We start from the raw sequence: 57671 nt of genomic DNA, 5'->3' as shown, positions 1-57671 counted from the left end.
GATGATGCAGGAGCCGACCGGATGACTGGAGGCGATGAGCGGCAGGAAGGCCCAGGCCTGCATACGGTCCATGGCGATGCCTGGGTAGGCCGCCGCGAGGTGGCGGGCCGATTCGAAGAAGATGGGAATGCCCGAGGTCAGGGCCTCGACACCGGGCAGGTGCGCGTCGAGCGACACGCCTTCGAACCGATCGAGAAAGCCCTCCGGGTAGCCGGATTCCCACATCAGGTGCATGCGCCGGTCCCGGACCACGTAGAGGGCGAGCTCCTGGGCGCCGAACGCGGGCAGCAGCTGTTCGGCGACGGCCTCGCAGACCTCCCGTACGGTCACCGCCTCGGTGAGCACGCTGGCCATCTGGACCACGTGGTAGAGGGCGCCTGCGCGGGTGGGGGAGACCAGCCCGGTCCCGGTGGGGGCGGCATGCGGCCGGAACTGCCCGCCCGTGGCCGACTCGTCGTGCTCCTCCGGCACGCTTGTGGGGAAGACCCGGCCGGTCAGCCCGCGCACATCGGGGTAGAGGATGAAAGCGAGCCATACGCCGCCGGGGTGCCGTACCAGGAACGACGTGGATTCCTGCGACAGCATCGCCGCCCGGTAGCGGTCCTCGTAACTGGGGTCCGACAGCCAGGTCAGCACCTCCCACGGGTAACGGCCGAGCAGTTCCTCCCGTCCGTAGCCCAGCAGCTGCTCGCAGCGGTGGTTGGCGTAGGTGACCCGGCCGTCCTGGTCGAGGGAGAAGACCCCGTCGGGGAGGCGCTCGGCCGCCTCGGCCGCTGTGGCCCCGGGGCCCAGGTCCACGACGGCTCCCATCAATACCTGGGGCGCCGTATCCGAGGACGGGGGCCTCGCGACGACGCGGCCCAACAGCTCGACCGGCCGGTGGGTGACCTCGCCGTCGGGGAGTGTGTCGAGCACCCGGAATCTGCGGGCGCGGACCCAGCCGACGCTCTCCGCCTCCTGCCGAACCTCCCGCAGCTCGTGGACGTCCTCGGGGGAGATACGGCTCTCGAGGCCGGCGATCGTGCCGACGGAGTTCTCCGGGTCGGTGCCGAGGATCGCGCAGGCCTCGGCATCGGCGGAGTACTCGCCGGTGCCGAGGTTCCACTCGATGAGGCCCACCCGCGCCCCGATCCCCTCGGCCGCGGGCACCCGTACGCTGACGGGCTCGCCGTCGTACTCGATGGTGCGGCTGTTCAGATCGAGGCCCGTGACGGAGGCATCCATCGCCTCGGCGGCGGCGTCCACCCATGCCTGCTCGACCGGTTCCCCTCCCCTGCCGCCCGAGGTGGACCGCATCATCATGACAACGCCCACCACCTCCTCGTTCACCGTGAGGGGGAGGTAGGCGGAGGCGAACGGATAGGGCAGGCCGGCCGCCATCTGCGGGTACCGGCGCATGGTCTCGCCCTCGTCGGAGAGCCGGATACGGTGCTCCGTCCGGTACGCCTCGGGGGCCGGGAGAGCGCCGCTGACCGGGACCCGCCACCAGGACCTCACCACGGAGCGGGGCAGCCCGGCGACGAGGGACAGCACGAGCGTTCGACGGTCGCGCGAGCGCAGATAGATACCGCCGCCGTAGCCACCGCCGGCCCGTACGGCTTCCACCAGGACCGGGGCGAGGCGGGAGGGTATGGCGCACTCGTCCTCCGTACCCCACCCGCTCCCGGCTCGGTCACCGGACCGGGGCATTCCGTCCGGGCCCGGGGCTTCCTCACCCATCTGCGTCCTCCAGGTACGGACGCCGGCACACTCGTCGTATCACCAGCATGTGCCAAGGGAGGGTGAACGGCGCGGCGGGCCGTCAGGGAGCGGCCTGCGGGCCGTGGGCGCCGTCCGGATCCGTGGCCAGTGCAACGGATTTCAGCCGAAACCGGGTCCCCCTGTCGCGCCGGATCCCGGCACCCGGACGGTCGGTGACCGCCCCGGTTGCCGGGCCGGGCTCAGGGCATCAGACCGGCAGCAGCCCGAAGAGGTGTCCCATCTTCAGCCCGAGGTGGAGGACCAGCCGGTCGTCGCCCGCCGACAGGCTCAGCCCGGTGATCTGCTCCACCTTGTGGAGCCGGTAGTAGAGCGTCTGCCGGTGCACCGCCAGCTCCGCGGCGGACCGCTGTGCGTTGCCGGCCTCGTCCAGGTAGACCTCGACGGTGCGGATCAGCTCGGGGTCGCCGCAGTCGAACAGGCGGCGTACGGCCGGGTCGAGCGTCGAGTCGCGCAGCTCGTTCTGCGGGATGCGCGCGAGCAGCCGGTAGACGCCGAGCCGCCCCCACTCCACCACCGGCTCGAGGTTCGGCAGGAACTCGCCGATCCGGGTGGCGAGCCGGGCCTCCTGCCAGCTCGCGTGGGCCTGTCCCAGATCGGGCCGGGGATCGCCCAGACCCGCGAGCAGTACGGACCGGGGCCGCCCGCCGCGCGGGCCGGGCGCTTCGGCGTCCAGCTCCCACACGCGGCGCACGACGGCGCGGGCGGGAGAGAGGTCGTCCGGGTCGTCCAGCGGGACCAGCAGGACGGTGTGGTCGGGGCCGAGGTGGGCGAGCACATTGCTCGGCAGCCGCCACAGATTCGTCGCCAGGGCCTCCCGGCTGTGCGGCTCCTGCGGGCTGTCGCCGTCCGGCCGGCTGTTCCAGGGTTCCCGTTCGGCGGCCCGGTACCGCAGGACCGCGGCGGCTACCGGGACCCCTCGCGGGACGTACCCCAGGTCGCTGATCTCCATGGCGGCCTGCTCCCGGATGTCCGAGGAGACGGAGATCAGGTCGCGAAGCTTGTATCCGAGGTCCTCCCGCGAGCGCAGCTCCGTGGCCATCAGCGCGCCCGCCCGCGCGGCGAGCGACATCGCGCGCGGCAGCCGGTCCTCACCGATCTCCCGCCCGTCGTCGAGCAGCCACAGGTATCCGTAGGTCACTCCCTGCCAGCGGACGGGGAGGCACAGCCGTGCCATCACCCGGGACCGCGGGTCCGCCGGTATGCGGACGGGGCCGGTGGCGGTGCTGATGCCGAAACTCTCGAACCGTTCCCGGATCTCGGGAGTGGACTGCCGTTGCAGGATGGACCGCTCCCGCACGCTGTCGATCTCGCGGTCGTGCGCGCAGAAGGCGATCAGGGCCAGGCTGCGCTCCTCGAGGATCGCGGGTGCCCCGAGCAGCCGCGAGACCTCGTCGACGATGTCCTGGAACTCGGGCCTCATAGCGTTTCGATCCCTTACGGCCCGGCGTCGGGCGGAGCGGCCGAGCCCCGCGCCGGTCGCGGCCGAACGCAACGGGTCGCCGTCAGTCGCAGCCGGTCGCCATCAGTCGCGGCCGGTCATGCCCACCGGGAACTCATGAGGAACGATACCCACCGCCCCGCCCGGCCGACTTTGAGCATCTGTCGCAATACGCGGCCGGAACGTGTGGCACCTGTCGATGGGTCCGGCCCGTGCCGCGCTCCTACCTTCCTTCTGTGTACTACGCGTACGGGGCACGGCGTTCATGGTGGTCCCGGTCCTGCCGGGCCGGCTGCGGACGCCCCTGATGCCCCGTCCGGGGGCGCAATCGCCACCACCGTCGGGCAACAAGCCGTCCGGAGGGCAGTGGAAGGGCCTCGTGCACCAGTGACGAGCCCGGCGGGAGCACAACCTGCCCCGCCGGGCCGGTCCCAGGGCCGGCAAGGAAGATCTTCGTCCCCCTTCCGACACCGGTACCCCCACCACGGGGTGAGAACGGCCGCGGGACGCGGCCCCGGCACACCCGGGCCGCGGCGGTCGCGAGCGGGACGCTCGCACCACCATCCGATGGGAGTGACCCATGAGCACCACAGGCAGAGCCGGTCCCCGTACCGGCATCTTCCGCCGCCAGCCGATCTCGGGCGGGCCCGGCGGACCCGGCGGACCCGGCGGACCCGGCGGGGGTGAATCCTCGGGTCTGAAGCGCACGCTCGGTCTCTGGCAGCTCACCGCGATCGGGCTCGGTGCCATCATCGGCGCGGGGATCTTCTCCCTCGCCGGGACGGTCTCCAACGGGACAGCGGGTCCCGCCGTGAGCCTGTCGTTCATCATCGCCGGCATCGCCAGCGCCACCGCGGCGCTCGCGTACGCCGAATTCGCCGGGCTCATCCCGCGCTCCGGATCCGCGTACACCTACAGCTATGCCGTCCTCGGTGAGGTCGTCGCCTGGCTGATCGGCTGGGACCTGCTGCTGGAGTACACGGCGATCGTCGCCGTGGTGGCCATCGGCATCTCCGGCTACTTCTCCTTCCTCCTCCAGGGCCTGGGCCTCGATCTGCCGGTGTGGATGCTCGGCGCTCCGGGCACCGGGTCGGGGCACCGGATCGACCTGTTCGCCGCGCTGCTGTGCCTGCTGATCGCCTGGCTGCTCAACCGCGGGATGAAGACCAGCGCGCGGATCGAGACCATCCTGGTGTTCGTCAAGATCGCCATTGTCATCGCGGTCATCGTGGTGGGCGCGTTCTATGTGAAGTCCGGCAACCTCACCCCGTTCCTGCCGTACGGGTTCGGTGGTGTGGTCACCGGAGCGGCGACCGTGTTCTTCGCGGTCTTCGGCTATGACGCGATGAGCACGGCGGCGGAGGAGTCGAAGGACGCGCAGCGCAATCTGCCGAAGGCGATCCTGCTCTCGCTGGGCATCGCCATGGCGCTCTACCTGCTCGCCTGCACCGTGCTGACGGGTATGCAGCGCTACGACACGATCGACTCGGAGAGCGCCTTCTCCTCGGCCTTCGCAGCGGTCGGCCTGCCCGGCTTCGCGGACATCATCGCGGTCGGCGCGATTGTCGGGATCCTCACGGTGCTGTTCTCCTTCATGCTCGGCGCGTCCCGCATCTGGTTCGCGATCAGCAGGGACGGTCTGCTTCCCGGTTGGTTCGCGAAGGTGCATCCGCGTACCGAGGTGCCGCACCGGCCCACCTGGTTCATCGGCGTCGTGTCGGCGGCCCTGGCCGGTCTCATGCCGATCCAGGAGGTCGCCGAACTCACCAATATCGGCATCCTGTTGGCCTTCGTGGTGGTCTCGGTCGCGGTGATCATCCTCCGGTACCGCTCTCCGCACCTCCCGCGCAGCTTCCGCTGCCCCGGAATGCCGTTCGTCCCCATCGTGGGCATCGGGTTCTCGCTGTGGCTCGTCGCACAGCTTCAGCCGCTGACCTGGCTGCGGTTCCTGGCCTGGTTCCTGATCGGGCTCGCCGTCTACGGCCTCTACGGCTACCGGCACTCCAAGCTGGGACTGGCCGGGGCGGAACCGACCGAAGAGGTGCCGGTGGGAGAGAAGCCGGTCGGCGCGGTCCTCGGCGGCAGTGATCCCGGGCCCGCCGGGGGAACCGCCTCCACAGCGGGTGCGGCCTCAGCCCCCGACACCGGAGACCAGGGGGACGAGCGGTGAGCGCCCCCGACCGGGTGCCCGCGCGCCCCTCCCCCGCCGCAGCCGGTCACGGCTGTCACTGCGGGCATCCGCTGATCCGCTGCCGCGGGTGCCGGGACCTGCGGTGCCTGGCCTGCGATCCCTATCGGTCCGATGACTGCTGCTTCAGTCTCTGATCCGCCGCGCGGCGGCGCGCTTAGCGAGCCGGCTGCCGCGGGTGCCCCGCCCGTCCGGGGCGGGGCACCGGGGCGGTACTTCGTCGTGATCGGGAGCGACATGGCACGCCGGGTCTGCGGTTCGCTCCAGTCGGCCGGTCACGCCGTACGCCATCTGACGCAGCCCACGGACGAGGATCTGCGCCGGGCGCTGGACCGGGAGGTGGCCGGCGTCGCGATCCTGCTCGGCGACGTCGAGTCGCTGCGCTACGCGCTCGCGGTCGAGCACATCCGCCCGCACGTCCCGCTGGTGGTGACGATCTTCGACCGTACGGTCGCCGAGCAGCTCGTACGCGTGGTCCCGAACTGCCGGGTCACCTCTCCGGCCGATGTCGTCGCGCCGACCTTCCTCGCCGCGTGTGTCGAGCCGGAGCTGCTGGCGCTCACCCGTACGTCCTCCGGCCATGTCGCCGCGCGCTGGGAGGAAGGCGGCGTTCGCCTCGCTCCGTACCGGCCGCGGCGCTCCATGAGGTTCCGGGCGTGGATGGGGAGGATCCGGGGTCAACTGCGGCCGCACGACGGCAGTTCGCGGATCATGCTGACGGGCCTCGCCGGGCTGCTCGGGGTGCTGCTGTCGGACTGGGCCTGGCTGGTGACGCTCCATCACCGTCCTCCGGTCGAGGCGCTGTTCGAGGCGACGCGGACGGTGTCCACCGTCGGCCCCGCGTCCGTGCACGGCCCGGACACCGGATACCTCGTGTTCTCCGTCATCGCGATGCTGCTCACCCTCGTCTTCACCGCTGTCTTCACCGCCGGCATGGTCGACCGTCTGCTGGCCCCGCGCTCGGTCGGCATCGTGGGGTCCCGGACGCTTCCCCGTGCGGACCACGTGATCGTCGTCGGGCTCGGACAGGTGGGTCTGCGGCTCTGCACCCAGCTGCAGGCCCTGGGCATCGGAGTGGTCGCCGTGGAACGGGACCCGGCGGCCCCCAAGCTCCGGTTGGCCAGGGCACTCGGCGTGCCGGTGGTCGTCGCCGACGCGCAGGACAGGTTCGTACTGCGGAAGCTCGGCCTCCACAAGGCGAAGGCGATGGCCGCCGTCGCCTCGGACGACCTGGACAACATCGCGGTGTCCGTGGCCGCGCTGGCAGTCGCGCCCGAACTGCGCGTGGTCATGCGGGCAGGCGACCACGAGGCCATCGCGGAGACCCGGTCCCTGTTCAAGATCGGCCTGGTCCACGACCTCAACAGCCTGAGCGCCGCCTACACCAGCGCGAGTCTGTGCGGGCTGCGGCCGATCGGCGTGCTGGCACACGGCAAGCGGCTCCTGGTGGAACACGCGGACGGACGCTTCTCGCCCTGGCCGCACGCGGACCGGTGCGACCACGAAGCGGACCGGGGCGACCACGAACAGGAAGGGAACCCCGTCCTGGGACCGCAGCGGCCCACGGGCGGACGCTGACTCCGGAGCGGTGCGTCAGCGACTCCGCAGCAGTGCGTCACCGGCCGCGCAGCGCCCCCGCCGTGCTGCCCCCGTACGGTCGCGCGGCAGGATCCGCAGCGGGTACAACGCCGCCGACCGTCCGCCCGGTGTTCGCCGATGCCCCGCGCTGCGTGGGTACCGTCATCCACATGACCCGTACGACGGCGACCGCCGAGGCACGAGCGGTGGGTGCCACCGACGGCAAGGTGTTGGTGCACGCCCCCACGGCGTGCGCGGTCTTCGCACAGCCGGGCACGGACTGAGACCGGAGGATCACGGCATGTCCAGGACCACGGTCGTCAATCTCAAAGGCCACCGCGACGACCCGGCCTACGCGGATGTGGTCTACGTCGGACGCGCCATGCACCGGGGCGGCTGGCATCTCGACGGCTCCCCACTGGCCAGCCCGTACCGCCCCGGCCCGGACGGCACCCGCGAGGAGGTCGTCGAGAAGTACCGCGCATACCTGCTGGACCGCCCGGACCTCCTCGCGCTCCTCCCCGGGCTGCGCGGCAGCAGACTCGGCTGCTGGTGCGCCCCCGAGCCGTGCCACGCCCAGGTGATCGCGGAACTCGCGGACCATCCGCGCTCATGGAGTGGCTCATCCGGTGGGTGAGGAACCGGTGAAGTACCAGTCGATCTCACCGGCGGTGTCGGCTGTCGCCTGCACCATCAGCACCTACGGGAGACGGGGCGGGGTACGGACGCTGGGACACAGGGGTTGGTTCCGGCACTGACCATCCCGTGGCCCGGGCTCACGCTTTGCGGGCCCGTCTCGCACATCAGGCGCTCAAGCCGCCGCCCGAGCCGGTTCTGTGGGCCGTCTGCGGCAAAGCGGCCCACGCGCGCTGGCGCCTGCCGTCGGGCTCCCACACCGCGCTGAACAATCGCCCTGGTCAAGACATACGGATGCGTCTCAGCGGACTGAGGGGAACGACCGATGGACAGAGCCGGACATCCGAATCGCAGAGATCTGCTCGCCGGCGGACTTGCGGTCGGCACGGTCGCGGTTGCGGGGTGCTCATCGACGAGCGCCGCCCCGCCGGCGCCCAGCGCTTCGCCGAAAGCGCAGCCGGTCACTCCCGCCGCGGCATTCGCGAGACTGATGGACGGCAACAAGCGCTGGGTGAGCGGAGACCTTCGCCATCCCGACCGGGATCCGAACCGGCGCCAGTTCGTGGCCCAGAAGCAGAAACCCTTCGGGGCGATCCTCTCGTGCATCGACTCCCGGGTGCCGCCTGAACTCCTCTTCGACACCGGGCTGGGTGACCTTTACGTGATGCGCACGGGCGGGGAGGCGGTCGGCCCGGTGGTCACGGGTTCCGTGGAGTACGGGCCCATGACGAGTGGCACTCCGCTCATCGTGGTCCTCGGGCATCAGCGTTGCGGCGCCGTCGAGGCCGCGTACAAGTCCATCCGTGACGGCAAACCGCTGCCCGGCAACCTGGAGGCGATCGCCAAGGCTCTGCGGCCCGCGTACCAGCGGGCAGTCCGGGAAGGCGGTGCCCACCCGGTCGAGACCATGGCCCGCGCCCAGGTCAAGCTGGTCTCGGACGGCCTGCGCTCCAACCGGGACCTGGCCCCACTCGTGAGAAAGGGCGCCCTCGCCGTGGTCGGCGCCTACTACTCGCTCGACACCGGCAAGGTGGAAGTCCTGGCCGGCGCGCCGTCCTGACCAGTCGGACGAGAGGGCCTGCGTCGGCAGGGCGGTGAGGATGAACGCGACTACCTGCAGCTCCTCCTCACGCATGCCCCGCCGACGAGGCCGTGAGACGCTGACCTGGGAAGGAACGATGAGTTTTCCGCGCCAGCGAGTCCGACCAGGTGCATGCCCTTCCGCCACCTCCTCGAGAGGAGAAGAAGATGAGCAAGCTGGTCGTATCGACGTTCGTGTCCCTGGACGGCGTCATGCAGGCCCCCGGTGGACCGGACGAGGACACCGAGGATGGCTTCGAGCACGGCGGCTGGTCGGTCCCCTACTTCGGCGAGGACATGGGCCCCATCATGGTCGAGCAGTTCGCCGGAATGGAGTCCCTGCTGCTGGGGCGCAAGACCTATGAAATCTTCGCCGCCCACTGGCCGCACATCACCGACGAGAACGACCCGGTGGCCACGAAGCTCAACGCCATGCCCAAGTACGTGGCCTCGCGAACCCTGGACAAGGTGGAGTGGAACAACTCGCATCTGCTCCAAGGTGACGCCGCCGAAGCCGTCGCCGAGCTCAAGAAGCGCTCCGTCGGCGAGATCAACGTCCAGGGCAGCGGCAACCTCATCAGGACCCTGCAGCAGCACGATCTGGTCGACGAGTACCGGCTGCTGATCGAGCCGGTGGCACTCGGCACCGGCAAGCGGCTCTTCGCCGAGGGGACCGCGCCCGCCGCGTTCAAGCTCACCGGCGCACGGCCGACCAGCACCGGGGTCGTGTACTGCACGTACGAACGGGCGGGCAGGCCCAGCTATGGATCGTTCGCGCTGGACAACTACCCGGAGAAGGCGCGAGAGGTCAAGATCGTCGACGAGACCAGATCGACATAACGCACCGCTCGGGCGAGGCCTCTGGGCAGCCCAACGGCATGAACTGCCCAGCCGCCCCGATCGTCGGCCGTGGCGGGGCGGGTATCGGGCTGCAGCGCGAGGCAGCCGAGGCTCAGCTGGGCGATACGGCCGCCGGTGCGGCCTGAGGATCACCCCCGCCGCGCCGGACTCATCCAGAACGCTGCGGACTCTGTGCGGACCGCACAGGCCGCCCGCCCCGCTCCACCGCAGGTCAGACGGCCTTTCGTCGGACAGATCAGACGTTGAGGGGACATCGAACACAGAACTCCCACCTGCGAAGATGCGGTTCTTGCGAAGGCCGTCCCAGCACGCTCCCAGCACGGGAGTGTTATCCCAGCACCATGCAGCTCACACGTCCCCTTGGCCGCCCCATGCAGGACAGCGGCGATGCGGCGCTCGCGGGTTCAATCCTCGATGACCTGCCGCACCTGCGACAGAAATGGATCAGAACCAACCGGCCACGGCCGCGCCGGCGGGGTCGTCCGAGCACCCGTACCGCCTGAACGCTGCGGCGGCGACGGTCGCAGCTCTACTGCTCGACCGCGAGGGAACGGGTGAGGTGCTGACCCAACCTGTCCGTCGCCGTCTGACGGGGCTTCCTCAGCATTAACTCCTTGACCAGGGAGCCCAGTCGTCAGCTAGCGTAAGCCTGCACCGCGTGTCCTCCCCGGAGGAATTACGCGACATAGCCTGCGGACACGTAGGCCCTTTCGGTTCGGTGACGCAGCCCCATGGTGCGCTCCCGGCGGGAGCCATCCGGCATCCGTCACCGGTCACAACCGAAGGGGACGCATTTCTATGGCTGCCGTCGAGTACACGCCCCAGCACCGCGTTTGGGTCCGTGATGTCCTGGTGGGCATCACGGCGAGCCTCGGCTCGAACCTGATGTGGGCGCTGGCGCAGGCCGTGGTGCACCGCCTCGGCTGAGCCGGGCGGCGGGGCGGGTCTCCGGGGCCCGCCCTCATCCCGCCACAGCCCGGGTTAATCTACGGATCGTCATTGCGGCCCGACGGGCTTCCGCTCTGCTTCGGTGGAGCCACGAAGGACATGCCCCCACCCGCACGAGTCATTTCGTGCCTGGGGAACCTTCGTGCTCCTGCAACTGTCCGCAGCCGAGCTCGGTCAACTCATCGTTGCCCGGGCCGGATCGGCTCGTCTTCCGCTCACCGAGCAGCTGATCAAAGAGCATTCCGACAGCAAGGGACGCTCGGCCGATCAGGGCGATGTCGCCTCCTGGAACAACAGCATCCCCATAGTGGTCAAGGCTCTACTGGACTGCGGTCTCGACGAAGTGGAGGTGCAGGTCGAGGTCGACCTGCCACACACTAATTCCGCAGTCGACCTAGTGCTGTGTGGCCAGCATCCTGGCACGAGAACCGACTCGTACCTCGCAGTGGAGCTGAAGCAGGTACGGCATGCCACGGTCGATCCCCGGTGTCCGATTGCCGTCAACCTCGGGTTCGGCGACGGGAAGAACAAGTTGCATCCGGTGCGGCAGGTCCAGCGCTACTGCGAGTACATGGTGCGCTACCTCCCCCATCTTCGGGAGATCGACGATCGGTTGATGGGGGTGGCGCTGCTCCACAACGCGCGGGACGCGGATGTGGAGGCGCTGTTCGATCTGCCCGAGACCGACCACGGTTTTCTCTACACGCTTGACGACCTGGATCGGTTCCGGCGAGTCCTCACCTCAAGGTTCGCCCCCGCGTCCGGGAAACGAGCCGCACACGCACTGAAGCAGGCTCGCCGCGACCCGTTGCTCAAGGTCACCGACGTGGCGCGGCAGCGGTCCGTCACCGGCGGCGGCCTCACGCTCCTCGACGAGCAGTACGTCGCGGTCGACCGGATCACCCGACACTTGGAAAAGACCGCGCCCCTCACCAGCTTCAACGTCGGACTGTTCTACGACGCCGACACCGCCCACAGCCCTGCCCTCGATCCAGCCCGCAAACGCGTTTACATCCTGCGGGGCGGCCCTGGCAGCGGGAAGAGCGCCGTGGCCCTGGAGTTGCAGCGTGCGCTCGGGCTCAAGGGCCGCGAGGCCGTACTGGCCAGCGGATCCCACGCGTACACGGAGACTCTGCGCGAGATCATGCTCAGTACGGCACGCCACGGCCAGATGTCGAACAAGCGCAACGCGGCTCGCAGGCTGTACCAGTACTTCAACAGCTTCACCGACACACCGCCGGACAGCATCGATGTCCTGATCTGCGACGAGGCGCACCGCATGCGGCGCAGCTCGACATACCGCTGGACGCCGAAAGAACTCCGGGACGACGACCGGCCGCAGGCGACTGAGTTGATCAGGGCCGCCAAAGTGCCGATCTTCCTGCTCGACGACCACCAGTCGATCCGCCCGGACGAGGTGGGCACTGCCGGCTATCTCAAGGAGCTCGCCGAGGGCAGCGGTTGTCTGGTCGAAGTGACAGATCTGGAGGGAACGTTCCGGGCGGGCGGCAGCAAGCGGTACCAGCACTGGGTCCAGCAGCTGCTGGGGCTGGATGCCTCTGATCCAGTGACCTGGCGACCGGACGGGCGGATGACGCTCACGGTCGCCGACTCCCCCGAGCAGATGGAGCAGTTCATCCAAGAACGTGGCCTCGAGGGAGCCACGGCACGCGTCACCGCGGGCTTCTGCTGGCCGTGGAGCAACCCGGACGGGGAACAACTCGTCGACGACGTGCACATCGGGGAGTGGCGCCGACCGTGGAATGTGAAGCCGCAGCACAGTGTGCCGAACGCTCCGAAGTCGGATCTGTGGTCGACCGATCGCCGCGGAATCGGGCAGATCGGCTGCGTCTACACGGCGCAGACCTTCGAGTACGACTGGAACGGCGTCATCATTGGCCCCGACCTGCTGTTCCGTAACGGGAAGTTCACGGTGGACCGGACCGCTTCCCGCGATCCTGCCTTCCGTGGCCCGGTCGACGACGCGATCGTCGACCGGTGTATCCGTAACGCCTACCACGTGCTCCTCACCCGCGGTGTCGTCGGCACCGTGGTCTACGCGGTTGACCCGGCAACCCACAACGAACTCCGCAGGCTCATCACAGGCGCCATCGGCATGCAGCACTACGACGGCGCCCAGCCGAGGCTCACCGCTGAAGGATCACAGCTGCCCCCCGCCTACAGCAGACGTCACAGGTAGCCTTGATCCCGTAGTAGCTGCGGCCCGCCGGGCTTCCGCTCCGCCTGGCGGAGTCACCAAGGACATGCCCCCACCCGCACGAGTTCCTTCGTGCTGCCTGGGGGCATCCCTTGCTGTTCCGCGACTCCGCCGCCGCGGTCGCCGCCGAGTGTCTCTCCGGTGCTCTCTTTCTCCGCCTGACGGAGCAGTTCGTGCACGTGCACGGTCACAAGCCTGGTTCGTCCGAGGTCCGCTCGTGGGAGCGGAGCATCCCCGTACTCGCGAGCGTGCTCAACGAGGCAGGGCTCGGGCAGGTTGAGATACTCCTGGAGTACGGGCTGCCGCTGAACAGCAAGCGGGCCGATGCCGTGCTGGCCGGGGTGCACCCCGAGACCGGCCTGCCGTCGTACGTCGTCGTGGAGCTGAAGCAGTGGAGCAGCGCCGAACCGGACGACGACGATCCATCGCTGTGCCGCATCGACGCATACGCCCGGGCAGTGCTCAACCCCGTCGACCAGGTGCGCGGCTACTGCCAGTACCTCATCTCCTTCAACGGAGCACTGGCCGGGCACCCGGAGCGCATCAGCGGCGCCGCGTATCTGCACAATGCCACCGAGTTCGGCGTCAGCGGGCTATTCGAAGCCGAGCAAGACCGGTACGGTCAACTCTTCATCGGTGCGCGGCGCGGGGAGTTCATCGACTTTCTGCGTGCGAAGCTGGGGGCCGAGTCCGGTGCTTCGGCCGCGGACGAGCTCGTCAACGGGAAGATCGGACCATCCAAGCAGCTCATGGCAGTGGCCGCCCAAGAGGTCCGTGAACGCGAGCAGTTCGTATTGCTGGACGAGCAGCAGATCGCGTACCGCACGGTCCTCAATGCCGTCCGCCGTGCCAAGCAGTCCGACAACAAGGAGGTCGTGGTCGTCACCGGCGGGCCCGGCACCGGCAAGAGCGTCATCGCGCTGTCGCTCCTCGGTGAGCTGTACCGGCAGGGCACCACCGCGCTACACGCGACGGGCTCCAGCTCGTTCACGACGACGATGAGAAAGGTCGCGGGCGCTCGGAAGCGTGAGGTCCAGGATCTCTTCAAATACTTCAACAGCTTCATGACCGCCGAGCGCAACAGTCTCGATGTCCTGATCTGTGACGAAGCTCACCGCATACGGGAGACATCGGCGAACCGCTACACGCCGGCATCGAACCGCACCGGCAAAGCCCAGATCGAGGAACTCATCGACGCGGCGCGCGTCCCGGTATTCCTGCTGGACGAGCATCAGGTCGTTCGGCCCGGCGAGATGGGTACGGTCGCCGCGATCAAGGCGGCCGCTGCGAAGAAGGGGCTCCGCTGCCAGGTGGTGACGCTGGACAGCCAGTTTCGGTGCGGTGGCAGCGATGCGTATCTGCGGTGGGTGGTACGGCTGTTGGGGCTTGAGCCGGGTGGCCCTGTGGTATGGGAGCCCGACGACAAGATGCAGCTCATGGTCTCGGACGGTCCGCAGGAGATGGAGGGGTTCCTCGACGACCGCCGCTCACAGAAATACAGCGCGCGCATGTCCGCGGGCTACTGCTGGAAGTGGACGAAGAAGGTCCCACCCGGGCAGGCGCTGCCCGCAGATGTCATCGTCGGGGAGTGGGAACGCCCATGGAACGTCTTCGGTGACCGGGCCATCGGGGGCGCGCCTCCGGCCGCCCTGTGGGCAACCGATCCGGCCGGTTTCGGTCAAGTGGGCTGCGTGTACACGGCGCAGGGCTTCGAGTACGACTGGAGTGGCGTCATCATCGGCCCCGACCTGGTGTGGCGCGGCGATCGCTGGGTCACCGACCGTACGGCGTCCAGGGACCCGGTCTTCAAGAAGTCGGCTCCGGACGCGGATGTGGACCGGCTGATTCGCAACACGTACAAGGTGCTGTTGACGCGGGGAATGATCGGCACGGTGGTGTACTCGACCGATGCCGAGACACGCGAAAAGCTGCGTGAGCTGACCGGCGCGACTTCGAGCCTCGCTGCCGTGTGATCCACTTCACCATCGTCTGGCACGGAACGCCGAGCCCGCTAGGGGCAGACCCGAGGGTGGCGCAGACCTCCCGACACCGCCCCGGTACGAGACCAGCAAGCGCAACAGGTGCGAGCCCTCGCGCAGCGCCGCGTAGTCCTCGGCCGAGATGAGCACGGCGTTGCCGTGCTTGGAGACGATCTCGATTGCCTCGTGATCGTCGTTGACCCCGGATGCGGCGGACCCTACAGCGAGGGGCCGACTCCCGGAAGAGTCGACCCCATCTGACCTGCATGTTTGCCAGGCCGCCAACGTGGTGTTATTTCACCCGTTCACACGTTGAAGCGGAACTCCACCACGTCGCCGTCCTGCATCACGTAGTCCTTGCCCTCCATACGGGCCTTGCCCTTCGCGCGGGCCTCCGGGATCGAGCCGCACTCGACCAGTTCCCCGAACGAGACGATCTCGGCCTTGATGAACCCCTTCTGGAAGTCGGTGTGGATCACACCGGCCGCCTCCGGGGCCGTCGCGCCCTTCTTGATCGTCCAGGCGCGAGCCTCCTTGGGACCGGCCGTCAGGTAGGTCTGGAGGCCGAGGGTCTCGAAGCCCACGCGCGCGAGGGTGGTGAGGCCCGGCTCCTCCTGGCCCATGGCCTGGAGGAGTTCCAGCGCCTCGTCGTCGGCCAGCTCGATCAGCTCGGACTCGATCTTCGCGTTGAGGAAGATCGCCTCGGCCGGGGCGACCAGGCCCCGCTGCTCGTCCTTGAATGCCTCGTCCACCAGCTCGTCCTCGTCGACGTTGAAGACATAGAGGAACGGCTTGGTGGTGAGCAGGTGCAGCTCGTGAAGGAGGGTGCCCTGCTCGGTGCCCTTGCTGATGCCCGCGGAGAAGAGGGTGCGGCCCTCTTCGAGGATCTTCTGCGCCGCTTCGACCGCGGCGAGGACCGCGACCTTGTCCTTCTGGAGGCGGGACTCCTTGGTCAGGCGCGGGATGGCCTTCTCTACGGACTGGAGGTCGGCGAGGATCAGCTCGGTGTTGATCGTCTCGATGTCGCCCTTGGGGGAGACCTTGCCGTCGACGTGGACGACGTTCTCGTCCTGGAACGCGCGGATGACCTGGCAGATCGCGTCGGACTCGCGGATGTTCGCGAGGAACTTGTTGCCCAGGCCCTCGCCCTCGGACGCGCCCCGCACGATGCCCGCGATGTCGACGAAGTCGACGGTGGCCGGAAGCCTGCGCTCGGAGCCGAAGATCTCGGCCAGCTTGTCCAGGCGCGGGTCGGGGAGGCCGACGACGCCGACGTGGGGCTCGATGGTGGCGAACGGGTAGTTGGCCGCCAGCACGTCGTTCTTGGTCAGGGCGTTGAACAGGGTCGACTTGCCGACATTCGGCAGGCCGACGATTCCGATCGTGAGCGACACGTGGCGACTTCCCGTAAGCGATGAAGATCAGTGGGACCGGCCCGGGCAGGGCCGGTGAACCAGTCTACGGGGCGGCTCCCCGGACCCACGCCCGTGGACGTACGAGGGGCGCGACACCCGTCGCTACCCGGCCATCGGCCGAACAATGCGACAAGCCGGTCGCAACCGCGTGTCCCACACCTGGTTCGCCGCCCCGGGCGATCTACGTTGGTCAGGTGGAGCAACCCAGCATGCACACCCCCCGGAACGGACCCCACCGGCCCCGCCGGGAATCGACCACCGTCTATCGCGCCACGCCCCCGCGATCGGCCCCTCGGGTCCTGGCCGCGCTGAAACGGCTCCAGCAGATCCAGCGAGTGTCCGGCCCACGGCTCACCGGGCTCGGCTGCGGGCTGTTCGCCGTCCTGACCATGCTCGCCGTGGGCACCCTCGACCGGCTGCTCCTCGACGCTTCCGCCGTCTTCTACGGCCTGCTGTTCCTGCTGGTCTGCGCGCTGTGCGGCCTGTGGGTACGGTCGATGGACCTGCTCAGCGCGCCGATCAGCGGTCCGATCGCGTTCGCCGCCGGGCTGCTGCCGCTCACCGCCGGCTCGGGGGGTTTCGGCAGCCAGGTGATGGCGATGTTCACCCAGCTCGCGCTCCAGGCGGGCTGGCTGTACGGGGGGACGCTGACGGCGGGCCTGGTGGTCGGCGCCCGCAAGGTGGTGCAGCTGGGGTCCGGGGCCGCCCGGCGCGCACAGCAGGACCCGCCCGGGGGCCAGCAGCCTCCCGCCGAGCGCCCCCAGCCCGAACGCGCCTAGCCGGCCGCCCCGAACGTGCCTGGTCGCCCCGGCTGTACCTAGCCGGACCGCGCGGACCGCCCCGACCGCTCTGCGGCTCCGACAGCTCGATGCTCGGCCGGCCCTGCGGCTCCCGGCGGCTCGGATCAGTGGGACTGCTCGGAGCGCTCCGACTGCCCGGAGCGCGACTGCCCGGAGCGGTCCGACTGCCCGGAGCGGTCCGTCAAACCGCCCACCTGGCCCGACTCCCTCCCCTGCTGCCCGAACGCCGCCATCGCCGCGCCCACGATGCCCGCGTTGTTCTGGAGCGCCGCCGGCGCAATCTCGGCCCTGATGCCCTCGATCAGCGGCAGGAACTTGTCCGCCTTGCGGCTCACCCCGCCGCCGATGATGAACAGCTCCGGCGAGAACAGCATCTCCAGATGGGCCAGGTACTTCTCCACCCGCCGCGCCCAGTGGTGCCAGCTCAGCTGTTCGTCGTCCTTGGCCTTGGTGGAGGCGCGCTTCTCGGCTTCGTGGCCGTGCAGTTCGAGATGTCCGAGCTCGGTGTTGGGGACGAGTCGCCCGTCCGTGAAGATCGCGCTGCCGATGCCCGTACCCAGGGTCAGCAGGATGACCGTGCCGCCACGGCCCCGGCCCGCCCCGAACGACATTTCCGCGATCCCGGCGGCGTCCGCATCGTTGAGCACGGTCACGGGCAGGTCCAGCCGCTCGCTCAGCATCCGGCGGGCGTCCCGGTCCACCCAGCCGGCGTCCACGTTGGCGGCCGTACGGGTCGTACCGTCGGTGACCACACCGGGGTACGTCACACCCACCGGGCCCGACCAGCCGAAGTGGCCCACGACCTCCTTGACGGCGTCGGCCACCGCGTCCGGCGTCGCCGGATGCGGGGTGAGCACCTTGTGCCGCTCCTCGGCCGGCTCGCCCCGGTGGAGGTCGACCGGGGCCCCCTTGATGCCCGAGCCGCCGATGTCCACACCAAAAATGTGTCGCTGCATGAGAACAACGCTACGGGCAGTGTCCTGGCGTCACTTCTCGGCAGTCGCGGCGGCCTCGGCGCGCAGGTCGCGACGGAGCTCCTTGGGCAGCGAGAAGGTGATGCTCTCCTCGGCGGCCGTGACGACCTCGACATCGGCGTAGCCGCGCTCCGCGAGCCAGTCCAGAACGCCCTGCACGAGGATCTCCGGGACCGAGGCGCCCGAGGTCACACCGACCGTGGTGACACCCTCCAGCCAGGCCTCGTCGGCCTCCTCGGCGAAGTCGATCAGATGCGCGTCCTTCGCGCCCGCACCCAGGGCCACCTCGACCAGGCGGACGGAGTTGGAGGAGTTCTTGGAGCCGACGACGATCACCAGCTCGGCCTCGGCGCCCATCTGCTTCACCGCGATCTGCCGGTTCTGGGTCGCGTAGCAGATGTCGTCGCTCGGCGGGCTGATCAGCTGCGGGAAGCGCTCCTTGAGCGCGTCCACGGTCTCCATCGTCTCGTCGACCGACAAGGTCGTCTGGGACAGCCAGACGACCTTGGACTCATCGCGAACCTCGACGTTCTTCACGTCGTCCGGACCGTCGACCAGTGTGATGTGGTCGGGGGCCTCACCGCTCGTGCCGATGACCTCCTCATGGCCGTCGTGGCCGATCAGGAGGATGTCGTAGTCGTCCTGCGCGAAGCGGACGGCTTCTTTGTGGACTTTGGTGACCAGCGGGCAGGTGGCGTCGATGGTCGCGAGCTTGCGCTCGGCGGCCTCCTCGTGGACGACCGGGGCGACACCGTGCGCCGAGAAGATCACGATGGAGCCCTCGGGCACCTCCTCCGTCTCCTCGACGAAGATCGCGCCCTTCTTCTCCAGGGTCCGCACGACGTACTTGTTGTGGACGATTTCCTTGCGCACATAGACCGGTGCGCCGTACTGCTCCAAAGCCTTCTCGACGGCGATCACGGCTCGGTCCACGCCTGCGCAGTAGCCACGGGGGGCGGCGAGCAGGACACGCTTGTCACTGCGACGCGCAGCGTCTCCACCCGGGGTGGTGGCGGGCGACGGGCGGGAGGTCGTAGCAGTCATGCCCACCATCGTAAGGCCGTGGCGGGGGCGTGTTGATCGCACCCGTTACCGGGGCTGTCCCCGGGAACGGGACAACGTGTTCCGCCGGAACCGGAACGGTGTCCGCTGGGGCGGCTAGCCTGCCCATATGGCTCTCAACACCTCCGCGGACGCACCGATCCCCGTCGGGCAGGTCTCCCGCCTGATCGGCGGGTGGATCGACCGGCTCGGTGCCGTGTGGGTCGAGGGGCAGATCACGCAGCTGTCCCGGCGGACCGGCGCCGGGGTGGTGTTCCTGACCCTGCGCGACCCGTCGCACGACATCTCGCTGAGCGTCACCTGCCGGCGCGCCGTTTTCGACCGGGTCGCGGACATCGTCTCCGAGGGCGCGCGGGTGGTGGTGCACGCCAAGCCCGAGTGGTACGCCCCGCGCGGCCAGCTCTCGCTGCGGGCCGCGGAGATCAAGCCGGTCGGCGTCGGTGAGCTGCTGGCCCGGCTGGAGCAGCTGAAGAAGTCGCTGGCGGCGGAAGGGCTGTTCGCGCTCGACCGGAAGCGGCAGCTTCCCTTCCTGCCGCAGCTCATCGGGCTGGTCAGCGGCCGGGCCTCCGCGGCCGAACGGGATGTGCTGGAGAACGCCCGGCTGCGCTGGCCCGCCGTCCGCTTCGAGGTGCGGAACGTGCCCGTCCAGGGCGTGCACGCCGTGCCGCAGGTGGTCCAGGCGGTCAAGGAGCTGGACACGCTGCCGGACGTGGACGTGATCATCGTGGCGCGCGGCGGCGGCAGCGTCGAGGACCTGCTGCCGTTCTCCGACGAGCAGCTCGTACGGGCCGTGGCCGCCTGCCGTACGCCCGTCGTGTCGGCGATCGGCCACGAGCCGGACAGTCCGCTGCTCGACCTGGTCGCCGATCTGCGCGCCTCGACGCCCACGGACGCGGCGAAGAAGGTCGTACCGGACGTGGGCGAGGAGCTGACCCGTATCCGGCATCTGCGGGAGCGGGCGCTGCGCTGTGTCACCGGGCTGCTGGACCGGGAGGAGCGGGGCCTCGCGGCGGCCCGCCACCGGCCGTGCATGGAGCGGCCGCAGCGGATGGTGGAGGAGCGGGAGGAGCAGGTCGCGGCGCTGCTCGAGCGTGGCCGCCGGACGCTGGGGCATCTGCTGGACCGGGCCGACTCGGAGCTGACGCACACCCTGGCGCGGGTCGTGGCGCTCTCCCCCGCGGCCACGCTGGAGCGCGGGTACGCGGTGCTGCAGCGGGCGGACGGCGCGGTGGTCCGGTCGGCGGACGAGGTCACGGCCGAGGAGAAACTGCGGGCCCGGGTCGCCGAGGGCGAGTTCACGGTCCGCGTCACCCCCTGAACCCGCCGCGGGTCGCCGGGCCGGCGCCGCACGGCGACATCCTCGTCATACGTCACCTCTAGGCTGGAGAGCATGACCACAACGGACGGGAAGTCCACCGGCTCCACCGGCTCCACCGGCTCCACCGAATCGCCCGCCCCGCCGGACTCGACACTCGGCTACGAGCAGGCGCGGGACGAGCTGATCGAGGTCGTACGCCTGCTGGAGGCGGGCGGCACGACCCTCGAGGAATCCCTCACGCTCTGGCAGCGCGGCGAGGAGCTGGCGAAGGTGTGCCGGCGCTGGCTGGACGGCGCGCGGGCACGGCTGGACGCCGCCCTCGCGGAGTCGGCGGACGGCGCCGCAGCCCCGGCCGACGGCGACAAGGACTGAGAACGGGCCGCTGGGCGGGAAGGCCCGCGCTGTGGGCGCTGGGACGTGTTTCAAAAGTGGCGCCGTTCGCCCGGAGAGCGAGGCCCATGGCGTCCGGTACGTGCGATCGCAAGGCGGTGGGGGTGCCCCGGACGGAGTTCGGGGAAGGGCGTACTCGTACCGGGCGTACTCGGACGAGCCCGACGACACAGCGAGCGGGCGACGCCCTAGGAGCTCTTGAGCGCCGCGGCCATCTCCGCGAGCCGGCCGAACGGCGCGGTGCCGGTGACCACCGTGGTCACCCCGCGCTCCTGCCGCACGAGGGCGTCGTACTTCGGTCCCTTGTAGCGGTCCCACTTCACGGCGCCGACCTGCTGCGTCCCGTCCTTCGTCGCGGCGCCGTGGCTGACGCTCTCGATGAACTTCGACGGCTTGCCGTTGCTCTGCTCGACCGCCACGTACTCCCGCTTCGGGTCGAGGAAGCCCAGGTGCCAGGCGGCCCCGTCGGGGTTGCCCCCGTCGTACGTCACCGAGGTCGCCCGCCATGTCCTCGGCAGTCCCTCGGGCGCGGCCACCGGGTAGGGCGCGGCGCGGCGGGCCGTGTCCAGCTCCACGGTGTACCGGACCCGCTTCACCGGGTCCTTCGAGTCGTCGTGGGGAACGAAGACATAGATGCTTGCGACGACGACTCCGATGACCGCCATCGACAGCACCATGTCCCGCACCGTCTGGTTACCGCGCATACCTGCCACGCCCCCATCGTCCCCCATGGCCGAGGAACCGATTCCAGCGCCCCTGGCCTGCGTCTTCACGGCGCTCATACGTGGGGTCCTCTGCTCAGATTCGTGATGAACCGATAAAGTCACAGACACCCTCTGCTTTATTCCGGCCGTCGTCGTACAGAAAGGTGCGCTCCGATGACCGAGCATCATCTTCCGTCTCAGCTCGAGGTGAGCCCCGAGGCTCCCGACCGCAACCTCGCCCTGGAGCTCGTCCGGGTCACCGAAGCCGCCGCCATGGCCGCAGGACGGTGGGTCGGCCGCGGCGACAAGAACGGCGCGGACGGCGCGGCCGTCAAGGCCATGCGCACCCTCGTCCACACGGTCGCGATGAACGGCGTCGTGGTCATCGGGGAAGGCGAGAAGGACGAAGCCCCGATGCTGTTCAACGGCGAGCACGTGGGCGACGGCAAGGGCGCGGAGTGCGACGTCGCCGTGGACCCCGTCGACGGCACCACGCTCACCGCCAAGGGCATGAGCAACGCCGTGTCCGTGCTCGCGGTCGCCGACCGCGGCACCATGTTCGACCCCTCGGCTGTCTTCTACATGGACAAGCTCGTCACCGGCCCCGAAGCCGCCGACTTCGTCGACATCACCGCCCCGCCCTCGGTCAACATCCGCCGGGTCGCCAAGGCCAAGAGCAGTTCGCCGGAGGACGTCACCGTCGTCATCCTCGACCGCCCCCGCCACGAGGGCATCGTCAAGGAGATCCGGGAGACCGGCGCCCGGATCAAGTTCATCGCGGACGGCGATGTGGCGGGCGCGATCATGGCCGTACGGGAAGGGACCGGTGTCGACCTGCTGATGGGCGTCGGCGGTACGCCCGAGGGCATCATCGCCGCCTGCGCGATCAAGTGTCTCGGCGGCACCATCCAGGGCAGGCTGTGGCCCAAGGACGACGAGGAGAAGCAGCGGGCGCTGGACGCCGGCCACGACCTCGACCGCGTCCTGCACACCGGCGACCTGGTCAGCGGCGAGAACGTGTTCTTCGTCGCCACCGGCATCACGGACGGGGAACTGCTGCGCGGCGTGCGGTACCGGGCAGAGACCGCCACCACCCAGTCCCTGGTGATGCGCTCCAAGTCCGGCACGATCCGGCAGATCGACTCCACGCACCGGCTGTCGAAACTGCGCGCCTACAGCGCGGTGGACTTCGACCGGGCACGCTGAGAGAGCCCACCGAGCCGGCCGCTGAGCGGGCGTAGGCCCGGAGCACAACGGCCGGACGCGTCAGGGGCGCCCCCTCAGCGGGGGCGCCCCTGACGTGCGTTTCATCCGGCCGCGGCGATGTGCGGAACAGCCGAGCGGGCGGCCTTCTGCAGCTCCACCTCACGGCGCCGGCGGCGGGCCAGCACCACACGGCGCTCGGCCGCGGTGAGCCCGCCCCACACGCCGTACGGCTCGGGCTGCAGCAGTGCGTGCTCCCGGCATTCGACCATCACCGGGCAGCGGGCGCAGACCCGCTTCGCGGCCTCCTCACGCGACAGCCTCGCGGCTGTCGGCTCCTTGGAGGGTGCGAAGAACAACCCGGCCTCGTCGCGGCGGCATACAGCCTCCGAGTGCCAGGGGCCCGCCTGATCCCGAGCGTGGATGCGCTGCGTCGGGACGGCGGAGGCCTGCAGGGGCTGATGCGGCGGTTGCAGCACGGTCTACTCCTGACGACGGCTTCGCGAAAGAGTCACCCTTGCCCGTCTCCCCTGATCACGACCGTTGGCACCCCCATGCCGCACGAGAGACGATGAAGCAGTCCCTACCCGCTGTACTGACGCCTATGCACACGGTGGCAGTTTGCTAGTGCCCGAATTCCTTGCGCATGCGATCGTGGAGGTCCTTCAGCCGCTTCCCGCGCTCGGGCCTGGCCTCGACGCTGCCCAGGACGGCGGCCCCCGTGACGATCACGACCGGGGCGTCCGGGTCCGGGGATGCGAGGGAGTCCGCCTCGAAGTGCCCGAGGACTCCGGTACCGGTGCCGCGCAGCGTGATGTTCTCCGGCACCCTGATCTCCACCGAGCCGAGGATCGCGGTGGCGTTGATGACGATCTCCCGCTGATCGAAGACCGCCTCGGTCAGATCGATCACGACGGCGCCGAAGACGGCGACGGCGTTGGTGCGCCGGCCGACCAGCCGGCGGCCCTTGCGCTGCGCCTCGCTGAAGACCGCCACCACATTCCGCCCGGCGGCGGGCGCGGCCGAGTGCGGCGCCGAGCGGTACGAGGGGCCGGGCGCGGAACCCGTGCGGCCGCCCGCGGCGCCCACGGGCAGATCCCGGACCAGCGGCTCCAGCTCGCCGACGGTCTTGGCGCGGTAGACGCCGTCGATCCGGTCGGAGTGCTCCTCGGCGGTCAGCCGCCCCTCCGCGAGCGCCTCGCGCAGGATGTCCGCGACCCGGTCGCGGTCCGCGTCGGACGCCCTCATCCCGGCCTCGGCAACGGGCTCGTTCAACAACACCGGCCGCTGCTCACGCTTTTCGAGCGATGATTCGTCCACGGAGGCAGCGTACCGAAACGCGATAGATCGCGACTAGGGTTCCGTCCGGCGGTGTCTGTCCGGCGGTTACTGAGCCCTACCTCACAACCGCGCGCGCCCGGCCACGTTCTACGCTGGTCCAGCTCCCCCGGCCGAGGCCGGGTGGATGCTCCGTCTCCGACGCCAGCCGATGCCGTCTGCCGAGTGAGGAATGGCCCCCATGCCCCCTGCCCCCCGCCCGAACCACCCGGAGTTCGCCTTCACGGAACTGCTGCCCCTGGGCGAGGACACCACGCCGTACCGCCTGGTGACCTCCGAGGGCGTGAGCACCTTCGAGGCCGACGGCCGGACGTTCCTCAGGGTGGAGCCGGAGGCGCTGCGCAAGCTGGCCGCCGAGGCGATGCACGACATCTCGCACTATCTGCGCCCGGCCCACCTCGCTCAGCTGCGCCGGATCCTGGACGACCCCGAGGCCTCCGCCAACGACCGCTTCGTCGCGCTGGACCTGCTGAAGAACGCCAACATCGCGGCGGCCGGCGTCCTTCCGATGTGCCAGGACACCGGCACCGCGATCGTCATGGGCAAGCGCGGCCAGAACGTCCTCACCTCGGGGCGGGACGAGGAGGCGCTGTCCCGCGGCATCTACGACGCGTACACCGAGCTCAACCTGCGCTACTCGCAGATGGCCCCGCTGACCATGTGGGACGAGAAGAACACCGGCTCGAACCTGCCGGCCCAGATCGAGCTGTACGCGACCGACGGCGGCGCGTACAAGTTCCTCTTCATGGCCAAGGGCGGCGGCTCGGCCAACAAGTCCTTCCTCCACCAGGAGACGAAGGCGGTGCTGAACGAGGCATCGATGATGAAGTTCCTGGAGGACAAGATCCGCTCGCTGGGCACCTCCGCCTGCCCGCCGTACCACCTGGCGATCGTGGTCGGCGGCACCTCGGCCGAGTACGCCCTGAAGACCGCGAAGTACGCCTCGGCGCACTACCTCGACGAGCTGCCGGCCGAGGGTTCCCCGACGGGCCACGGCTTCCGCGACAAGGAGCTGGAGGAGAAGGTCTTCGAGCTGACGCAGAAGATCGGCATCGGCGCGCAGTTCGGCGGCAAGTACTTCTGCCACGACGTGCGGGTCGTACGGCTGCCGCGGCACGGCGCGTCCTGCCCCGTCGCGATCGCGGTGTCCTGCTCGGCGGACCGGCAGGCGGTCGCGAAGATCACCGCGGAGGGCGTCTTCCTGGAGCAGCTGGAGGCCGACCCGGCGCGTTTCCTGCCGGAGACCACCGACGAGCACTTGGACGATGACGTCGTCAAGATCGACCTGAACCGGCCGATGGAGGAGATCCGCGCGGAGTTGACCAAGTACCCGGTCAAGACCCGGCTCTCGCTCACCGGCCCGCTGGTCGTCGCCCGTGACATCGCACACGCGAAGATCAAGGAACGGCTGGACGCCGGCGAGGAGATGCCGCAGTACCTGCGCGACCACGCCGTCTACTACGCGGGCCCCGCCAAGACCCCGGAGGGCTATGCCTCCGGCTCCTTCGGGCCGACCACGGCCGGCCGGATGGACGCGTACGTCGAGCAGTTCCAGGCGGCGGGCGGCTCCCAGGTGATGCTCGCCAAGGGCAACCGCTCGAAGCAGGTCACCGACGCGTGCAACGCGCACGGCGGCTTCTACCTCGGCTCGATCGGCGGCCCGGCCGCACGCCTCGCCCAGGACTGCATCAAGAAGGTCGAGGTCCTGGAGTACGAGGAGCTGGGCATGGAGGCGGTCTGGAAGATCGAGGTCGAGGACTTCCCGGCCTTCGTCGTGGTCGACGACAAGGGCAACGACTTCTTCCAAGACCCGTCCCCGTCCCAGCCGTTCGTGACCAGCATCCCCGTGCGCCAGGCCTGAGTCCGAGCCACTGGGCTCCCCACGCGCCCCCTCCGGTCCCTTGCCGGCGGGGGCGCGCCCGTGTGCGGCGGTCGCTCCCCTGTCGCCCGTTGACAGGACGCCAGATGTCGCCGGGCGTCCGCCACACACGCCAAGCAGGATTCCTGGTCCGACACGGGAGCACGGCCGAGTCGACACAGACGCCGCGCGAACCGCTCTCCGGCCGTCTTGGATGGACGGCCCAAGCAGGGGCGACTGCAAGGTGGTTGGCAGCGGCGAACGGAGCTGGAACTCGAACTCGCGTATCCCGGGGGAGGGCTCCCGGGAGGCGCGAGGCCATAAGCGGTTGGCCGGTGACGCATGGCAAGCCACGTTCCGCGACGACGGGCATCCGCAGCATCGTTCGTCACATTCCGGCGAATCGTGGTAGTTGAATCCGCACCGTTCACGGAGTACGTGAACAGGTTGACGTTCGAACCGGAGCAGCCAGGCCGGTTGAAGGCCCCCTTGCCCCCTTTTACCGAGGTCAGAGCGCTTGCCAGGATTGCCGATACCGGTGGCAGGAGGGCGAGAGGAGTTACCGGGTTCCGTGCTGAGGAATCGACATTCTGGGTGACTTGACACCAGCCGATGGGCGGCGAAATGTGGAATGCGGGGCTGCTACGAGACATGCCGCTCATGTCAGATCTTCCGCCGCGCGGACCCCCACCCGGTCCGCCGCCCCGACCACCACCGGCCGGGCCACCATCAGGGGTGCCTCCGCCGGAAGGGAGGGGAGCGGCAGATCCGCGGCTGCGCCAGGTTGTTCTCCTTGCCCTCTCCGCCACCCCGGACAGCGCGAGCGACCACGAGGCCGCGATGCGCTGCGCGAACACCACTGGCATGTGCGCCGGCCCCGGACAGGGTCAGCGCCGTCACCGCGGCCACCCCCGACAGCTGAGGACACCCGGACACCCCAAGGACGGCGGGTGGCCCGACCCGAGCTAGGACCCATCATGAACCCAGTCAACCCAGAGGATCTGTTGAGGCTCACGCCATCGGAACTGCAAGAGCTGAGGGTGAGCCCGGAGGATCTGAAACAGCTGGGCCCAAGGCAACTGCAGCAGCTGGCCGGCAAGTTCGACCAAGCAACTCGAGCCGCCAGGTTGCCGGTTGCTCAGCTCGAAGGGCGGGCGAAACTCTTCCAGAAGCTTGTCAGCCTGGCCAACCGCCAGATGGAGCACTTCAACAAGCTGCCCGAGGATGACCTGGCGAGGCGGCCTCACGTCATCGAGGAGATACAGAGGCGGTGGAACCGCTACTCCGGGAAGTTGGAAAGGGTGAACGCGGCTCTCAGGCCCGCGAGGGAGAAGTACGAGAACGCGCTGAGCAACCGGCAGGCGCTCCAGCAGGTGAATCAGGCGCGCGGGGTCGTCGGCCAGGCTGCGAATGCGGTGACCGAGACGCGCAAGGTCACGGGTGGTGGGGTGCAGAACCGGCTGATGTCGGTCGTGCAGCGCGTCTGGAACACCACCCCTGTCCGGTGGGTCAGGAGTCTGGTGAACAACACCAAGGACGGGTTCATGCAGGTCGCCCGCACCACGCGCAATGGCGTTGTGTACCTGTGGAACGCGACCTGGCCAACGATCAGGAACAACACGAGGACGATCATGGCCGCGGGGGCATCTCTCCTGGGCGCTGCGAAATCGGGCCTCGGCACCGCTGTCGCTGCTGTAGTCCGAGGTTTCCCCGGGGGCGTGCCCGGGATTATCGCCTCCCTCGCGGTGGCCGCACTGGTGACTGGTGGAGCCTTGGCGTGGAGCGCCTCCAACACGCCCGACCCGCCGAAGCCACCGACCGTGCCGGGACCGGATGAGCCCGGGCCGAATCAGCCCCCGCCCGGCGACCAGCCGCCCGGCGAACAGCCCCAGGAGGAACCACCGCCCGGTGAACAGCCACCCGGCGAACAGCCCCAGGAGGAACCACCGCCGGAGGAGCCCCCGCCCGGTGAACAGCCGCCAGGCGAACAGCCCCAGGAGGAGCCCCCGCCGGAGGAGCCCCCGCCCGAGGAGCCACCGCCCGAGGAACCCCCGCCGGAGGAACCACCGCCGGAGTCGCCACCGCCCCACGAGCCACCGCCGCCGGAGCAGCCGCCTCACGTGCCGTCGCCCCAGTAGCCGCCGTTGGGAGCCCTCGAAACCCATCAGCGTCTTGCGGGTGCAGGTGATGCACCACCGTGTCCGCCCCACCGAGAACCGGGTCAGCGGGTGCGACGACGAGGCCGTGGTCCGCAGCCGGAGCACCGGCTGCCGGTTGTCCCGGGTCTGCCGCGGCACGGCTGTGGCGGGCGCTCAGGCCTGGCCGTGGTGTGCCAGTCGCGCGTGCGGATCCGCTTCGCCCGCGACCGCTGCCGGGTCGGCGTGGACGAGGGCGGCGGTGAGCCGCGGAACGGCATGCAGCAGGGCGTGTTCGGCCTCGACGGCGACCTGGTGGGCGGCGCGTACGCTCAGCTCTCCGTCGACGACGATGGCGACCTCGGCGCGCAGCCGGTGGCCGATCCACCGCATCCGCAGCTCGCCGACGTCCGCCACCCCGGGCACCTCACGCAGGGCGGCCGTAGCGGTGTCGACGAGCGCCGGGTCGACGGCGTCCATCAGGCGGCGGAAGACCTCCCGCGCCGCGTCCTTCAGGACCAGGGCGATGGCGGCGGTGATGAACAGACCGACGATCGGGTCCGCCAACCGCCATCCCAGCGCCGCGCCGCCCGCGCCGAGCAGGACGGCGAGCGAGGTGAAGCCGTCCGTACGGGCGTGCAGCCCGTCGGCGACCAGGGCGGCCGAGCCGATGCGGCGCCCGGTACGGATGCGGTAGCGGGCCACCCACTCGTTCCCGAGGAAGCCGACCACCGCGGCGGCGGCGACCGCGGGCAGATGCGAGATCTGCTGGGGGTGCAGCAGCCGGTCGACCGCCGTCCAGGCCGCAAGCACCGAGGAGCCGGCGATGGTCAGCACGATGACGATCCCGGCCAGGTCCTCCGCGCGGCCGAAGCCGTAGGTGAACCGGTTCGTCGCCGCCCGTCTGCCCAGGACGAACGCCACGGCCAGCGGCAGGGCGGTCAGCGCGTCGGCGGCGTTGTGGACGGTGTCGCCCAGCAGGGCGACCGAACCGGAGAGCAGCACCACGACGGTCTGGAGCAGCGCGGTGACGGCCAGGACGCCGAGGGAGATCCACAGGGTCCGCATGCCGTCCGCGGATGTCTCCATCGCGGAGTCGACCTTGTCGGACGCCTCATGGCTGTGCGGGGTGACCAGATGCGCGATGCGGTGCCGCACCCGGGACCAGCGGCCCGCGCCGTGCCGATGCGCGGGCTCGTGACCGCTGTGATCAGCGTGGCTGTGACCGACGTGGGTGTGATCACCGTGGCTGTGACCGCAGGGGCTGGGATCGACGTGACCGTGGGTGCCGTGACCGTGATCGCCGTGGCCGCTGTGGTCGTCCGGCTCCTGGGGCATGGTGTGGTGGCTCACGGCGCCTATTATGTGCGTATGAGCGCACGCATGCACCTATCAGATGCGCACGGTGCGCAGGAGCCGGACGACGGCAAGCGGCTGACCGTGGCCGCGGAGATGCTGGGCCTGCTGGCCGACCGCACCCGGCTCGCCCTGCTGCGGCGGCTGGCCGAGGGCGAGGCGGATGTGACGACGCTGACCGAGGTGTGCGGCGCGGCCCGCCCCTCGGTCAGCCAGCACCTCGCCCGGCTGCGCCTGGCGGGGCTGGTGACCACCCGTAAGGAGGGCCGCCGAGTGGTGTACGGCCTGGGGCACGGGCATCTGCGGCGGCTGGTCGAGGAGGCGCTGAACGTCGCCGACCACCGGATCGGCCATCTCCCGCCGCACGACTGAAAGCGCCTCTGCGGACCATCCGGCCATCCGGCCGTCGGTGCGGCCCCCTGGGGACCCGCCGGGCCGTCGGTGCGCCCCGGCCCGTCCGGCCGCCGGTGCGCCCCCGCCGCCCGGCCGTCGGACCGCAGGGGCGCACCGGTCAGGTCAGGCGGTCAGGTCAGGCGAACCGCTGGGCCGCCGAGCCGTCGCACTTCTGCAGGCGCAGCGGGTCCTTGGCCGACGCGAGCGTCAGACAGAGATCCTTCGCCGCGGAAGGGCTCAGCGTGTCGCCGTTCCTCGTGAACTGCTGGTTGGCTCCGCCGTGGCAGTTCCACAGCACCAGGGCGGCCCCCGCCTTGTACGTACCGCCGGGTACGTCCAGGCAGCGGTCGTGGGTCAGCTCGGTGTGCAGGGACCCGCGCTGCCCGTCGTACCACCAGCCCTGGTTCCGGCCGCCGCTGCAGTCCCAGCCGCCCACCGCCGTCCCGTTGCGGCTGCCGGCATCCCGCGCGTCGAGGCACGCGCCGGCCGCCGCGTTCCTCAGCGGCTTGTACGCGTCGTCCCAGGCTCCCTGGACGAGCTCGGGCTTTCCCGTGCTGCCGGGATCCGCGCAACTCGCCTCGCGCCACCCCGAGGCGTACAGCTGGGTCAGGCAGGACGCGAAGGCCGCGTGCCCGCGGGCGTTGGGGTGGAAGGACTGCCGGACGGAGTTGGAGTCCGGCGGGAAGGGGTTCGTCACATCGATGTACAGGCTGCGGGCCCAGGGGTCCTCCATGCACACTTCGTGCCCGTGGAAGAGGCGGGAGTTGTCGAGATAGACCGCACCCGTGCTCTGCGCGACCTGCCTCATTCCGCGCTGGAATCCGGGGACGGCGGAGTTCCGGCCCCACGCGGCGTCGGAGGTGTAGCCCGTGCAGCCGCCCGGGATCTTGCCCGGGTACGCGGGGTTGTCCTCGATGTCGGGGCCGATCGGGCTCGGGTAGCCCATCACGACCAGCTTGTAGTCGCCGTCCGCGTATCCCGCGCCGCGCATCACGGTCCGCAGGTCCGCCACGGCCTGCGAGACCTTGGGCACCAGGCCGTCGACGCGGCCCTTCCAGCCCGGTGCGTACTTCGGCTCGCAGGCGCCCTGGATCAGGAACCAGCGGGTGACGCAGTCGGTCATGACGGGCCCGAACTGCAGGTCGTCGTTGGCCCCGGCGACGAGCAGCACCATCTTGATCCGGGTGTTGCGGGCCTTGACGGCAAGATTGTCGCTCTGCACCAGTTCGTCGGAGTACTGCTGCGTCCCGCCGATGCGGATGTTTTCGCTGTCGGCCCCGGAGCAGGAGACGTTGTACGTGACGTCGGCGGGTATGCCGGTGCGGTGGATGGCGGCGTCGGGTGAGCGGTGGCACCAGTTGTCGGGGCCGTTGGTGCCCGGTTCGTAGCGGCCTACGCCCTCACCGGAGATCTCGCTGTCGCCGAGCGAGATCAGGGAGGTCTTGCGGTCGGCGAGCGGGCGCTCGGCGGGGTCGCCGTAGAGCCTGGTCGCCTCCGACTCGCGGATCTTCTCGAGGTCGGATGGCAGGGGGGTCGATGCGGTGGTGCGGTCGGTGTCGGCCGCCGCGGCGGGCGCGGTGGCCGAGAATCCACCGAGCGCTGCCGCGAGTGCGACGACGGCCGCGACGGTACATCGCACACCGTGTTTTCTGCGCTGCATGGCGTCTCCCCGGTTTTTTGTTGTTACCCGCGGTATTTACTGGCAAGTAAGGGCGGTTGGGAACACTGTTAACCGGACAAACGCTGTGCATCTCAGGAGGTACGTGACGATGGCTGATGAAGACAGCGGACCGGCCACGCCGGGCGACGGGCCCCGGACCGCCGATTACCGGACCGAGCACGACTCGATGGGCGAGGTGCGGGTACCGGCGCACGCCAAGTGGCGGGCCCAGACCCAGCGGGCGGTGGAGAACTTCCCCGTCTCCGGACAGCGCCTGGAGCGCGCGCACATCGAGGCGCTGGCCCGTATCAAGGCGGCGGCTGCCAAGGTGAACGCCCAGCTCGGCGTGGTGGAGAAGGACCTGGCGGGTGCGATCCAGCAGGCCGCGGCCGAGGTCGCCGAGGGCCGCTGGGACGACCACTTCCCGGTGGACGTCTTCCAGACCGGCTCCGGCACGTCCTCCAACATGAACGCCAACGAGGTCGTGGCGACCCTGGCGTCCGAGCGGTTCGGCTCGCCCGTCCACCCCAACGACCATGTGAACGCCAGCCAGTCCTCGAACGACGTCTTCCCGTCCTCGATCCATATCGCGGCGACGGCGGCCGTCACACGTGACCTGATTCCGGCGCTGGAGCATCTCGCGGCGGCGCTGGAGCGGAAGTCGGAGGAGTTCGCGCAGGTCGTGAAGTCCGGCCGGACGCATCTGATGGACGCGACGCCGGTGACGCTCGGTCAGGAGTTCGGCGGCTATGGGGCGCAGATGCGGTACGGCGTCGAGCGGCTCCGGTCCACCCTGCCCCGGCTCGCCGAACTCCCCCTGGGCGGAACGGCTGTGGGCACCGGCATCAACACCCCGCCCGGCTTCGCGGCGGCGGTGATCGCCGAGGTGGCCCGCAGCACCGGACTGCCGCTGACCGAGGCCCGCGACCACTTCGAGGCGCAGGGCGCGCGGGACGCCCTCGTGGAGACCTCCGGCCAGCTCCGTACGATCGCGGTCGGCCTCTCCAAGATCTCCAACGATCTGCGCTGGATGGCCTCCGGCCCGCGTACCGGACTGGCCGAAATCAACCTTCCCGACCTGCAGCCGGGATCGTCGATCATGCCGGGCAAGGTCAACCCGGTGATCCCGGAGGCGGTGCTGATGGTCGCCGCCCAGGTCACCGGGAACGATCTGACGGTGAGTACGGCCGGCGCCTCCGGCAACTTCGAGCTCAATGTGATGATGCCGGTGATCGCCAAGAACCTGTTGGAGTCGGTCCGGCTGCTCTCCAACGCCTGCCGGCTGCTGGCGGACCGCACGGTCGACGGCATCACGGCCAATGCCGACCGGGCCCGCGAGTACGCGGAGTCCTCCCCGTCCGTCGTCACCCCGCTCAACAAGTACATCGGCTACGAGGCGGCGGCGAAGGTCGCCAAGACGTCCCTGGCCGAGCGGAAGACGATCCGCGAAGTGGTCCTCGAAGCCGGGTACGTGGAGCGGGGCGACCTCACGCTGGAGCAGCTGGACGAGGCGCTGGACGTGCTGCGGATGACCCGTCCGTAGCGACGCGGCCGGCGGTCCTCCGGCGGATACGGAACCTCGGCCGCGCTCCCCGGCGGGAGCGGTCGTGGGGACGGAAAGCACTCAATGGGCCGTCGCGCAACCCGACATCGGCGGGTGGCGGACCGTACCGCCGGCCGGTGCCGCACGTCACGGCGGACAGCGGGTCCTGCCCCTAAGATCTGCGCATGACAGCGGAGACGACGAGTGCCCCGGAGGGCAGTCCGGGCGGAGACGGCGGAGGCGGCTGGGCGGCCGGGGAGCACATCCTCTGGCGCTATCGGGGCAATGCCACCGACCGCGTCCACATCTGCCGTCCCGTGACCGTCGTCGAGGACACACCCGACCTGCTCGCGGTCTGGATGGCGCCGGGCACCACGTGTGTGAAGCCGGTGCTCAGCGATGGCACGCCGGTGCACCGGGAGCCGCTGGCCACCCGCTACACCAAGCCGCGGTCCACCGTCCGCTCGCGGTGGTTCGGCACGGGCGTGCTGAAGCTGGCGCGGCCCGCCGATCCCTGGTCGGTGTGGCTGTTCTGGGAGCCCGGCTGGCGGTTCAAGAACTGGTACGTGAATCTCGAGGAGCCCCGGCTGCGTTGGTCCGGCGGCATCGACTCCGAGGACCACTTCCTGGACATCGCGGTCCACCCCGACCGCAGCTGGGAGTGGAAGGACGAGGACGAGTTCGCCCAGGCGCAGCGCGCCGGGCTGATGAACGCCGGGCAGGCCGAACGCGTACGTACCGCGGGCGGGGCCGCCGTCGAACTCATCGGCGAGTGGGGCCCGCCCTTCTGCGACGACTGGGAGAGCTGGCGGCCCGATCCGCGGTGGCCGGTGCCGGAGCTTCCGGCGGACTGGGATCGCACACCCGCCGACCTGGCCTCCTGAGCAGGGCGATCGGAAGCGGTGGGGGACCGACACCGGGGGACACTTGCTGGGACCCCGGACACCAAACGTAGGATCGTCCTCCGCGACACTGCACAGGTACACACAACTCCCGAACCATCGGCAAAATGTGACCGCATGTCACAGTCACTGGAGGACTGAAGGGGTGGAGGCGTGAGCGGACAGGGATACGAGGAGTACATCCGGTTAAAGATCGACCGGACCGGGCAGGCCGAGGCGTTCGACGCGATCGGCGACCGCTACGACGAGGCGTTCCCCCACAAGGAGGGGCAGCTCGCGTCCGGCCGCTGGCTGGCGGAGACGCTTCCGGCGGGCTCGCGCGTCCTCGACCTCGGCTGCGGTACGGGTCTGCCGACCGCGGGCCAGCTCGTCCATGCCGGACACCGGGTCGTCGGAGTCGACTTCTCCGCCGGGATGGTCGAACTCGCCCGCGACAAGGTCCCATCCGGCGAGTTCATCCAGCGGGACCTGGCGGATCTGGCCGTCGACGGGCCGGGCGGGCTGGGCCGGTTCGACGCAATCGCCGCCTTCTTCTCGCTCCTGATGCTGCCGCGCGCCGAGATCCCGTACGCGCTGCGCAGCCTGCACGGGCTGTTGCGGCCCGAGGGGCTTCTCGCGCTGTCGATGGTGGAAGCCGATGTGGACGACTTCGCGATTCCGTTCCTGGGCAACACGATCCGGGTATCCGGATATCTGCGGGACGAATTGCGCCAGGTCGTGAGCGATGCGGGCTTCGAGGTCACCGCGGAGGACTCGTACGCGTACGCCCCGGCCAGTACGGACGTGCCACCCGAGATCCAGCTCTTCCTCAACTGCCGACGACGCGCCTGACCACGCGCGCCCGACGCGCAGCCCCGGACGGATGGAACCCCACGCGTGACGGAGTACCCGACCTCCCACAGCGGCCGACAGGCCGCTGCCTCTGGCGTGCCCGCCGCGGCGGCACAGCCGCCGCGGTCGAACGAGGATGCGCACGGCGCGGCGCAGGACCCGCGTCGTGCGCTCCAGCAGGCGACGCCCGCGTCCCCGGCGCCGGACCCGGCGAGCCGCCCCCGGCCGCCCCGCCGTGCCCGCCCGCAGGGCGGAGCCGCCCGGGGTGCCGCGGAACAGGACGGCGCCATAGGCCACCCCCGGCCGGCGGGCGACGACGGCATCCCGTCCGCGCCCGCCGCGCCCGCCGAGCGCCGTAAAAGGGCGTCCGCGGAGCCGGAGACACCGGCGGGGCCCGCGACCCAGCCGGGCAGCCATGACACGGACCACAACGCCGCCACCGGCGCGGCCCGCCGGGGACGCGCACGAGGCGTGGACGGGGGCCCCGAGCAAGGCGGGAGCGCCACCGCGCGCCCTCGGGCCGGGGAGGACTCCGCACCGCCCCCGGCGACCGCGCCCGGCGCCCGCAGGTCGGGCAAAGCGCCCTCCGCGGCGGCGGACCGCCGCCGCCGGGCCACCGCCTCGGCCTCCCCGGCGGACCCTTCGCCCGAGGTGCCGCGCCCGGCGCAGCCGGGGAGCCGCGAGGCGGGCACCGGCGCGACCACCGGCGCCGCCCGCAAGGCCCGGCCGCGCCGCGGGGAACCCACGGACCCGCCGGGCGGGCACGCGTACGACGCCGCCGGTATCGGTCACCAGCGGGCCGGATCCGCGCCGCTGCCCGAGCCGGTCGGCGCCGCCGGTCCGGACCCGGTCGCGGACGGCCGGGCGGCGGCCGAGACGGCCGACGGCTCCCGGGACGGGGACCGGCTGCGGTTCGTCGGCGCTGCCACCCGGCGGATCGCACGCGGGATCGATCTCGACGAGATCGTGCTCGGGCTGTGCCGCGCGACCGTCCCGACCTTCGCCGACGTCATCCTCGTCCATCTCCGCGACCCGCTGCCCGTCGGTGACGAGCGGCCCGTCGCCCCGGTCGTGCTGCGGCTGCGCCGGACCGACCGGCTGCCCGACAGCCAGACCGGGGCCGAGGACCTGGACACCGGCGGGATGCGGCTGCCCGCGCTCAATCTCCAGCCCGAATTCCCGCTGGCCGCCGAGCTGGCGGAGGTCCGGCCGGGCGGGCCGCTGGCCGAGGTGCTGCGAGGCGTACGGCCGGTGTTCGGCGACTCCGCGGCCGCCCGCGCCGCGCTGCCGGAACTGCTCGGCGCCGACCACTCGATACCCGGCGGGCGGCGCGCCATCCTCGCGCCGCTGCGCGGCCGCCGACGGGTCATCGGCGCGGCGGTGTTCCTGCGCCGGCCCGACCGGCCCGCCTTCGAGCCCGACGACCTGCTGGTCGCCGCGCAGTTGGCGACGCACACCGCTCTCGGTGTCGACAAGGCGGTGCTGTACGGCCGCGAGGCGTACATCGCGGACGCGCTCCAGCGCACCATGCTCCCCGACTCGCTCCCCCAGCCCACCGGCGTGAAGCTCGCCAGCCGCTACCTCCCGGCCTCCGAGACCGCCCGTGTCGGCGGCGACTGGTACGACGCGATCCCGCTCCCCGGCAGCCGGGTGGCCCTGGTCGTCGGCGATGTCATGGGCCACTCGATGACCTCCGCGGCGATCATGGGTCAGCTGCGCACCACCGCCCAGACTCTCGCCGGTCTCGACCTGCCCCCGCAGGAGGTGCTGCACCATCTCGACGAGCAGGCGCAGCGCCTCGGCAGCGACCGCATGGCGACCTGCCTCTACGCGGTCTACGACCCGGTCGCGCACCGGATCACCGTGGCCAACGCCGGGCACCCGCCGCCCGTACTGCTGCACCTGGGCGGCCGCGCGGAGGTGCTGCGCGTGCCGCCGGGCGCGCCCATCGGTGTCGGCGGGGTCGACTTCGAGGCCGTGGAACTGGACGCCCCCGCCGGGGCGACGCTGCTGCTCTACACCGACGGGCTCGTCGAGTCCCGGCTGCGTGACGTGTGGACGGGGATAGAGCAGCTGCGGGAGAAGCTGACCGCGACGGCTCAGATCACCGGTCCGGATCACCCTCCGCCGCTGGAGCCGCTGTGCGACGAGGTGCTCGACATGCTCGGCCCGGGCGACCGGGACGACGACATAGCGCTGCTCGCCGCCCGTTTCGACGGGATCGCGCCGTGCGATGTCGCGTACTGGTTCCTGGACCCGCACGAGCAGACGCCGGGCAAGGCGCGGCGGCTGGCCCGCCGGGCGCTGGCCCGCTGGGACCTGGAGGAGCTGACCGACTCGCTGGAGCTGCTGGTCAGCGAGGTCGTGACGAACGCGGTCCGGTACGCCGAGCGGCCGATCACGCTGCGGCTGCTCCGTACGGATGTGCTGCGCTGCGAGGTCGGCGACGACGTACCGCAGCTGCCCCGGCTGCGGCAGGCCCGGCCGTCCGACGAGGACGGCCGCGGGTTGTACCTGGTCAACAAGCTGGCCCGGCGGTGGGGCGCGACCCGGCTGAGCACCGGAAAGGTGGTCTGGTTCGAACTGGCGCGGGCGGCGCGGGGGCACTGAGGGCCGGGGAACGAGTTTGCGAGTGGACGCGCCGGGCACTCCGGACGGTTGCCGACAGACCGTCGGCAGAGTTGACTGCTGGCTGGACACAGCGGCACAAATCCCCACGCACTGCGAGGCGTCCCATGACCGAGTCCCGACAGAAGGTCCCGCATACGACGAACAACGCCGGCGTCCCGGTGCAGAGCGACGAGCACTCGCTCACCATCGGTGACACCGGCCCGATTCTGCTGCACGACCACTACCTGATCGAGAAGATGGCCCAGTTCAACCGAGAACGGGTCCCCGAGCGGGTGGTGCACGCCAAGGGGAGTGGCGCGTACGGCACGTTCGTCGTCACCGATGACGTCAGTCAGTTCACCAAGGCGGACCTCTTCCAGCCCGGGAAGACCACGGAGATGCTGGCCCGCTTCTCCACCGTCGCCGGTGAGCAGGGCAGCCCCGACACGTGGCGCGACCCCCGCGGATTCGCGCTGAAGTTCTATACCGAGCACGGCAACTACGACTTGGTCGGCAACAACACCCCGATCTTCTTCGTCCGCGACCCGATGAAGTTCCAGGACTTCATCCGGAGCCAGAAGCGGCGCCCGGACAGCGCGGTGCGCGACCACGACATGCAGTGGGACTTCTGGACGCTGTCCCCCGAGTCGGCCCACATGGTCACCTGGCTGATGGGCGACCGCGGCATCCCGAAGACGTACCGCAACATGAACGGCTACGGCTCGCACACCTATATGTGGGTCAACGCCGGCGGCGAGCGCTTCTGGATCAAGTACCACATCAAGACCGACCAGGGCATCGACTTCCTCACCCAGGCGGAGGCGGACGCGCTCGCGGGCGAGGACGGCGACGCGCACCGCCGCGACCTGCACGACTCCATCGCCTCGGGCAACGCCCCGTCGTGGACGATGTACGTCCAGGTCATGCCGTTCGAGGACGCACCGGACTACCGCTTCAACCCGTTCGACCTGACCAAGGTGTGGCCGCACGGCGACTACCCGCTGATCGAGGTCGGCAGGATGACGCTGAACCGGAACCCGGAGGACTTCTTCGTCCACATCGAGCAGGCCGCCTTCGAACCGTCCAACCTCGTGCCCGGCATCAGCGTGTCGCCGGACAAGATGCTGCTCGGCCGGATCTTCTCGTACGCGGACACCCACCGCTACCGGATCGGGCCCAACTACGCCCAGCTTCCGCCGAACCGGCCGCACGTACCGGTCCACTCCTACGCCAAGGACGGGCCGATGCGGTACGAGCCCAACCGGGTCGGCGCGGTCTACGCCCCGAACTCCTACGGCGGCCCGGCGGCCGACTCCGTACGGTTCGGTGATCCGGCGGGCTGGCAGGCCGCGGGCGAGATGGTGCGCGAGGCGTACTCGCTGCACCGCGAGGACGACGACTTCGGACAGGCGGGCACCCAGGTCCGCGAGGTGCTGGACGACGCGGCGCGCGACCGCCTCGTCTCCAACATCTCCGGCCATCTGCTCAAGGGCGTGAGCCGCCCGGTCCTGGACCGCGCGATCCAGTACTGGCGCAATGTCGACAAGACGCTCGGCGACCGCGTGGCCAAGGAGGTCAACGGCGGCTGAGCCGCCGCCCCGTCCCGAGAGGCAGCAAGCCCCGCCGTACGCGATTGCTTCGCGTACGGCGGGGCTTGCGTCACGGGACGTCCCCGCCGGCCGAGGCACCGGAGGGCGGTGCTGCGCCGTCACTCCTGCTGCGCCGTCACTCCTGCTGGTCCGTCACTCCTGCTGGTCCGTCAGCGGCTCGTCGCCGTCGCTCGCTTCGTCTGTCGGGCGCGGGTCCGGATTCGGGGGGAGCGAACTCGTCGGGGGCTCCGTCGGGGCGGAAGGCGTCGGAGTCGGCGTGTCCGGGGCGGATGTCGTCGGGGTCGGGTCCGGGGTGTTCGTCTCGGACTCCTGGGTGCGGGTCGGCTCGGGATCGGGGGCCGAGGTGGTCGGGGTCGGAGCCGGGTCCGGGGGCACGGCCGCGCCCTGGCCGGTCTCCAGGTCGAACTCACCCGACGGCTTCCCGTTCAACGCGGCCCGGGTGTAGTCGGCCCAGATCTTGGCGGGGTAGCCGCCGCCGTCGACCCGGCCGCCGCCGCCCGCCCCCCGCAGGGTCACCTGTTTGCCGTTCTGGGCGGAGTCCTCACCGAAGAGGCCCACCGCCGTCACCAGGTTCGGGGTGTAGCCGGCGAACCAGGCCGACTTGTTGTCGTCCGAGGTACCGGTCTTGCCCGCGACCTCCAGGTCGGCCGACCGTACGGCCGAGCCCGTACCGTCGTCGACCACACCCCTGAGCACCGAGGTGACGCTGTCGGCGGTCTCGCGGTCGACGGCCTGTTCGCCCACGGGGTCCGGGAGATCCGCCGTCTGTTCGCCGCGCTCGGCGGACTTCACCAGCCGCGGAGTCACCTTGTCGCCGTGGTTGGCGAGGGTGGCGTAGACCCCGGCCATGTCCATCGGGCTGGCGCCCATCACGCCGAGGGACATGGCGGGACGTACGTGGAAACCGCCCGACTCGGGGTCCAGGCCGAGGGTGGTCGCGGTCTCCTTGACCTCGGGCAGCCCGACATCGACCGCCATCTGCGCGAAGACGGAGTTGACCGACTTGTTCATCGCCCTCTGGACGGTGATCCGGCCGTAGCTCTTGTTGTCCTCGTTCGGCGGGGCGAAGGCGGTTCCGCTCCCCTCGACCGGGCGTCTGCTCCTGCCGTCGTACAGCGTGCTCGCCGTTATCGGCCGGCCGTCCTGTGTCTGCGCGCCGTTCTCCATCGCGGCCGCGAGGATCAGCGGTTTGAAGGTGGAGGCGGGCTGGTAGTCGTCGCGGGTGGCGTTGCTGATCTGGTGCTCGACGAAGTCCCTGCCGCCGTAGAGGGCGACGACCTCACCCTTCTTCGGGTCGACGGAGACGGCTCCGGGCTGGACGTTGGCGTCGACCTTGCGCTTCTCGGGGTCGAGATCCGCGAGAAGTCTGCGCTCGACCGCCTTCTCCAGAGCCTTCTGCTTCTTCTTGTCGATGGCGAGGGTGATGTTCCAGCCACCGCCGGCCTTGAGCTCCCTCTCGTCCACGCCGGAGGCGATCAGCTCCTGCTCCGCGGCATCGACGAGGTAACCGGCCTGACCTCCGAGGCCCAGGGCGGGCTTGGGGGGGACCGGCTGGGGGAACTTCATCCCCTCGCGCTCACCGGAGTCGAGCCAGTCCATCTCGACCATGTTGTTCAGGACGTAGTTCCACCGCTGGAGCACCAGCTTGCGCGAGGTGGGCGTGGCGTTGGTCCACTCGTACTGGCTGGGCGCCTGGAGCAGCGCGGCGAGGTACGCACCCTGCTGGACCGTCAGGTCGTCGGAGTCGACGTCGTAGTACGCCTTGGCCGCCGCCCGGATGCCATAGGCGTTCCGCCCGTAGTAGCTGGTGTTGAGGTAGCCCTCGAGGATCTCGTCCTTGGTCTTCTCCTGGTCGACCTTGAGGGAGATGATCAGCTCCTTGGCCTTGCGGGAGACGGTCTGCTCCTGGCTCAGGAAGTAGTTCTTCACCCACTGCTGGGTGATGGTGGATCCGCCCTGCTTGCCCCCGCCCGTAACGGTGTTGATCAGGCCCCGGGCGGTGCCCTTGAGGTCGATGCCGGAGTCCTGGAAGAAGGTCTTGTTCTCCGCGGCGACGAAGGACCGCTGGACGTCCCGGGGCACCCGGTTCAGCGGGACGGACGCGCGGTTGACGCGGCCTGTGCGGCCGATGGGCGTGCCGTCGCTGTAGGTGTAGGTGTTGCTCTGCGCCTTCGCCTCGGCCTTGGCGTCGGGGATCTCGACGGCGATGTAGAGGACGAGGAAGGTTCCGACACCGAGCAGGGAGACCGCGAGGAATCCGCCCAGCAGCTTCCGCCAGGTGAAGAAGCGGCGTATACCGCCCTTGGACTTCGCCCGCCGTCGACCGCCCCCGCGCTTCCGCGCCCGTCTCGCGTCCGCTCTTCCCATCTCTCGCCGCTCCAGTTCCATCCGCCCCCGGAAAACCTCAAGAAGCTAACACCCCATCTGGTGTCAAAGACGCATCGATCAAGGCTTTTCCGGACGTGACAATCAGCACCTCTGTGCATGGGAACTGACCATCGAGGGGTGCTGGAGGTTGCCTTCCGCGCTAAAGTGATATCACTTTGCTAGATCCTGCGGACCGGCGTCCGCAGGCACGACACAGAACGGGGACCCCTATGTCCGACACCGCACCCGCACCCACCGCCGACGCACCCGAAATGCCGAAACCGCAGGTCCGTGAGGTCGCAGCGCATGACATAGCCGGCGGGCTCGCCCTGCTGCTTGGACTGGCCGGGCTGATCGGCGGGATCGGCGCCGTCGTCGGTGGCGCGGCGGTGTCGGGCGACGGCTCACCGGCCCTGGGCGTACCGCTGATCATCTTCGGTGCGCTGGTCGTCATCGCGTCGTTCTTCGCGATGGGTGGCCTGAACATGGTGGCGCCCGGCGAGGCGCGGGTGGTCCAGCTCTTCGGACGGTACGTCGGCACCATCCGCACCGACGGCCTGCGCTGGGTCAACCCGCTGACCTCCCGCCAGAAGGTCTCCACCCGGGTGCGCAATCACGAGACGGCCGTACTGAAGGTCAACGACGCGTACGGCAACCCCATCGAGCTGGCCGCCGTCGTGGTCTGGCAGGTCCAGGACACCGCCCAGGCTGTCTTCGAGGTGGACGACTTCCTGGAGTTCGTCGCCACCCAGACCGAGGCCGCGGTCCGGCACATCGCCATCGAGTACCCGTACGACGCCCACGACGAGGACGGCCTCTCGCTGCGCGGCAACGCCGAGGAGATCACCGAGAAGCTCGCCGTCGAACTGGCCGCCCGCATCCAGGCGGCCGGGGTCCGCATCATCGAGTCCCGCTTCACCCACCTCGCGTACGCCCCCGAGATCGCCTCCGCGATGCTCCAGCGGCAGCAGGCCGGGGCGGTCGTCGCCGCGCGGCGGCAGATCGTGGACGGCGCGGTGGGCATGGTCGAGGCCGCGCTGGCCCGGATCGCCGAACAGGGCATCGTGGAACTGGACGAGGAGCGCAAGGCGGCGATGGTCGGCAATCTGATGGTGGTGCTGTGCGGCGACCGCGCCCCGCAACCGGTCCTCAACACGGGCACCCTCTACCAGTGACGGACCCACACCCGCAGCGGAGGCCGCAGCAGCGCAAGCAGGTGCTGTTGCGGCTCGACCCCACTGTGCACGACGCGGTCGCGCGCTGGGCCCAGGACGAACTGCGCAGCGCGAACGCGCAGATCGAGTTCCTGCTGCGCAAGGCGCTGGCGGACGCGGGCCGCCTCCCGAAGACCGCGGGCCCGCCGGCCCGGCGTGGGCGTCCGCCGAAGGACTCGGCTTCGGGCGAGGAGGAGGACCGGGGCGGCGGGCCCGGCTAGGCGGCCCGCCGCGGTTTCGCCCTCTCGCGGAGTGCCGGCGCCACGGGGCGCCGGCACTCGAGCAGGTCCGGCCGAACCGCGCGTGCTCACGCGGACTCTTGAGGCCCGACGTGAGGTCCGGTCCGGCCTTCCCCTACTCCAACTGCCCTGACCTGCGGCGATGAAGAGTTTCCCCATCTATACACAGGGTGTAGAGTCCGGGACATGTCAATCGGCCACACCCTGCTCGGGCTCCTGGAGTCGGGCCCCCGCCACGGTTACGACCTCAAGCGCGCCTTCGACGAGCGCTTCGGGCAGGACCGTCCGCTGCACTACGGACAGGTCTACTCGACCATGTCGCGGCTGCTGAAGAACGGTCTCGTGGAGGTCGACGGCATCGAGCCGGGCGACGGTCCCGAGCGCAAGCGGTATGCCATCACCGACGCCGGGATCACCGATGTCGAGCAGTGGCTCGCCCAGCCCGAGAAGCCCGAGCCATATCTGCAGAGCACCCTCTACACCAAGGTCGTCCTCGCCCTGATCACCGGCCGCAGCGCCGTCGAGCTGCTGGACACCCAGCGCGCCGAACATCTGCGCCTGATGCGCGAGCTGACCCGCCGCAAGTCCTCCGGGGACCTCGCGGACCAGCTGATCTGCGACCACGCCCTCTTTCATCTGGAGGCAGATCTGCGGTGGCTGGAACTGACCGCCGCCCGACTCGGCCTGCTCGCGAAGGAGATCCGCCCGTGACACCCGCCGGCACTCTGCTCTCGGCCGTGGACCTGCGCAAGGCGTACGGCCCCACTCCCGCCCTGGACGGCGCGGAGTTCAGCATCCACCCCGGCGAGGTCGTCGCCGTCATGGGCCCGTCCGGGTCCGGGAAGTCGACGCTGCTCCACTGCCTGGCCGGCATCGTCCGGCCCGACTCCGGCTCGGTCCTCTACCGCGGCCGCGAGCTGTCGGCGATGCCCGATGCCGAGCGCAGCGCCCTGCGCCGCGGCGAGTTCGGCTTCGTCTTCCAGTTCGGCCAGCTCGTCCCCGAGCTGACCTGCGCGGAGAATGTCGCACTGCCGCTGCGGCTGAACGGCGTGAAGCGCAAGGAAGCCGAGGCCCGCGCCATCGAGTGGATGGACCGGCTGGAGGTCGGCGACGTACGGGCCAAGCGGCCCGGCGAGGTCTCCGGCGGCCAGGGCCAGCGGGTCGCCGTCGCGCGCTCCCTGGTCACCGGGCCGAGCGTGCTGTTCGCGGACGAGCCGACCGGCGCGCTGGACTCACTCAACGGTGAGCGCGTGATGCAGCTGCTCACCGCCGCGGCCCGGGACACCAGAGCCGCGGTCGTTCTCGTCACCCACGAGGCGCGGGTCGCCGCGTACTCCGACCGCGAGGTCGTCGTACGGGACGGCAAGGCGCGGGACATGGCAGGCGTCGGATGAGCGCCCCCACCCGCACCGATCCCGCCCGTACGGACGGTACGCGCCTCCCGGAGAGACCCGCTGCCCCCGCCGGCCGCGCCGGTATCGCCCGCTGGGCCGCCGACCTGGTCATGGGGGCCCGATTCGCGGTCACCGGGGGCCGCGAGGGCTGGACCCGGACCGTCCTGACCGCCGTCGGCGTCGGCCTCGGTGTCGCACTGCTGCTCGGCGCCTCGGCGGTACCGGACCTACTGCCCGCCCGGCAGGCGCGCGGTGACGCCCGCACGAGCGACAACTTCGGGGACGAGCTGAAGCCCGGCCCGGACACGCTGCTGACCGCCCAGGGCAACACCACGTATCACGGCGACGACATAGCCGGCACCCTCGTGCAGCCCGACGGACCGAAGGCCCCCGTACCGCCGGGCGTGTCCGAACTCCCGGGTCCCGGCGAGATGGTGGTATCCCCCGCGCTGGCGAAGCTGCTCGACTCACCCGACGGCAAGCTCCTCGCCGACCGGCTGGACGACCGTGTCGTCGGCACCATCGCGGACCAGGGCCTGCTGGGGCCGGATGAACTCATCTACTACGCCGGCTCGGACTCTCTCGACACGACGGACCGCAGCGTCCGCATCGACCACTGGGGCAGCACCAGCGAGCCCGAAAAGCTCGACCCCGTCCTGATGCTGCTCGTCAGCATCGGCTGCGTCGTGCTGCTGATGCCGGTCGCCATCTTCATCGCCACCGCCGTGCGCTTCGGCGGCGAACGCCGCGACCGGCGGCTCGCGGCCCTGCGGCTCGTCGGCGCCGACAGCCATATGACGCGCCGGATCGCGGCCGGAGAGGCGCTGCTCGGCTCGCTGCTCGGACTCGTCACCGGGCTCGGACTCTTCCTGCTGCTCCGGCAGTTCATCGGCTCGATCACGCTGTGGGACATCAGCGTCTTCCCCTCCGACGTACAGCCCTCGCCGGCGCTCGCCGCACTGATCGCCCTGGCCGTACCGGCCTCGGCGGTCGTGGTCACACTGCTCGCTCTGCGGGGCATCGCCATCGAGCCGCTGGGCGTCGTACGGAACGCCACCCTCCGGCGGCGGCGCCTGTGGTGGCGGCTGCTGATGCCCGCCGCCGGACTTGCCCTGCTGCTCCCGATGACCGGCGCGCTCGTAGCACCGGGCACCTGGGGGCCGTACCGGGTCGCCACCGGTGCCGCGCTCCTGCTGCTGGGCGTCACCACCGTACTGCCGTGGCTCGTCGAGGCCGTCGTCAACCGCTTCGGTGCCGGGCCCGTCGCCTGGCAGCTCGCCACCCGCAGGCTCCAGTTGAGCAGCGGCGCCGCGGCGCGGGCGGTCAGCGGCATCACCGTCGCCGTCGCCGGTGCCATCGCGATCCAGATGCTCTTCACCGGCGTACAGGGCGACTTCACCAAGTCGACCGGCCAGGACACCGACCGCGCTCAGCTGCAGACCTCCGTCGAGGTCCGCAACGGCGAGGAGGCCCGCTCCGTCCTCGAGAAGTTCCGCTCCGCCAAGGGCGTGAGCGGCATGGTGGGCCTCACCGAGGCATCCGTCGCGAGGACCACCGGGGGCAAGAACCCCGACGAGGCACCGATCGACACCCTCACCATCGGCGACTGCGCGACGCTGCGGGAACTGGCCGTTATCCGCGGCTGCAAGGACGGCAGCGTCTTCCTCGTCCCCGACCCCTACGCGGACGGGCACTCGCCGACGGCCCGGCCGGGCAGCAAGGTCGACCTCCATCTCGACGAGGAGGGCATGCCCACCGACAAGCCGCGGCTGTGGACCGTACCGGCCTCGGCCCGGAAGGTCGCCCCCAAGAGTGACGCGACGGGGATGCAGCGCTCCGGCATCCTCGCCACGCCCTCCACCGTGGACGTCTCACAGTTGGAAAGCGCCCGGGCGGTCTCCATGCTGCGGCTCGACCCGGCGGAGCCGGAAGCCGCCGAGCTGGTCCGCAACACGGCCGCCGACATCGACCCGACGGTGGACGTGATGGCGCTGGAGAACACCTCGGAGTCCCGTAAGTTCGCCAGCATCAGACGCGGCCTGTTCATCGGCGCGACCGGGACGCTGCTGCTCATCGGGGCCAGCATGGTCGTCTCCACGCTGGAGCAACTCCGGGAGCGCAAGCGGCTGCTGTCGGTCCTGATCGCCTTCGGCACCCGGCGCTCCACGCTCAGCTGGTCGGTGCTCTGGCAGACCGCGGTGCCGGTGGCGCTGGGGCTCGGGCTGGCGGTGGTGGGCGGCCTCGGTCTGGGCGCCGCCCTGCAGAACATGGTCGACCGGCCTGTGGCCGCCGACTGGACGAACCTGATGACGATGACCGGTATCGGCGCAGGTGTGATCCTGCTGGTGACCGCTCTCAGCATGCCGCCGCTGTGGCGCATGATGCGGCCGGACGGGCTGCGCACCGAGTAGCGCCCGCTACCGGATCCGTACATGCGGAGACCGGCCGTGCCCACCTCGGGTGCGGCCGGTCTCCGCATGTACGGACTGCCCTGCACAAACGTGCAGAAAGGGCAGTGGACGGCCGACATGCCGGACTGCCGCGCTGCACATGCGAGTCGGCGACCGTCACAGGTCGCAGCGGGCGGGCGGCTGCGCCACCCGTACCGGCAGCACCTTCATCGCCTCCCGCAGCGCGCCCGCGAGCTCCTCGAACTCCTGCTGCCGCGCCGCACCCACCCGCATGGCGAGCGCGATCCGCCGCGATGGCGCCGGGTCCGCGAAGTAGCCGGTCGAGAGCTGCTCGCTGCGCCCCGTCTCCACGCGCAGCCCGGTCCGCGGCAGCAGGGTCACCCCGAGTCCACCCGCGACCAGTTGGACCAGGGTCGAGAGCCCGGCCGCACTGGTGGTCACGGGTGCGCCCGCCTCCCGCCCCGCCTCGCGGCAGATGTCGAGTGCCTGGTCGCGCAGACAGTGCCCCTCGTCGAGGAGCAGCAGGTCCAGTTCGCGCAGCGCCTCACGCGGAATGTCACCGCGCCCGCCCAGCCAGTGGTCGCGCGGCGTGACGAGCACGAAGTCCTCGTCGAAGAGCGGGAGTTCGGCCACACCGGGGGCACCCAGGGGAACGGCGAGCAGCAGCAGGTCGAGGCGCCCGTGCGCGAGCCCGTCGAGCAGCGACGTCGTCTGCTCCTCATGGACCTGGAGGTCGAGGTCCGGGTAGCGGTCGTGGACCGTACGCAGCACCGTCGGCAGCAGATACGGCGCGACGGTCGGGATCACCCCGAGCCGTAGCACCCCGGTGAAGGGCGCCCGCACCGCCTCCGCCTCCTCCATCAGGGCGCCGACCCCGTCCAGGACCGTACGGGCCCGCACCGCCAGCCGCTCCCCCGCGGAGCTGAGCAGCACCTTCCGCGTCGTACGCTCCAGGAGCTGCACCCCGAGCACCTCCTCCAGCGCGGAGACCGCGCCGGACAGCGCGGGCTGGCTCATCCCGATGGCGGCCGCAGCGTCCCGGAAGTGGAGATGCTCGGCCACGGCGGTGAAGGCACGCAGCTGCGCGAGGCTGGGCTGCCGCGCCGCGTTCCGGACACTGCTTCTACCGACGGCCACTGATAACTACCTCCGATCAACTTCAACCAGTCTAGCTATTTCTTTGATCAATGCCGCCTGTGGAAGGGTGTGAGCCGACCAACCCTCATGGAAGGCCCCATAAGGGACTTCCTACGCAACAAGGAGAGCGCGTGCTCACTGTCGGAGACAAGTTCCCCGAGTACGACCTGACCGCCTGTGTCGACCTCGACGCGGACAAGGCCTTCGCGCAGATCAACCACAAGACCTACGAGGGCAAGTGGAAGGTCGTCTTCTTCTGGCCCAAGGACTTCACCTTCGTCTGCCCGACCGAGATCGCCGCCTTCGGCAAGCTCAACGAGGAGTTCGCCGACCGCGACGCCCAGATCCTCGGCGCCTCCGGCGACTCCGAGTTCGTGCACCACGCCTGGCGCAAGGACCACCCGGACCTGCGCGACCTGCCTTTCCCCATGCTCGCGGACTCCAAGCACGAGCTGATGCGGGACTGCGGCGTCGAGGGCGAGGACGGCTTCGCGCAGCGCGCGGTCTTCATCGTGGACCCGAACAACGAGATCCAGTTCGTCATGGTGACCGCCGGCTCCGTCGGCCGTAACCCCAAGGAGGTCCTGCGGGTCCTCGACGCCCTGCAGACCGACGAGCTGTGCCCCTGCAACTGGAGCAAGGGCGAGGACACCCTCGACCCGGTCGCGCTCCTGTCCGGTGAGTGATCCCACATGGCCCTCGACGACCTGAAGTCCGCCGTACCGGACTACGCCAAGGACCTGAAGCTGAACCTCGGTTCGGTCATCGGCAACTCCGAGCTCCCGCAGCAGCAGCTGTGGGGCACGGTGCTCGCCTGCGCGATCGCCACCCGCTCGCCGCGCGTGCTGAAGGAGCTGGAGCCGGAGGCCAAGGCCAACCTCAAGCCCGAGGCGTACACCGCGGCCAAGTCGGCCGCCGCCATCATGGCGATGAACAACGTCTACTACCGGACCCGTCACCTGCTGTCGGACCCGGAGTACGGCAACCTGCGCGCGGGCCTGCGGATGAATGTCATCGGCAACCCGGGTGTGGAGAAGGTCGACTTCGAGCTGTGGTCGCTCGCCGTCTCCGCGATCAACGGCTGCGGTATGTGCCTCGACTCGCACGAGCAGGTGCTCCGTAAGGCCGGCGTGGACCGCGAGACGATCCAGGAGGCCTTCAAGATCGCCTCCGTCCTCCAGGCGGTCGGCGCGACGCTGGACGCCGAGGGCGTGCTGGCGGACAACGGCTGACGCTCCGCGCTACGTACGACGGGGGCCACGCGGTACACCGCGTGGCCCCCGTCCGTCGTTCGCCCAGGAAAGCCCCGGCAAGCCGCTACTGGCTCGGGGCAAGCCGCTACTGGCTCGGCTCAACCGCCGGCGGCTTCCCCGCCGGCGGGGAAGCCGCCGGCCCGGCCGCGGGTGCTGGTGTTGATTCGGCTGCGACTGCGACTGCGGCAGCCGGAGCGGCCGGCTGGAGCGGACTGACGTGCAGCGCCTGCTCCCTTGAGTACGCGCGCAGAGAGCCGACGACCGTGTTCGTCACCGCCACCAGCGGCACCGCCACCACCGCGCCGCCGATCCCCGCGACCAGCGAGCCCGCCGCGACCGAGAGCACCACGGCCAGCGGATGCACCCTCACGGCCCGCCCCAGGATGAAGGGCTGCAGCACATGGCCCTCGATCTGCTGCACCGCGAGCACCACGATCAGCACCATCAGCGCCGTGAACACACCTTGCGTCACCAGCGCGACGATCACCGCGAGAGCGCCCGACACCACAGCGCCGACCAGGGGGATGAAAGAGAAGAGGAAGATGAAGACGGCCAGCGGCACCGCCATCGGGACATCCAGGAAATAGATCCCCAAACCGATGAAGATCGCGTCGATCATGGCCACTATGACCGTGCCGCGCACATAGCCGGTGAGCGTGCGCCAGGCGCGCGGACCCGCGCCCGCGAGCCCCGGCCGGGCCGTGCTCGGCACCAGCTTCAGCAGCCATTCCCAGATCTTGCGCCCGTCGTGGAGCAGGAAGAGCGTGCTGAACATCGCGAGCAGGATGCCCGACAGCATCTCGAGGATGACGGTGACGCCTTCGAGGCCCGCGGTGGTGATCTCCTCGGTGTTGGACCCGACCGCTTCGCGCAGGCTCTTCGCGATGTCCTTGATCTGGTCCTCTGTCACATGGAACGGGCTTTTCAGGAGCCACTTCTGCAGCTCGTCGATGCCGTCCTGAACGCGCTGGGACAGGTTGTCGATGTTCTCCATCACCTGCCACACCACGAACCAGCCCACCAGACCCATGATGACGAAGCCGGTGATGAAGGTGAGGGCCGTGGCGAGGCCGCGCGGCAGGCCCAGCCGCCTCAGCCGGGCGACGGTGGGCTGGAGCAACGCGGTGATGAGCAGCGCGGCGACGAAGGACAGCACGACGAGCTCCACGGCGCTGATGACGCGCATCAGCGCATAGAGCGTGCCCGCCAGGACGAGCAGCCGCCAGCCGGCCTCGGCGGCGACCCGTACGCCCCAGGGGACCACGGCGGCGGGGTCGGGCTTGGCGGCGACGGCCGGGGCGTACGCGGGCGGCGCCGGCACATGGTCGGGTTCGGGCCGAGCGGGCCCCACGGGCTCGGCGGCCCCCGCAGCCGCTGGGACGCCGCCCAGGGAGCCGGGCTCGTCGAGGGCGTCCTCCTCCGCCGCGGCGGCCGCTGCCGCGCGCCGTCGGTCCTCCAACCGCGCGGCGAGCCGCGTCAGCTCCGACCCCAAGCCGCCTACCCACTCAGGCAATTTGGACATCTCTTCCTCCGCCCCCATCCCCGTGACCCGTTCCCCGTCACCCGTACATCGTCCGGCACGACGTTACCTGGGACGCGACGGAGCCCCCGACCGGTTGAGGTCGGGGGCTCCGTGTCGTGTCGCTGCGCTTCAGCGGCCTAGTACCACTGGTTGGCCTGCCAGAACTCCCATGCGCCGCACGGGCTGTCATAGCGGTCGTTCATGTAGCCGAGGCCCCACTTGATCTGGGTGGCCGGGTTGGTCTGCCAGTCGGAGCCCGCGGAGGCCATCTTGGTGCCCGGGAGCGCCTGCACCAGTCCGTACGCACCCGAGGACGGGTTGCTCGCCTTGTAGTTCCAGTCGGACTCGTGGTCCACGATGTTGCTGAAGCACTGGAACTGGTCGCTCGGCATCATCTGCCGTGCCATGGACTGGACCTGGGCGACGGTGTACGAAGCCTGCTGGGCGAAGTCGCCGACGTCCTTGCGCGCCTCGGAGCGGGCTGCCTTGAGCTCGGCCTCACGCTCCTCGGCGGCCTTCTCAGCCGCGGCCTTCTTCTCCGCTGCGGCCTTCTTGGCCGCCGCGTCCTGTGCTGCCTGCTTACGGGCTGCTTCCTCAGCCGACTTCTTCGCTGCCGCGTCGGCAGCGGTGGACTGCGCGTCCGCCTGCTGCGTCAGCGACGCGGTCTGCGCCTGGGTCTGGTTCCCGGCGGATATGTCTGCGAGGAGCGTCGCATCGGCAGCAGTGGCTTCGACCGGTTCGGCCGAACCCTGCGTGCTGCCCGAGGCAACACCGACGACAGCGCCGACGGTGGTGACTGCGGTGGCGGATGCCACTGCGAATCCCCGGACCGAAATCCGGCTCACACGGTTTCCTTCCAGCATCGCCCGCTTAGGTGACCTCGCGGGCGCAATCGTGCCCCTGGCGCTGTCCTCCCCTTGTTCCGGCCCCGGTTGAGCATGGGTCCGACTGGTCACGGGAGGCACTGGCCCGATGCGAACTCCCTCGGGAGTGTCGCGTAAAGCTCGGGCGGCGTACGGCGAACGCTTGTTGAGTTATGTGGTGCAACACCGCTGGGGATGCTGTTGTGCCGTACGCGGGGCCTGACAGGACCCACACACTGCCGGATGCCGACGCCTGGAGGCAATTCTGCGTTGCGTGGGATAGCTCACATCCCGTTTACGCCCCTTGTTTTTCGGAAACGCCCGCGCAACGCAACGCCGCGCGGATAAGCTCCTTGGCTTCTCCGCGCGGCGTCACTGTATGGAGTTGTACGGAATTACACGGAGCCGTACGAACCGTCAATCCAGCCCGAATCGGACTTAAATGTGGATGTCCTCCAGCATTTCGGTCACGAGCGCCGCGATCGGCGAACGCTCCGAGCGATTGAGCGTGACGTGCGCGAAGAGCGGATGCCCCTTCAGCTTCTCGACGACCGCGACCACCCCGTCGTACCGCCCGACGCGGAGGTTGTCCCGTTGCGCTACGTCATGGGTGAGCACCACTCGCGAGTTGGCGCCGACCCGGGACAAAACGGTCAACAGGACGTTCCGTTCCAGCGACTGCGCCTCGTCCACGATCACGAACGCGTCGTGCAGCGAGCGCCCGCGGATATGCGTGAGCGGCAGCACTTCGAGCATGCCGCGGCCCACGACCTCCTCGATCACATCCCGCGTCGTCACCGCGGACAGCGTGTCGAAGACCGCCTGAGCCCACGGGCTCATCTTCTCGGCCTCGCTGCCCGGCAGGTAGCCCAACTCCTGTCCGCCCACCGCGTACAGCGGCCGGAAGACCATCACCTTCTGGTGCTGCCGGCGCTCCAGTACGGCCTCCAGGCCCGCGCAGAGCGCGAGCGCGGACTTGCCCGTACCGGCCCGGCCGCCCATGGAGACGATCCCGACGTCGGAGTCGAGCAGCAGATCCAGCGCGATCCGCTGCTCGGCGGAGCGGCCATGGATGCCGAACACCTCACGGTCGCCGCGCACGAGCCGGACCCGGCCGTCCGCGGTGACCCGGCCGAGCGCCTTGCCGCGGTCGGACTGGAGCACCAGCCCCGTGTGCACGGGCAGCTCCGACGCTTCCGGCACATGCAGGCTGTCGGCGGCGAAGAGCTCGTCCACCTCCTCAGCGGTGATGGTCAGCTCGGACATACCGGTCCAGCCGGAGTCGGTGATGGCGAGCTCGGCGCGGTACTCCTCGGCGAGCAGGCCCACGGAGGACGCCTTGATCCGCAGCGGCAGGTCCTTGGACACGACCGTCACGTCGTAGCCCTCGGCCTGGAGGTTCCTGGCCACGGCCAGGATCCGCGAGTCGTTGTCGCCCAGCCGGAATCCCGCCGGCAGTACGCCCGGGTCGGAATGGTTGAGTTCGACCCTGAGGGTCCCTCCCAGATCCCCTATCGGAATCGGCGCGTCGAGCCGACCGAACCGCACCCGGTACTCGTCGAGCAGACGCAGCGCCTGCCGGGCGAAGTAGCCGAGCTCCGGATGGTGCCGTTTGGCCTCGAGCTCCGTGACCACGACGACGGGAAGCACGACTTCGTGCTCGTCGAAACGTGCCATGGCCAACGGATCGGCCAGCAGGACGCTGGTGTCGATGACGTAAGTGCGCCGGTCGAGCTTGTGCGCGCGGCGCTTTGTGCTGGTCACCACGGGTGGACGAACCCCCTCGGATGAGGTCGGGGTGCGACGGCGTCGCCGGGGAATGGACCGGGCTCGGGCCGCAATGCGCGGGCCGTGCGCCGGCCCTCCGCGGTCTCCGTCTGCGGAGCGTCGGCGTCAGCCGAACGAACCGCTCGGTCGTCCGTGTGCAAAGGGCCTCCCGGGCGGGCGACCCCATGCCACCCGCTGGTGCCGGACGCCCGTGGACCGAGCGTCGACTTGCAAGGGATATTCCCTCGAAGGAGCTTGACCATGCCATGGCATATGACGGCGCATGTGTGAACGTTTGGCAACAGCACCACCCTCGGCATCGGCCTGCGCCGAGCGCGTGTCGGTCTCCGGGCCCGGCCCGTTCGAACACCTTGACCCCACGCGCCGCACGGCGTGTGGCGCACGCATCGGCCCGCGGGTCGGGTATGCGACCACCTCGGACCACGATGTGGGGACATCACCCCCTGGACGCGGTCGTGTGGGCCGTCCGGCCCTTCGAATGCTCCGGACGGCTTATCCGGCTGGGGCTCCGAACAAGCCCCGGACGGAGCAATCGGATGCCGACGGCGCCACGGGGAGTCATTGACGGTCCGGTGAACGCAGGGCGGCGGCAGCGGCCCGCTGCGGGCGGGTGGGGGCTCAAGCCCTTGAGGCTTTCGGGGGCTTGGGGCTTGGGGCCTGAGGGCTTCAGAGCCTCCGGGCCGCGGGGGCTCGGAGGCTCGGGGCCTGCGCCGAACTCAGGGTGTGAGCGAAGACCGCCCCGGCCGCTGAGCGGCCGGGGCGGGTCCGGTTCGGCGTGCGTCAGCCTCCGTAGCGGCGGTGCCGGGCCGCGTAGTCACGCAGCGCCCGCAGGAAGTCGACCTTGCGGAAGGCGGGCCAGAAGACTTCGCAGAAGTAGTACTCGGAGTGCGCGCTCTGCCAGAGCATGAAGCCCGAGAGCCGCTGCTCTCCGCTCGTACGGATCACCAGGTCCGGATCGGGCTGGCCGCGCGTATAGAGGTGTTCGGAGATGTGCTCCACTTCGAGGACCTCCGCGAGCTCCTCGATCGACGTGCCGCGCCGTGCCTGCTCGGCGAGCAGCGACCGGACCGCGTCCGCGATCTCCTGGCGTCCGCCGTAGCCGACCGCCACGTTCACCAGTATGCCGTCGACACCGCCGGTGGTCTGCTCGGCCTCCTTGAGGACGGACTGCGTACGCCCCGGCAGCAGGTCCATGTTCCCCACGTGGTGCACTCGCCAGCGCCCGTCCGACCCGAGGTCGCGGACCGCGTCCTCGATGATCCCGAGCAGCGGGACCAGTTCGTTCTCCGGCCGGTCGAGGTTGTCCGTCGAGAGCAGCCACAGGGTGACCACCTCGACGTCCGTCTCGGCACACCAGCCCAGCAGTTCCTTGATCTTCTCCGCACCGGCCTGATGGCCCTGCTCGGCGGTGCCGCCGGAGGCTCGCGCCCATCGCCGGTTGCCGTCGAGGATGACGCCGATGTGCTTGGGGACCTGTGCGTGGTCGAGGCGGCCTTCCACCCGGCGGGCGTAGAGCCCGTACACCAGCTCGCGCAATGACCGGGGGAAGTGGGGTCGACTCCCGGAAGATCGCAGCATCGCCTTCTCCAGCCCTCCGTGCAATGACAGCCCCCGGCCCCAGCACCTTACTGCGGGTTCACCACCGGGGACCAACCCAGGGGGCGGGCGGCCGCGTGATAGGGAGTCGCTGTGACAGATACCTTCCCTTACCGCGCCGCCGACGAGCGCTATGACTCCATGGAGTACCGGCGTACCGGCCGCAGTGGCCTCGCACTGCCCGCGATCTCGCTCGGCCTGTGGCACAACTTCGGCGACGACCGCGCCCTGGACTCGCAGCGCGCGATCCTGCGCCGCGCCTTCGACCTGGGCGTGACCCACTTCGACCTGGCGAACAACTACGGCCCGCCGCCCGGCTCCGCCGAGCTGAATTTCGGCAAGCACTTCGCCCATGATTTCCGGACTTACCGGGATGAACTGGTTCTCTCCACCAAGGCCGGATATCTCATGCACCCGGGCCCGTACGGGGAATGGGGCTCCCGGAAGTATCTGCTGTCCTCGCTCGACGCCTCCCTGAAGCGGATGGGTGTCGACTACGTCGACATCTTCTACTCGCACCGGTTCGACCCGGACACCCCGCTGGAGGAGACGATGGGCGCGCTCGCGTCCGCCGTCCAGCAGGGCAAGGCCTTGTACGTCGGCGTCTCCTCCTACAACGCCGAGCAGACCCGAGAAGCGGCCCGGCTGCTGCGTGAGATGGGCGTCCGGCCGCTCATCCACCAGCCCTCGTACTCGATGATCAACCGCTGGACCGAGGACGACGGCCTGCTCGACACCCTGGAGGCGGAGGGCATGGGCTGTATCTCCTTCGCGCCACTCGCCCAGGGCTTGCTGACCGACAAGTATCTGGCCGGGATCCCGGAGGGCTCGCGAGCGTCGCAGGGCAAGTCCCTGGACCCGGGGCTGCTCACTGACGAGGTCGTGCGACGGCTGGGCGGGCTCAACGAGATCGCGCAGCGGCGCGGGCAGTCGCTGGCGCAGATGGCGCTGGGCTGGGTGCTGCGGGACGACCGGATGACATCGGCACTGATCGGCGCGTCGAGCGTCGCGCAGCTGGAGGCGAACGTGGCCGCGCTCGGCGCCCCGAAGCTGGCAGCGGAGGAGCTGAAGGAGATCGACTCCTACGCCCGGTCCACGGAGGGCGTGAACATCTGGGCGCACCGGGGCTGAGCCAGGCCCCTCGCCGGGCCGGCCGCCCCGCGCTGGGTGGTGGTCGCTTCGCGCTGGGGTGGTGTCGGGCGGGGTGCGTCTTGGGTTACGGAGCCGGGGCCTCCCCCGGCGGCCGGCCGACGTCCCGTGTTGTGCTGCCCGGTGGCCCGGCATCCGGTCCTTGGGCTGCCCCGGATGTCCCGGTATCCGGTCCGGGCTGCCCGTGGTCCGGGGCAACAAAAAACGGGCCGGTCCGTGGGGGGGATACGGACCGGCCCGAGGGGGGGTTTCCACCATAGCCGCTCATGAGCCGTGTTCCGTGCATTGACGGAGTGATGCTTGGCCGCATGCTGACGGGACCCCCCGAACACACGGCGGCGCCTCTGGTAGAACACTCAGCGAGTGCTGGGGCCATTCGGACGCCCTCGCCCCATTGAGCAGGGGGTACACATGGGTCGCTGGCAGGACGGCAGCGGGACGCTGCTCATCCCGGACACCGACACCACGGTGCCGCTGGAGATCGCCACCTCCTATCCGGCCCGTACCCGCGGCCTGCTGGGCCGTGACGGGATCGACGGCGCCATCCTGCTCACCCCGGCCGGCGGCGTGCACACCTTCCAGATGCGGTTCACCATCGATGTCGCCTACCTGGACCGTGGCCTCCGGGTCATCGCCGTACGCACCATGAAGCCCGGCCGCCTCGGCCTGCCACGCCCGCGGTCGCGGCATGTGCTCGAAGCGGAGGCAGGGGCCATGGAGCGCTGGGGCCTGCGGGCCGGCATGCGCGTCACGATCGCCGACTAGCGTCCCTCAGGGCTCGTCCCTCAGGCTCGTCCCTCAGGCTCGTCCCTCAGGCTCGTCCCTCAGGCTCGTCCCTCAGGCTCGTCCCTCAGCGCTCAGGCCTTCGCGCTTCCGGGCCTCCGACAGGAACTCGTCGAAGGTGGTCCTGCCGACTGCCCGGTCGGGCGCCAGGTGGCTGCCCTGCCGCAGCCCCTTGGGCAAGCGGCCCGGCAGCCACAGTGGCAGCACCGGACGGCGGCGGCCCACGGACCGCAGATAGCTGCGCGCCAGATCGGCGGTGCCGCGGATCTCGGGGCCGCCCATGTCGGCGACCCGCCCGGCAGGCTCGCCGGTGGCGAGTTCCACGAGACGGTCGGCGACCTCCCGCACTTCGATGGGCTGAAAACTGGTGCCGGCGAGCGTCAGAGTCACCGGCAGCCGCCGCTGCACCTGCGAAATCTTGGCGATCAGATCGTGGAACTGGGTGGTGCGGAGCACCGTCCACGGCACTCCCGAATTCTCGATCAGCCGCTCCGACTCGAGCTTGGCCCGGTAGTAGCCGAACGGGACCCGGTCGATGCCGACGATCGAGATGTAGACCAGATGGGTGACACCGGCCCGCCGCGCCGCCTCGGTCAGCAGCCGGGTCCCGTCGACGTCGCGACGGCCGCCGCTGGTGGCGCAGTGGATGACGACGCCCGTGTCGGCGAGAGCGCTGTCGAGCCCGGAGCCGGTGCTCAGGTCACCGGTCGCCCAGTCGTACGGGCTCCGGTCCTCGACGGGCCGGGGCCGCCGGCTCAGCACCCGGACCTCGCGCCCGTCGTCCAACAGCCGCCGGACGACGGGCCTGCCGAGGGTGCCGGTTCCACCGGTCACCAGAATGGGTCCGTTCACGGATACGTACCTCCCAGCGGGCGGCGCGGGCACCGGGCACCGCATCGTTCCGCCCCTCCCTTGGCATATCACCCGCTGCGCACCGGATGCACCACCGGGGTGTGACAGCCGGGCGACCCTCCGGCCACCGTGAGCCGGCGTCCTGCGCACGGTGCGCCGGGGCGCACCCCCTCCAGTCCGGCCCCGGACATGGCCGCGGGGGGGGGCGCGGCGGCGGCCCCCCGGGGCCCACGGCCGGGGGGGGGCGGGGGGGGACGCGCCCCACGACGCCGGGGGGAGGCGGCCCGCCACGGGGCGCGCCGACCGAGGGCACC

Annotated in this window: 46 protein-coding genes and 1 pseudogene (1 of these 47 running past the window's edge); 29 read left to right on the top strand and 18 right to left on the bottom strand. The window is 70.3% G+C overall.

From position 1 onward, the window contains the following. Positions 1–1719, bottom strand: partial view of a SpoIIE family protein phosphatase gene (locus tag ABZW18_RS08260; RefSeq protein WP_356183840.1) — the 5' portion only. It extends 819 nt beyond the left edge of the window; only the first 1719 of its 2538 coding nucleotides appear in the window; its start codon is at positions 1717–1719; the stop codon falls past the left edge of the window. A gap of 229 nt (positions 1720–1948) precedes the next feature. Then, a complete protein-coding gene (locus ABZW18_RS08255; RefSeq protein WP_356183837.1) occupies positions 1949–3181 on the bottom strand; it encodes a helix-turn-helix domain-containing protein in 1233 nt (410 codons plus the stop codon). Between the two features lie 598 nt (positions 3182–3779). Here ABZW18_RS08255 and ABZW18_RS08250 point away from each other — a divergent pair. The 8 genes from ABZW18_RS08250 to ABZW18_RS08215 all read left to right on the top strand — a co-directional run bounded on the left by ABZW18_RS08250 (position 3780) and on the right by ABZW18_RS08215 (position 14681). Next, on the top strand, positions 3780–5369 hold the full coding sequence (locus ABZW18_RS08250; protein ID WP_356183835.1) for an amino acid permease: 1590 nt from the start codon (positions 3780–3782) through the stop codon (positions 5367–5369). A gap of 255 nt (positions 5370–5624) precedes the next feature. After that, positions 5625–6965 (top strand): NAD(P)-binding protein, encoded by a 1341-nt coding sequence (locus ABZW18_RS08245; RefSeq protein ID WP_356183833.1) that lies wholly within the window; start codon positions 5625–5627, stop codon positions 6963–6965. Positions 6966–7266: 301 nt separating this feature from the next. Continuing rightward, positions 7267–7602, top strand: a complete 336-nt coding sequence (locus ABZW18_RS08240; protein WP_356183830.1) for a DUF4326 domain-containing protein — start codon at positions 7267–7269, stop codon at positions 7600–7602. A 324-nt stretch (positions 7603–7926) separates the two neighbouring features. Continuing rightward, positions 7927–8661, top strand: a complete 735-nt coding sequence (locus tag ABZW18_RS08235) for a carbonic anhydrase (protein WP_356183828.1) — start codon at positions 7927–7929, stop codon at positions 8659–8661. Positions 8662–8849: 188 nt separating this feature from the next. Beyond that, the gene (locus ABZW18_RS08230) at positions 8850–9521 is read left to right on the top strand and encodes a dihydrofolate reductase family protein (protein WP_356183825.1); all 672 of its coding nucleotides are present in this window, start codon (positions 8850–8852) and stop codon (positions 9519–9521) included. Positions 9522–10340: 819 nt separating this feature from the next. Then, positions 10341–10469 carry a DUF6408 family protein gene (locus tag ABZW18_RS08225; protein ID WP_356183822.1) on the top strand — a complete coding sequence of 43 codons (129 nt, stop codon included), beginning with the start codon at positions 10341–10343 and terminating at the stop codon, positions 10467–10469. Between the two features lie 163 nt (positions 10470–10632). Continuing rightward, positions 10633–12690: a DUF2075 domain-containing protein gene (locus ABZW18_RS08220; protein WP_356183820.1), complete on the top strand. Its 2058-nt coding sequence runs from the start codon at positions 10633–10635 to the stop codon at positions 12688–12690. Positions 12691–12800: 110 nt separating this feature from the next. Continuing rightward, positions 12801–14681, top strand: a complete 1881-nt coding sequence (locus ABZW18_RS08215; protein ID WP_356183817.1) for a DUF2075 domain-containing protein — start codon at positions 12801–12803, stop codon at positions 14679–14681. A gap of 102 nt (positions 14682–14783) precedes the next feature. Here ABZW18_RS08215 and ABZW18_RS08210 read toward each other — a convergent pair. After that, positions 14784–14888 (bottom strand): annotated as a pseudogene (locus ABZW18_RS08210) (type II toxin-antitoxin system prevent-host-death family antitoxin); the annotation flags it as partial. A gap of 104 nt (positions 14889–14992) precedes the next feature. Further along, a complete protein-coding gene (ychF, locus tag ABZW18_RS08205; protein WP_356183814.1) occupies positions 14993–16081 on the bottom strand; it encodes a redox-regulated ATPase YchF in 1089 nt (362 codons plus the stop codon). Positions 16082–16296: 215 nt separating this feature from the next. Between ychF and ABZW18_RS08200 the strand changes: the two genes are divergently transcribed. Then, the gene (locus ABZW18_RS08200) at positions 16297–16881 is read left to right on the top strand and encodes a DUF6542 domain-containing protein (RefSeq protein WP_356183811.1); all 585 of its coding nucleotides are present in this window, start codon (positions 16297–16299) and stop codon (positions 16879–16881) included. Between the two features lie 125 nt (positions 16882–17006). Here ABZW18_RS08200 and ppgK read toward each other — a convergent pair whose 3' ends face one another. Next, entirely contained in the window at positions 17007–17858 is an 852-nt protein-coding gene (gene ppgK, locus ABZW18_RS08195; protein ID WP_356183809.1) for a polyphosphate--glucose phosphotransferase, read from the bottom strand. A gap of 30 nt (positions 17859–17888) precedes the next feature. Then, positions 17889–18920, bottom strand: coding sequence for a 4-hydroxy-3-methylbut-2-enyl diphosphate reductase (locus tag ABZW18_RS08190; protein ID WP_356183806.1), 1032 nt, complete (start codon positions 18918–18920; stop codon positions 17889–17891). A gap of 127 nt (positions 18921–19047) precedes the next feature. Here ABZW18_RS08190 and xseA point away from each other — a divergent pair, with 127 nt between their 5' ends. Next, positions 19048–20256: an exodeoxyribonuclease VII large subunit gene (xseA, locus tag ABZW18_RS08185; RefSeq protein WP_356183803.1), complete on the top strand. Its 1209-nt coding sequence runs from the start codon at positions 19048–19050 to the stop codon at positions 20254–20256. 72 nt (positions 20257–20328) lie between these two features. Beyond that, positions 20329–20628 (top strand): exodeoxyribonuclease VII small subunit, encoded by a 300-nt coding sequence (locus ABZW18_RS08180; protein WP_356183800.1) that lies wholly within the window; start codon positions 20329–20331, stop codon positions 20626–20628. Between the two features lie 206 nt (positions 20629–20834). On the opposite strand, the gene ABZW18_RS08175 is transcribed toward ABZW18_RS08180, so the two are convergent. Then, positions 20835–21350: a DUF4245 domain-containing protein gene (locus tag ABZW18_RS08175; RefSeq protein WP_356183964.1), complete on the bottom strand. Its 516-nt coding sequence runs from the start codon at positions 21348–21350 to the stop codon at positions 20835–20837. Positions 21351–21524: 174 nt separating this feature from the next. Between ABZW18_RS08175 and glpX the strand changes: the two genes are divergently transcribed. Then, complete coding sequence (glpX, locus tag ABZW18_RS08170) at positions 21525–22556, top strand: class II fructose-bisphosphatase (protein WP_356183797.1); 1032 nt, start codon at positions 21525–21527, stop codon at positions 22554–22556. 101 nt (positions 22557–22657) lie between these two features. On the opposite strand, the gene ABZW18_RS08165 is transcribed toward glpX, so the two are convergent. Together ABZW18_RS08165 and ABZW18_RS08160 are read right to left on the bottom strand one after the other, a co-directional pair. Continuing rightward, positions 22658–23032: a WhiB family transcriptional regulator gene (locus ABZW18_RS08165; protein ID WP_356183795.1), complete on the bottom strand. Its 375-nt coding sequence runs from the start codon at positions 23030–23032 to the stop codon at positions 22658–22660. Between the two features lie 145 nt (positions 23033–23177). Further along, positions 23178–23801, bottom strand: coding sequence for a DUF1707 domain-containing protein (locus ABZW18_RS08160; RefSeq protein WP_356183961.1), 624 nt, complete (start codon positions 23799–23801; stop codon positions 23178–23180). Between the two features lie 271 nt (positions 23802–24072). On the opposite strand from ABZW18_RS08160, the gene ABZW18_RS08155 reads away from it, so the two are divergent. Together ABZW18_RS08155 and ABZW18_RS08150 are read left to right on the top strand one after the other, a co-directional pair. Then, positions 24073–25752, top strand: a complete 1680-nt coding sequence (locus ABZW18_RS08155; RefSeq protein ID WP_356183792.1) for a fumarate hydratase — start codon at positions 24073–24075, stop codon at positions 25750–25752. 974 nt (positions 25753–26726) lie between these two features. Next, positions 26727–27887 (top strand): hypothetical protein, encoded by a 1161-nt coding sequence (locus ABZW18_RS08150; RefSeq protein ID WP_356183789.1) that lies wholly within the window; start codon positions 26727–26729, stop codon positions 27885–27887. Between the two features lie 174 nt (positions 27888–28061). Here ABZW18_RS08150 and ABZW18_RS08145 read toward each other — a convergent pair whose 3' ends face one another. Further along, positions 28062–29237 (bottom strand): cation diffusion facilitator family transporter, encoded by a 1176-nt coding sequence (locus tag ABZW18_RS08145; protein ID WP_356183787.1) that lies wholly within the window; start codon positions 29235–29237, stop codon positions 28062–28064. Positions 29238–29255: 18 nt separating this feature from the next. On the opposite strand from ABZW18_RS08145, the gene ABZW18_RS08140 reads away from it, so the two are divergent. Then, complete coding sequence (locus ABZW18_RS08140; RefSeq protein ID WP_356183784.1) at positions 29256–29612, top strand: metalloregulator ArsR/SmtB family transcription factor; 357 nt, start codon at positions 29256–29258, stop codon at positions 29610–29612. Between the two features lie 157 nt (positions 29613–29769). On the opposite strand, the gene ABZW18_RS08135 is transcribed toward ABZW18_RS08140, so the two are convergent. Continuing rightward, positions 29770–31293 carry a ricin-type beta-trefoil lectin domain protein gene (locus ABZW18_RS08135; RefSeq protein WP_356183781.1) on the bottom strand — a complete coding sequence of 508 codons (1524 nt, stop codon included), beginning with the start codon at positions 31291–31293 and terminating at the stop codon, positions 29770–29772. A 109-nt stretch (positions 31294–31402) separates the two neighbouring features. Here ABZW18_RS08135 and ABZW18_RS08130 point away from each other — a divergent pair, with 109 nt between their 5' ends. The 5 genes from ABZW18_RS08130 (at position 31403) to ABZW18_RS08110 (ending at position 38768) form a co-directional block, all read left to right on the top strand. Further along, entirely contained in the window at positions 31403–32836 is a 1434-nt protein-coding gene (locus ABZW18_RS08130) for a class II fumarate hydratase (protein WP_356183778.1), read from the top strand. A 185-nt stretch (positions 32837–33021) separates the two neighbouring features. Next, complete coding sequence (locus ABZW18_RS08125) at positions 33022–33720, top strand: DUF402 domain-containing protein (RefSeq protein ID WP_356183775.1); 699 nt, start codon at positions 33022–33024, stop codon at positions 33718–33720. Between the two features lie 171 nt (positions 33721–33891). Next, positions 33892–34569 carry a class I SAM-dependent methyltransferase gene (locus ABZW18_RS08120; RefSeq protein ID WP_356183772.1) on the top strand — a complete coding sequence of 226 codons (678 nt, stop codon included), beginning with the start codon at positions 33892–33894 and terminating at the stop codon, positions 34567–34569. A 45-nt stretch (positions 34570–34614) separates the two neighbouring features. Then, positions 34615–37179, top strand: a complete 2565-nt coding sequence (locus ABZW18_RS08115) for a SpoIIE family protein phosphatase (protein WP_356183769.1) — start codon at positions 34615–34617, stop codon at positions 37177–37179. Positions 37180–37304: 125 nt separating this feature from the next. Continuing rightward, positions 37305–38768 carry a catalase gene (locus ABZW18_RS08110; RefSeq protein ID WP_356183766.1) on the top strand — a complete coding sequence of 488 codons (1464 nt, stop codon included), beginning with the start codon at positions 37305–37307 and terminating at the stop codon, positions 38766–38768. Between the two features lie 153 nt (positions 38769–38921). Here the strand turns inward: ABZW18_RS08110 and ABZW18_RS08105 are convergent, their stop codons facing one another. Next, on the bottom strand, positions 38922–41156 hold the full coding sequence (locus ABZW18_RS08105; protein WP_356183764.1) for a transglycosylase domain-containing protein: 2235 nt from the start codon (positions 41154–41156) through the stop codon (positions 38922–38924). Positions 41157–41386: 230 nt separating this feature from the next. Between ABZW18_RS08105 and ABZW18_RS08100 the strand changes: the two genes are divergently transcribed. The 5 genes from ABZW18_RS08100 to ABZW18_RS08080 all read left to right on the top strand — a co-directional run bounded on the left by ABZW18_RS08100 (position 41387) and on the right by ABZW18_RS08080 (position 46414). Further along, a complete protein-coding gene (locus ABZW18_RS08100; protein ID WP_356183761.1) occupies positions 41387–42331 on the top strand; it encodes an SPFH domain-containing protein in 945 nt (314 codons plus the stop codon). Beyond that, complete coding sequence (locus tag ABZW18_RS08095; protein ID WP_356183759.1) at positions 42328–42591, top strand: hypothetical protein; 264 nt, start codon at positions 42328–42330, stop codon at positions 42589–42591. Before ABZW18_RS08100 ends, ABZW18_RS08095 begins: the two co-directional genes overlap by 4 nt. 204 nt (positions 42592–42795) lie before the next feature. Next, positions 42796–43320: a PadR family transcriptional regulator gene (locus ABZW18_RS08090; RefSeq protein ID WP_356183757.1), complete on the top strand. Its 525-nt coding sequence runs from the start codon at positions 42796–42798 to the stop codon at positions 43318–43320. Beyond that, on the top strand, positions 43317–44003 hold the full coding sequence (locus tag ABZW18_RS08085; RefSeq protein WP_356183755.1) for an ABC transporter ATP-binding protein: 687 nt from the start codon (positions 43317–43319) through the stop codon (positions 44001–44003). Before ABZW18_RS08090 ends, ABZW18_RS08085 begins: the two co-directional genes overlap by 4 nt. Beyond that, entirely contained in the window at positions 44000–46414 is a 2415-nt protein-coding gene (locus tag ABZW18_RS08080) for an FtsX-like permease family protein (protein ID WP_356183752.1), read from the top strand. Before ABZW18_RS08085 ends, ABZW18_RS08080 begins: the two co-directional genes overlap by 4 nt. 156 nt (positions 46415–46570) lie before the next feature. Here ABZW18_RS08080 and ABZW18_RS08075 read toward each other — a convergent pair whose 3' ends face one another. Next, positions 46571–47551 (bottom strand): hydrogen peroxide-inducible genes activator, encoded by a 981-nt coding sequence (locus ABZW18_RS08075; protein ID WP_356183749.1) that lies wholly within the window; start codon positions 47549–47551, stop codon positions 46571–46573. A 131-nt stretch (positions 47552–47682) separates the two neighbouring features. Between ABZW18_RS08075 and ABZW18_RS08070 the strand changes: the two genes are divergently transcribed. Together ABZW18_RS08070 and ABZW18_RS08065 are read left to right on the top strand one after the other, a co-directional pair. Then, on the top strand, positions 47683–48237 hold the full coding sequence (locus ABZW18_RS08070; protein WP_356183746.1) for a peroxiredoxin: 555 nt from the start codon (positions 47683–47685) through the stop codon (positions 48235–48237). 6 nt (positions 48238–48243) lie between these two features. Further along, positions 48244–48783, top strand: coding sequence for an alkyl hydroperoxide reductase (locus ABZW18_RS08065; protein ID WP_356183744.1), 540 nt, complete (start codon positions 48244–48246; stop codon positions 48781–48783). 106 nt (positions 48784–48889) lie between these two features. Here the strand turns inward: ABZW18_RS08065 and ABZW18_RS08060 are convergent, their stop codons facing one another. From ABZW18_RS08060 to ABZW18_RS08045, 4 genes are all read right to left on the bottom strand, one after another. Continuing rightward, complete coding sequence (locus tag ABZW18_RS08060) at positions 48890–50326, bottom strand: AI-2E family transporter (RefSeq protein WP_356183741.1); 1437 nt, start codon at positions 50324–50326, stop codon at positions 48890–48892. Positions 50327–50463: 137 nt separating this feature from the next. Continuing rightward, a complete protein-coding gene (locus tag ABZW18_RS08055) occupies positions 50464–51189 on the bottom strand; it encodes a lytic transglycosylase domain-containing protein (protein WP_356183739.1) in 726 nt (241 codons plus the stop codon). 438 nt (positions 51190–51627) lie between these two features. Beyond that, positions 51628–52956, bottom strand: coding sequence for a PhoH family protein (locus ABZW18_RS08050; RefSeq protein WP_356183736.1), 1329 nt, complete (start codon positions 52954–52956; stop codon positions 51628–51630). Positions 52957–53757: 801 nt separating this feature from the next. Then, a complete protein-coding gene (locus tag ABZW18_RS08045) occupies positions 53758–54555 on the bottom strand; it encodes an isoprenyl transferase (protein WP_356183733.1) in 798 nt (265 codons plus the stop codon). A gap of 111 nt (positions 54556–54666) precedes the next feature. On the opposite strand from ABZW18_RS08045, the gene mgrA reads away from it, so the two are divergent. Continuing rightward, entirely contained in the window at positions 54667–55704 is a 1038-nt protein-coding gene (gene mgrA / locus ABZW18_RS08040; RefSeq protein ID WP_356183731.1) for an L-glyceraldehyde 3-phosphate reductase, read from the top strand. Positions 55705–56133: 429 nt separating this feature from the next. Continuing rightward, complete coding sequence (locus ABZW18_RS08035; protein WP_356183728.1) at positions 56134–56487, top strand: DUF192 domain-containing protein; 354 nt, start codon at positions 56134–56136, stop codon at positions 56485–56487. A 72-nt stretch (positions 56488–56559) separates the two neighbouring features. Here the strand turns inward: ABZW18_RS08035 and ABZW18_RS08030 are convergent, their stop codons facing one another. Further along, a complete protein-coding gene (locus tag ABZW18_RS08030) occupies positions 56560–57402 on the bottom strand; it encodes an NAD(P)H-binding protein (RefSeq protein ID WP_356183725.1) in 843 nt (280 codons plus the stop codon). Between the last annotated feature and the right edge of the window lie 269 nt (positions 57403–57671).

This window comes from Streptomyces sp. NPDC004647 (genome assembly GCF_040609575.1).
Lineage (GTDB): Bacteria > Actinomycetota > Actinomycetes > Streptomycetales > Streptomycetaceae > Streptomyces.
This window is presented reverse-complemented; position numbering and strand designations above follow the sequence as displayed.

Excerpts from the sequence above, each read along its gene's own strand:
- ABZW18_RS08255 (WP_356183837.1), bottom strand. The coding sequence starts at position 3,181 with ATGAGGCCCGAGTTCCAGGACATCGTCGACGAGGTCTCGCGGCTGCTC.
- ABZW18_RS08250 (WP_356183835.1), top strand. The coding sequence starts at position 3,780 with ATGAGCACCACAGGCAGAGCCGGTCCCCGTACCGGCATCTTCCGCCGC.
- ABZW18_RS08245 (WP_356183833.1), top strand. The coding sequence starts at position 5,625 with ATGGCACGCCGGGTCTGCGGTTCGCTCCAGTCGGCCGGTCACGCCGTA.
- ABZW18_RS08240 (WP_356183830.1), top strand. The coding sequence starts at position 7,267 with ATGTCCAGGACCACGGTCGTCAATCTCAAAGGCCACCGCGACGACCCG.
- ABZW18_RS08235 (WP_356183828.1), top strand. The coding sequence starts at position 7,927 with ATGGACAGAGCCGGACATCCGAATCGCAGAGATCTGCTCGCCGGCGGA.
- ABZW18_RS08230 (WP_356183825.1), top strand. The coding sequence starts at position 8,850 with ATGAGCAAGCTGGTCGTATCGACGTTCGTGTCCCTGGACGGCGTCATG.
- ABZW18_RS08225 (WP_356183822.1), top strand. The coding sequence starts at position 10,341 with ATGGCTGCCGTCGAGTACACGCCCCAGCACCGCGTTTGGGTCCGTGAT.
- ppgK (WP_356183809.1), bottom strand. The coding sequence starts at position 17,858 with ATGCAGCGACACATTTTTGGTGTGGACATCGGCGGCTCGGGCATCAAG.
- ABZW18_RS08190 (WP_356183806.1), bottom strand. The coding sequence starts at position 18,920 with ATGACTGCTACGACCTCCCGCCCGTCGCCCGCCACCACCCCGGGTGGA.
- xseA (WP_356183803.1), top strand. The coding sequence starts at position 19,048 with ATGGCTCTCAACACCTCCGCGGACGCACCGATCCCCGTCGGGCAGGTC.
- ABZW18_RS08180 (WP_356183800.1), top strand. The coding sequence starts at position 20,329 with ATGACCACAACGGACGGGAAGTCCACCGGCTCCACCGGCTCCACCGGC.
- ABZW18_RS08175 (WP_356183964.1), bottom strand. The coding sequence starts at position 21,350 with ATGCGCGGTAACCAGACGGTGCGGGACATGGTGCTGTCGATGGCGGTC.
- glpX (WP_356183797.1), top strand. The coding sequence starts at position 21,525 with ATGACCGAGCATCATCTTCCGTCTCAGCTCGAGGTGAGCCCCGAGGCT.
- ABZW18_RS08160 (WP_356183961.1), bottom strand. The coding sequence starts at position 23,801 with ATGAGGGCGTCCGACGCGGACCGCGACCGGGTCGCGGACATCCTGCGC.
- ABZW18_RS08155 (WP_356183792.1), top strand. The coding sequence starts at position 24,073 with ATGCCCCCTGCCCCCCGCCCGAACCACCCGGAGTTCGCCTTCACGGAA.
- ABZW18_RS08150 (WP_356183789.1), top strand. The coding sequence starts at position 26,727 with ATGAACCCAGTCAACCCAGAGGATCTGTTGAGGCTCACGCCATCGGAA.
- ABZW18_RS08140 (WP_356183784.1), top strand. The coding sequence starts at position 29,256 with ATGAGCGCACGCATGCACCTATCAGATGCGCACGGTGCGCAGGAGCCG.
- ABZW18_RS08135 (WP_356183781.1), bottom strand. The coding sequence starts at position 31,293 with ATGCAGCGCAGAAAACACGGTGTGCGATGTACCGTCGCGGCCGTCGTC.
- ABZW18_RS08130 (WP_356183778.1), top strand. The coding sequence starts at position 31,403 with ATGGCTGATGAAGACAGCGGACCGGCCACGCCGGGCGACGGGCCCCGG.
- ABZW18_RS08125 (WP_356183775.1), top strand. The coding sequence starts at position 33,022 with ATGACAGCGGAGACGACGAGTGCCCCGGAGGGCAGTCCGGGCGGAGAC.
- ABZW18_RS08110 (WP_356183766.1), top strand. The coding sequence starts at position 37,305 with ATGACCGAGTCCCGACAGAAGGTCCCGCATACGACGAACAACGCCGGC.
- ABZW18_RS08105 (WP_356183764.1), bottom strand. The coding sequence starts at position 41,156 with ATGGGAAGAGCGGACGCGAGACGGGCGCGGAAGCGCGGGGGCGGTCGA.
- ABZW18_RS08100 (WP_356183761.1), top strand. The coding sequence starts at position 41,387 with ATGTCCGACACCGCACCCGCACCCACCGCCGACGCACCCGAAATGCCG.
- ABZW18_RS08090 (WP_356183757.1), top strand. The coding sequence starts at position 42,796 with ATGTCAATCGGCCACACCCTGCTCGGGCTCCTGGAGTCGGGCCCCCGC.
- ABZW18_RS08080 (WP_356183752.1), top strand. The coding sequence starts at position 44,000 with ATGAGCGCCCCCACCCGCACCGATCCCGCCCGTACGGACGGTACGCGC.
- ABZW18_RS08065 (WP_356183744.1), top strand. The coding sequence starts at position 48,244 with ATGGCCCTCGACGACCTGAAGTCCGCCGTACCGGACTACGCCAAGGAC.
- ABZW18_RS08060 (WP_356183741.1), bottom strand. The coding sequence starts at position 50,326 with ATGTCCAAATTGCCTGAGTGGGTAGGCGGCTTGGGGTCGGAGCTGACG.
- ABZW18_RS08055 (WP_356183739.1), bottom strand. The coding sequence starts at position 51,189 with ATGCTGGAAGGAAACCGTGTGAGCCGGATTTCGGTCCGGGGATTCGCA.
- ABZW18_RS08045 (WP_356183733.1), bottom strand. The coding sequence starts at position 54,555 with ATGCTGCGATCTTCCGGGAGTCGACCCCACTTCCCCCGGTCATTGCGC.
- ABZW18_RS08035 (WP_356183728.1), top strand. The coding sequence starts at position 56,134 with ATGGGTCGCTGGCAGGACGGCAGCGGGACGCTGCTCATCCCGGACACC.
- ABZW18_RS08030 (WP_356183725.1), bottom strand. The coding sequence starts at position 57,402 with ATGCGGTGCCCGGTGCCCGCGCCGCCCGCTGGGAGGTACGTATCCGTG.